46 protein-coding genes and 1 tRNA gene (1 of these 47 only partly in view) are annotated in these 41,296 nt (G+C 67.8%); 15 read left to right on the top strand and 32 right to left on the bottom strand.

What is annotated here, in order from left to right; genetic code table 11:
* Window positions 1-474: 474 nt before the first annotated feature.
* From E3T28_RS03670 to dnaK, 5 genes are read right to left on the bottom strand one after another with little or no spacing between them, the layout of a single operon-like run.
* Window positions 475-1,611: a class I SAM-dependent methyltransferase gene (locus tag E3T28_RS03670; protein WP_134428039.1), complete on the bottom strand. Its 1,137-nt coding sequence runs from the start codon at window positions 1,609-1,611 to the stop codon at window positions 475-477.
* A gap of 26 nt (window positions 1,612-1,637) precedes the next feature.
* Window positions 1,638-2,072, bottom strand: a complete 435-nt coding sequence (locus E3T28_RS03665) for a heat shock protein transcriptional repressor HspR (protein WP_134428037.1) — start codon at window positions 2,070-2,072, stop codon at window positions 1,638-1,640.
* A gap of 2 nt (window positions 2,073-2,074) precedes the next feature.
* A complete protein-coding gene (locus tag E3T28_RS03660; protein ID WP_134428035.1) occupies window positions 2,075-3,082 on the bottom strand; it encodes a DnaJ C-terminal domain-containing protein in 1,008 nt (335 codons plus the stop codon).
* Window positions 3,075-3,689 (bottom strand): nucleotide exchange factor GrpE, encoded by a 615-nt coding sequence (locus E3T28_RS03655; protein ID WP_134428033.1) that lies wholly within the window; start codon window positions 3,687-3,689, stop codon window positions 3,075-3,077. Before E3T28_RS03655 ends, E3T28_RS03660 begins: the two co-directional genes overlap by 8 nt.
* Window positions 3,689-5,557, bottom strand: a complete 1,869-nt coding sequence (gene dnaK / locus E3T28_RS03650; protein WP_134428031.1) for a molecular chaperone DnaK — start codon at window positions 5,555-5,557, stop codon at window positions 3,689-3,691. The genes E3T28_RS03655 and dnaK overlap by 1 nt, the downstream gene beginning before the upstream one ends.
* Before the next feature lie 186 nt (window positions 5,558-5,743).
* Here dnaK and E3T28_RS03645 point away from each other — a divergent pair, with 186 nt between their 5' ends.
* On the top strand, window positions 5,744-7,072 hold the full coding sequence (locus E3T28_RS03645; protein ID WP_134428029.1) for an MFS transporter: 1,329 nt from the start codon (window positions 5,744-5,746) through the stop codon (window positions 7,070-7,072).
* Here E3T28_RS03645 and E3T28_RS03640 read toward each other — a convergent pair.
* Both E3T28_RS03640 and dcd read right to left on the bottom strand, forming a co-directional pair.
* Window positions 7,069-7,590 (bottom strand): hypothetical protein, encoded by a 522-nt coding sequence (locus tag E3T28_RS03640; protein ID WP_134428027.1) that lies wholly within the window; start codon window positions 7,588-7,590, stop codon window positions 7,069-7,071. The two genes, E3T28_RS03645 and E3T28_RS03640, sit on opposite strands and share 4 nt — an antisense overlap.
* Window positions 7,591-7,808: 218 nt before the next feature.
* Window positions 7,809-8,405, bottom strand: coding sequence for a dCTP deaminase (gene dcd, locus E3T28_RS03635; RefSeq protein ID WP_134428025.1), 597 nt, complete (start codon window positions 8,403-8,405; stop codon window positions 7,809-7,811).
* A 70-nt stretch (window positions 8,406-8,475) separates the two neighbouring features.
* Here dcd and E3T28_RS03630 point away from each other — a divergent pair.
* Both E3T28_RS03630 and E3T28_RS03625 read left to right on the top strand, forming a co-directional pair.
* Window positions 8,476-8,546 (top strand) — tRNA-Gly (locus tag E3T28_RS03630).
* A gap of 61 nt (window positions 8,547-8,607) precedes the next feature.
* Window positions 8,608-9,372, top strand: coding sequence for a hypothetical protein (locus E3T28_RS03625; protein WP_134428023.1), 765 nt, complete (start codon window positions 8,608-8,610; stop codon window positions 9,370-9,372).
* Here the strand turns inward: E3T28_RS03625 and E3T28_RS03620 are convergent.
* The gene (locus E3T28_RS03620) at window positions 9,369-10,316 is read right to left on the bottom strand and encodes a LysR family transcriptional regulator (RefSeq protein WP_241979143.1); all 948 of its coding nucleotides are present in this window, start codon (window positions 10,314-10,316) and stop codon (window positions 9,369-9,371) included. The genes E3T28_RS03625 and E3T28_RS03620 overlap by 4 nt on opposite strands.
* Window positions 10,317-10,434: 118 nt before the next feature.
* Between E3T28_RS03620 and alsS the strand changes: the two genes are divergently transcribed.
* The 3 genes from alsS to E3T28_RS03605 are packed head-to-tail and all read left to right on the top strand — an operon-like array spanning window position 10,435 to window position 13,279.
* Window positions 10,435-12,177, top strand: coding sequence for an acetolactate synthase AlsS (gene alsS / locus E3T28_RS03615; protein WP_134428021.1), 1,743 nt, complete (start codon window positions 10,435-10,437; stop codon window positions 12,175-12,177).
* Window positions 12,174-12,905, top strand: a complete 732-nt coding sequence (gene budA, locus E3T28_RS03610) for an acetolactate decarboxylase (protein ID WP_134428019.1) — start codon at window positions 12,174-12,176, stop codon at window positions 12,903-12,905. Before alsS ends, budA begins: the two co-directional genes overlap by 4 nt.
* Window positions 12,906-12,925: 20 nt before the next feature.
* A complete protein-coding gene (locus tag E3T28_RS03605; protein WP_134428017.1) occupies window positions 12,926-13,279 on the top strand; it encodes a zinc ribbon domain-containing protein YjdM in 354 nt (117 codons plus the stop codon).
* Here E3T28_RS03605 and E3T28_RS03600 read toward each other — a convergent pair.
* The gene (locus E3T28_RS03600; RefSeq protein ID WP_134428015.1) at window positions 13,276-13,818 is read right to left on the bottom strand and encodes a hypothetical protein; all 543 of its coding nucleotides are present in this window, start codon (window positions 13,816-13,818) and stop codon (window positions 13,276-13,278) included. The two genes, E3T28_RS03605 and E3T28_RS03600, sit on opposite strands and share 4 nt — an antisense overlap.
* A 108-nt stretch (window positions 13,819-13,926) precedes the next feature.
* Here E3T28_RS03600 and E3T28_RS03595 point away from each other — a divergent pair, with 108 nt between their 5' ends.
* The 5 genes from E3T28_RS03595 (at window position 13,927) to E3T28_RS03575 (ending at window position 17,095) form a co-directional block, all read left to right on the top strand.
* Window positions 13,927-14,169: an acyl carrier protein gene (locus E3T28_RS03595; RefSeq protein ID WP_134428013.1), complete on the top strand. Its 243-nt coding sequence runs from the start codon at window positions 13,927-13,929 to the stop codon at window positions 14,167-14,169.
* 104 nt (window positions 14,170-14,273) lie between these two features.
* Window positions 14,274-15,212 carry a sigma-70 family RNA polymerase sigma factor gene (locus tag E3T28_RS03590; RefSeq protein ID WP_134428011.1) on the top strand — a complete coding sequence of 313 codons (939 nt, stop codon included), beginning with the start codon at window positions 14,274-14,276 and terminating at the stop codon, window positions 15,210-15,212.
* Window positions 15,213-15,280: 68 nt separating this feature from the next.
* A complete protein-coding gene (locus E3T28_RS03585) occupies window positions 15,281-16,174 on the top strand; it encodes a D-hexose-6-phosphate mutarotase (RefSeq protein ID WP_134428009.1) in 894 nt (297 codons plus the stop codon).
* 113 nt (window positions 16,175-16,287) lie between these two features.
* Window positions 16,288-16,752 carry an Asp23/Gls24 family envelope stress response protein gene (locus E3T28_RS03580; protein WP_241979142.1) on the top strand — a complete coding sequence of 155 codons (465 nt, stop codon included), beginning with the start codon at window positions 16,288-16,290 and terminating at the stop codon, window positions 16,750-16,752.
* A 76-nt stretch (window positions 16,753-16,828) separates the two neighbouring features.
* Window positions 16,829-17,095 carry a GlsB/YeaQ/YmgE family stress response membrane protein gene (locus E3T28_RS03575; RefSeq protein ID WP_134428007.1) on the top strand — a complete coding sequence of 89 codons (267 nt, stop codon included), beginning with the start codon at window positions 16,829-16,831 and terminating at the stop codon, window positions 17,093-17,095.
* A gap of 173 nt (window positions 17,096-17,268) precedes the next feature.
* Here the strand turns inward: E3T28_RS03575 and E3T28_RS03570 are convergent, their stop codons facing one another.
* The 3 genes from E3T28_RS03570 to E3T28_RS03560 form a co-directional block, all read right to left on the bottom strand.
* Window positions 17,269-17,790, bottom strand: coding sequence for a DinB family protein (locus tag E3T28_RS03570; protein WP_134428005.1), 522 nt, complete (start codon window positions 17,788-17,790; stop codon window positions 17,269-17,271).
* A 9-nt stretch (window positions 17,791-17,799) separates the two neighbouring features.
* Window positions 17,800-19,068 (bottom strand): serine hydrolase domain-containing protein, encoded by a 1,269-nt coding sequence (locus E3T28_RS03565; RefSeq protein ID WP_166786912.1) that lies wholly within the window; start codon window positions 19,066-19,068, stop codon window positions 17,800-17,802.
* 405 nt (window positions 19,069-19,473) lie between these two features.
* Window positions 19,474-20,820 carry an ATP-dependent DNA helicase gene (locus E3T28_RS03560; RefSeq protein ID WP_420898255.1) on the bottom strand — a complete coding sequence of 449 codons (1,347 nt, stop codon included), beginning with the start codon at window positions 20,818-20,820 and terminating at the stop codon, window positions 19,474-19,476.
* A gap of 78 nt (window positions 20,821-20,898) precedes the next feature.
* On the opposite strand from E3T28_RS03560, the gene E3T28_RS03555 reads away from it, so the two are divergent.
* Window positions 20,899-21,945 (top strand): hypothetical protein, encoded by a 1,047-nt coding sequence (locus E3T28_RS03555; protein WP_134428001.1) that lies wholly within the window; start codon window positions 20,899-20,901, stop codon window positions 21,943-21,945.
* An 8-nt stretch (window positions 21,946-21,953) separates the two neighbouring features.
* On the opposite strand, the gene E3T28_RS03550 is transcribed toward E3T28_RS03555, so the two are convergent.
* The 15 genes from E3T28_RS03550 to E3T28_RS03480 form a co-directional block, all read right to left on the bottom strand.
* Window positions 21,954-23,960 carry a bifunctional copper resistance protein CopD/cytochrome c oxidase assembly protein gene (locus E3T28_RS03550; RefSeq protein ID WP_174776786.1) on the bottom strand — a complete coding sequence of 669 codons (2,007 nt, stop codon included), beginning with the start codon at window positions 23,958-23,960 and terminating at the stop codon, window positions 21,954-21,956.
* 117 nt (window positions 23,961-24,077) lie between these two features.
* The gene (locus E3T28_RS03545; protein WP_104099750.1) at window positions 24,078-24,365 is read right to left on the bottom strand and encodes an HU family DNA-binding protein; all 288 of its coding nucleotides are present in this window, start codon (window positions 24,363-24,365) and stop codon (window positions 24,078-24,080) included.
* 275 nt (window positions 24,366-24,640) lie between these two features.
* Window positions 24,641-24,946, bottom strand: a complete 306-nt coding sequence (gene rpsN / locus E3T28_RS03540) for a 30S ribosomal protein S14 (RefSeq protein WP_134364793.1) — start codon at window positions 24,944-24,946, stop codon at window positions 24,641-24,643.
* Window positions 24,947-24,948: 2 nt separating this feature from the next.
* Window positions 24,949-25,116, bottom strand: a complete 168-nt coding sequence (rpmG, locus tag E3T28_RS03535; protein WP_104099752.1) for a 50S ribosomal protein L33 — start codon at window positions 25,114-25,116, stop codon at window positions 24,949-24,951.
* Window positions 25,116-25,352 (bottom strand): 50S ribosomal protein L28, encoded by a 237-nt coding sequence (gene rpmB, locus E3T28_RS03530; RefSeq protein WP_104099753.1) that lies wholly within the window; start codon window positions 25,350-25,352, stop codon window positions 25,116-25,118. The genes rpmG and rpmB overlap by 1 nt, the downstream gene beginning before the upstream one ends.
* Before the next feature lie 164 nt (window positions 25,353-25,516).
* Window positions 25,517-25,912: a Fur family transcriptional regulator gene (locus E3T28_RS03525; protein ID WP_134427999.1), complete on the bottom strand. Its 396-nt coding sequence runs from the start codon at window positions 25,910-25,912 to the stop codon at window positions 25,517-25,519.
* Window positions 25,909-26,715, bottom strand: coding sequence for a metal ABC transporter permease (locus E3T28_RS03520; RefSeq protein WP_134428055.1), 807 nt, complete (start codon window positions 26,713-26,715; stop codon window positions 25,909-25,911). The genes E3T28_RS03525 and E3T28_RS03520 overlap by 4 nt, the downstream gene beginning before the upstream one ends.
* The gene (locus E3T28_RS03515) at window positions 26,715-27,674 is read right to left on the bottom strand and encodes a metal ABC transporter permease (RefSeq protein ID WP_134427997.1); all 960 of its coding nucleotides are present in this window, start codon (window positions 27,672-27,674) and stop codon (window positions 26,715-26,717) included. The genes E3T28_RS03520 and E3T28_RS03515 overlap by 1 nt, the downstream gene beginning before the upstream one ends.
* A 1-nt stretch (window position 27,675) precedes the next feature.
* Entirely contained in the window at window positions 27,676-28,467 is a 792-nt protein-coding gene (locus E3T28_RS03510) for a metal ABC transporter ATP-binding protein (RefSeq protein ID WP_134427995.1), read from the bottom strand.
* 7 nt (window positions 28,468-28,474) lie between these two features.
* On the bottom strand, window positions 28,475-29,509 hold the full coding sequence (locus tag E3T28_RS03505) for a metal ABC transporter substrate-binding protein (protein WP_198417143.1): 1,035 nt from the start codon (window positions 29,507-29,509) through the stop codon (window positions 28,475-28,477).
* 137 nt (window positions 29,510-29,646) lie between these two features.
* Complete coding sequence (locus tag E3T28_RS03500) at window positions 29,647-30,405, bottom strand: VIT1/CCC1 transporter family protein (RefSeq protein WP_134427993.1); 759 nt, start codon at window positions 30,403-30,405, stop codon at window positions 29,647-29,649.
* Window positions 30,406-30,509: 104 nt separating this feature from the next.
* A complete protein-coding gene (locus tag E3T28_RS03495; RefSeq protein WP_134427991.1) occupies window positions 30,510-31,895 on the bottom strand; it encodes a dihydrolipoamide acetyltransferase family protein in 1,386 nt (461 codons plus the stop codon).
* Between the two features lie 132 nt (window positions 31,896-32,027).
* The gene (locus tag E3T28_RS03490) at window positions 32,028-32,987 is read right to left on the bottom strand and encodes an alpha-ketoacid dehydrogenase subunit beta (protein WP_134428051.1); all 960 of its coding nucleotides are present in this window, start codon (window positions 32,985-32,987) and stop codon (window positions 32,028-32,030) included.
* A gap of 119 nt (window positions 32,988-33,106) precedes the next feature.
* Window positions 33,107-34,234, bottom strand: a complete 1,128-nt coding sequence (locus tag E3T28_RS03485) for a thiamine pyrophosphate-dependent dehydrogenase E1 component subunit alpha (RefSeq protein WP_241979141.1) — start codon at window positions 34,232-34,234, stop codon at window positions 33,107-33,109.
* Window positions 34,235-34,238: 4 nt separating this feature from the next.
* Window positions 34,239-35,342 (bottom strand): histidinol-phosphate transaminase, encoded by a 1,104-nt coding sequence (locus E3T28_RS03480; protein ID WP_134427989.1) that lies wholly within the window; start codon window positions 35,340-35,342, stop codon window positions 34,239-34,241.
* Window positions 35,343-35,441: 99 nt separating this feature from the next.
* On the opposite strand from E3T28_RS03480, the gene E3T28_RS03475 reads away from it, so the two are divergent.
* Window positions 35,442-35,834, top strand: coding sequence for a phage holin family protein (locus E3T28_RS03475; RefSeq protein WP_134427987.1), 393 nt, complete (start codon window positions 35,442-35,444; stop codon window positions 35,832-35,834).
* 28 nt (window positions 35,835-35,862) lie between these two features.
* Here E3T28_RS03475 and E3T28_RS03470 read toward each other — a convergent pair whose 3' ends face one another.
* Both E3T28_RS03470 and E3T28_RS03465 read right to left on the bottom strand, forming a co-directional pair.
* Window positions 35,863-37,365, bottom strand: a complete 1,503-nt coding sequence (locus E3T28_RS03470) for an alpha/beta hydrolase family protein (protein ID WP_134427985.1) — start codon at window positions 37,363-37,365, stop codon at window positions 35,863-35,865.
* A complete protein-coding gene (locus E3T28_RS03465; protein WP_134427983.1) occupies window positions 37,362-37,715 on the bottom strand; it encodes a hypothetical protein in 354 nt (117 codons plus the stop codon). Before E3T28_RS03465 ends, E3T28_RS03470 begins: the two co-directional genes overlap by 4 nt.
* A 141-nt stretch (window positions 37,716-37,856) precedes the next feature.
* Between E3T28_RS03465 and E3T28_RS03460 the strand changes: the two genes are divergently transcribed.
* Together E3T28_RS03460 and purB are read left to right on the top strand one after the other, a co-directional pair.
* Window positions 37,857-38,384: a low molecular weight protein-tyrosine-phosphatase gene (locus E3T28_RS03460; RefSeq protein ID WP_134427981.1), complete on the top strand. Its 528-nt coding sequence runs from the start codon at window positions 37,857-37,859 to the stop codon at window positions 38,382-38,384.
* The gene (gene purB / locus E3T28_RS03455; protein WP_134427979.1) at window positions 38,381-39,763 is read left to right on the top strand and encodes an adenylosuccinate lyase; all 1,383 of its coding nucleotides are present in this window, start codon (window positions 38,381-38,383) and stop codon (window positions 39,761-39,763) included. The genes E3T28_RS03460 and purB overlap by 4 nt, the downstream gene beginning before the upstream one ends.
* 22 nt (window positions 39,764-39,785) lie before the next feature.
* Here the strand turns inward: purB and E3T28_RS03450 are convergent, their stop codons facing one another.
* The 3 genes from E3T28_RS03450 to E3T28_RS03440 form a co-directional block, all read right to left on the bottom strand.
* Window positions 39,786-40,040 carry a hypothetical protein gene (locus E3T28_RS03450; protein ID WP_134427977.1) on the bottom strand — a complete coding sequence of 85 codons (255 nt, stop codon included), beginning with the start codon at window positions 40,038-40,040 and terminating at the stop codon, window positions 39,786-39,788.
* A complete protein-coding gene (locus tag E3T28_RS03445) occupies window positions 40,037-40,636 on the bottom strand; it encodes an HdeD family acid-resistance protein (RefSeq protein WP_134427976.1) in 600 nt (199 codons plus the stop codon). The genes E3T28_RS03450 and E3T28_RS03445 overlap by 4 nt, the downstream gene beginning before the upstream one ends.
* An 89-nt stretch (window positions 40,637-40,725) precedes the next feature.
* Window positions 40,726-41,296, bottom strand: the final stretch of a protein-coding gene (locus tag E3T28_RS03440; protein WP_134427974.1) for a Dyp-type peroxidase. The gene runs 692 nt beyond the window's last position; only the last 571 of its 1,263 coding nucleotides appear in the window; its start codon lies off the right edge, out of view — the gene reads right to left on this strand; its stop codon occupies window positions 40,726-40,728.

Here is a 41,296-nt window from a genome sequence, read left to right as displayed (position 1 = left end):
CCCTACGGCCGAGGTTTTTGGCATTTGACATTGTGCACGCTGTTGAGTTCTCAAGGATCGGACGCACTCGACTTCAGGCCCAAATTAGGCTGTCGCTTCGAGGCAACTTATATAACTTAGCTGCCCGGCCAATTCCTGTCAAGTCGAGGTGAGCAGCACATTTCGAGTACGCCGAAGCACATTCAAAGGAATCCACACACTCAACCGGAGGACCAGTCGGAGAGAGTTACCATCTTGGCTTCTCTTCAAATGCTCCCTCAGCGGGTAGACATAAGAACAGAAACTAAAACCTTCGTCCCACTTGAGGCCGGTAAGCTCTGCGGCTTTCCGAACCTGTGGGGTGACTTAGATGACATTACGGTGAATGCTGAGGGCGCGCAACTCCCCTCAGCATCCCGGGCGTGTCGGCTGCGCGCCCCCATGGAGAGCCGCCGCACGACGACGATCGGCAGCCATGACGGTAGCCATCACGCCTTAGCGGCCGGTCGACACCGTGACGGTGAACTTGGCATTCCGCCCTACCTGGTGAGTGGGCCCAACCAGTCGGGTCAATGCCGGCCTATACCCGAGGTGGGTGTTCCACACCGTCCAGAGCTCACCGCTGGGCTGCAACACCCGCCCGGCATCCTCGAAGAGCTTCAGCGCGATGCCGGCATGCACCGAGGAGCCGATGTGAAAGGGCGGGTTCAGCACAATCAGATCCGCCGATGCAGCCGCCTGACTCTGGAGCGCGTCATCCCGGACAACCGTGACCCGGTCCGCGATCGCATTGGCCACCATGGTGCCCTGCGCGGAGGCGACGGCCGCAGCCGATTGGTCCGTGGCGATCACCCGCAGGGCGGGACGCCTCCGGGCGAGGGCGGCGGCGAGCACCCCGGTACCGCAGCCGAGGTCGATGGCGCTCCGGGCATCCGTCGTCATACGATCGACGAACTCGAGCAGGTAGCGCGTCCCGATATCGATGGTCGCGCCGGCAAACGCGGCCCCGTGAGCGCAGACGGTCAGCCCGAGATCGGCGTACGTCACCGAAATTGGCCAGGTGGATACCGCAGCCTGCGTCTCGGTGGAGATCGGCGCCTGGGCCCTGAGAATCCGCGACTTCTGCCGGGCCGGTGAGACCCGAAGCTCACCGAAATGCCGGCGCAGCACCTCGTTCATGGCCGGCGTCATGTGCTTGATCCGCCCACCGGCGATCACGAGTACATCCGGTGCCGCGAAACGACGGATGGCGTCCGCGTACTCATCGAGTGCCGCCAGGCTGCGCGGCAGTTGCATCAGTACCACCCGCGCGTTCGCCAGCAGCTCTTCGCCCAGGTCAAGGGAGCGGTAGGTTTCGGCAAGTCCGGCGTCAGCCGCGTTGAGCGAGAGCGCCATCTCCCCGGAGAGCGCATCCTGGTGCACCCGGATGCCTCGCGCGCCGGCCAGCGCGGCCGCGCCCAGGGTGAGTGCTCCATACCGGTCCTCGATCACCACGACCTCGCCGGCCCCGGCCCCGGCCAGCACACCTGCCGCCTCGTCGAGGATCAGCCGGTCGCTCGCATCCACGGCGAAGAGGTTGTCCGCTTCCACATCGGGAAAACGCCTCAGGCGGTCAAAGGAAAAATCAGACATTCCCTCAGGCTAGCCCGCGAGTGCGGCTACTTGTCTTCATTGGTCGAGCGGGAACCCAGGGGGCGCCAGATCACGATCTGGTTGGACCGGCGCGTGCGCGTTCCGGCCCGCATCGAGATGACCTCACCGGCCGAGCCGGCGGCGAAGACGCGCCGACCCGGACGGTTGAGCAGTTCATCGGCCAGCGCAGACTCCAATTCGCGCAGTCGCGATTCGAGCGTGCGCACGTGGTCCTCGAGCTCGATGATGCGACGGATGCCCTCCAGGCTCACGCCCGCAGCACCGAGTTCCGCAATCTCGCGAAGCTTAGCCACATCCCGCATCGAGTATCGGCGAGACCGACCGGGGGTGCGGTCGGGACTCACCAGCCCCAGGCGATCGTATTGGCGCAGTGTTTGCGGGTGCATGCCCGCAAGCTCGGCGGCCATCGAGATCACGAAAACCCGGGTGTTCTCATCCACTGTCAGTCTCTCGCCTTCGCAAGGAGCTCGTCGCGCGGATTCTCCTTCGGCAGCGCTTCCGCGAAGGCCGCGAGTTTCTCCTCGGCGTCCTTCGACAGATGTGACGGAACGGCAACCTGCACCTCCGCCAGCAGATCGCCGGTGCCCTTGGGTGTCACGACGCCCCGCCCCTTGACGCGCAGCACGCGTCCGCTCGGAGTGCCCGGGGCGATGCGCAGTTTGACCGGAGCTTCACCCAGCGTCGGCACTTCGATGGTGGCGCCGAGCGCGGCCTCGACGAACGTGACCGGCACGGAGACCCGCAGGTTCAGGCCGTCACGTTCGAAGACCGGATGCTTGCGTACGTTCACCGTGAGCACGATGTCGCCAGACTCGCCGCCGTCGGGGCTGTGCTGCCCCTGGCCGCGCAGTTTGATCTTCTGCCCGTCAGCCACCCCGGCCGGGATCTTGACTTTGATGGCACGGCCGTCTTGCGTCTGCAGGGTGATCTGGTCACCGTGTGTGGCCGTGATGAAGTCGACCGTGGTGGACGCGATCACGTCGCGGCCGCGGGTCGGTCCGCCGTAGCCGCGGAATCCGCCGCTCGACGTGCCGAAGCCGCCGCCACCCTGACCGCGACCGAACATGCCGCCGAGAAGGTCGTCGAAACCGCCCTGCTCGTAGGAGTAGCCGGGCTGTTGCTGCCGCGCTCCCCCACCGAACATGCCGCCGAAGACATCGTCGAAGCCTCCGGCCTGGCCGCCACCGGGGCGCGGGGCGGTGAAGCGGGCTCCGCCGCCCATCGCGCGCACGGCGTCGTATTCCTTACGTTGAACCGGGTCGCCGATCACCGAGTGTGCCTCGCTGATTTCCTTGAACTTCGCCTCGGCCGCAGGGTTGCCCGGGTTGGAGTCCGGGTGGAATTTGCGGGCGAGTTTGCGATAGGCCTTCTTCAACTCGGCCGGGGTGACGTCCTTCGACACACCCAGGACCTTGTAGAAGTCCTTATCGAACCAGTCCTGGCTAGCCATCGCTCGGTACCTGCACGACGACCTTGGCCACGCGCAGGAGCGATGAGCCGAGGAAGTAGCCGGTCTCGATCACGTCACCGACGGTCTCCGATTCGATGCCGGCGGTGGGCAGCTGGAAGATCGCCTCGTGGACGGTCGGATCGAACGGCTCGCCGACCGTGCCGAAGGACCTCACGCCCAGGCGCTCGACGCTCGCCCGCAGCTTCGCGGCGATCGTGCTGAACGCCGAGTCATCCACCAGGTCGCCGTGCTTCTCGGCGCGGTCGAGGTCATCGAGCACGGGGATCAGGCCCTTGACGACATCCACCGTGACGCGCTCGCGCTCGACCTCGCGGTTCGCTTCGGTGCGCCGACGGTAGTTGGCGTACTCCGCGGTGACCCGCTTGAGGTCGGCGAGGTGCTCGCTCGTGGGCTCGTCGACTTCGCGCGCGGCGGCGTCCAGAATGTCCTGGACCGTCAGCTCGTCTTCTTCGATCCCCTCGGCGGAGGCCTCCTCGGTGTCCTCACCGCTGACGGCTTCTGCGTCCGCGGCGGCCCCGGGGGCACCCTCAGCGGATGCCCCCTCTTCAAACGGCTCGTCCTCAGGACGCTTGGTGTCGTCTGCCATTACTTCTTGGCCTCGTCTTCGTCGTCGACGACCTCGGCGTCAACCACGTCTTCGTCGGAGCCGGCTGCGTCGGCGGCGGGCTCGGAGTCGGACGGGGCGCCGGCCGCGGCATCCGCCTGGCTGGTCTTGTAGATGGCCTCGCCGAGCTTGCCCTGGCTCTCGTTGAGCTTGTCGAAGGCCGTCTTCACGGCTGCGTCGTCGTCGCCGACGAGAGCCGCCTTGAGGGCGTCGACGTCGGCCTGAACCTCGGACTTGACGTCCTCGGGCAGCTTCTCGTCGTTCTCCTTGATCAGCTTCTCGATCGAGTATGCGAGCTGTTCGGCCGTGTTGCGGGTCTCGGCGGCCTCGCGGCGACGCTTGTCCTCGGCGGCGTGCTCTTCACCTTCGCGCACCATGCGCTCGATGTCTTCCTTCGCGAGCGAGGATCCGCCCGTGATGGTCATCGACTGCTCCTTGCCGGTGCCCTTGTCCTTGGCGGACACGTGCACGATGCCATTGGCGTCGAGGTCGAAGGTGACCTCGACCTGCGGGATGCCGCGCGGGGCCGGCGCGATGCCGGTCAGCTCGAACGTGCCGAGGTTCTTGTTGTCGCGGGTGAACTCGCGCTCGCCCTGGAAGACCTGGATCGCGACGGACGGCTGGTTGTCGTCGGCCGTGGTGAAGGTCTCGCTGCGCTTGGTCGGGATGGCCGTGTTGCGCTCGATGAGGCGGGTCATGATGCCGCCCTTGGTCTCAATGCCGAGGCTCAGCGGGGTGACGTCGATGAGCAAAACGTCCTTGCGCTCGCCCTTCAGCACGCCGGCCTGCAGTGCGGCGCCGACGGCGACGACCTCGTCCGGGTTGACGCCCTTGTTCGGGTCCTTGCCACCGGTCTCAGCCTTGACGAGTTCGTACACGGCGGGCATGCGGGTGGAACCACCGACGAGAACGACGTGGGCGATGTCTTCGACCTTGACTCCGGCTTCACGGATGACGTCCTGGAACGGCTTCTTCGTGCGGTCGAGCAGGTCTTCGGTCATCTTCTCGAACTGGGCGCGCGTGAGCGTCTCGTCGAGGTTGGCCGGGCCGTTCTCGGTCAGGGAGAGGTACGGCAGCTGGATGCTCGTCGACATGCTGCTCGAGAGTTCCTTCTTGGCCTGCTCGGCGGCTTCCTTGAGGCGCTGCTTGGCGATCTTGTCCTTGGAGACGTCGACGCCGGTGGTTTCCTTGAACTTCTTGATCAAGTGATCGACGATGCGCTGGTCCCAGTCGTCGCCGCCGAGGCGGTTGTCACCGGCGGTCGACCGCACCTGGATGGTGGAGAAGTCGTCGTCCTTGCCTACCTCGAGGAGGGAGACGTCGAAAGTTCCGCCGCCGAGGTCGAAGACCAGGATGAGCTCGTCTTCCTTGCCGCGGTCGAGGCCGTAGGCCAGGGCGGCCGCGGTGGGCTCGTTGATGATGCGCAGCACGTTGAGTCCGGAGATCTCGCCGGCCTCCTTGGTGGCCTGGCGCTCGGCGTCGTTGAAGTACGCGGGAACGGTGATGACGGCATCCGTCACCTTGTCGCCCAGGTACGCCTCGGCGTCGCGCTTGAGCTTGGCCAGAATGCGGGCCGAGACTTCCTGCGGCGTGAACTTCTTGTCGTCGATGGCGACGTTCCAGTCAGTGCCCATGTGGCGCTTGACCGACGCGATGGTGCGGTCGACGTTGGTGACGGCCTGGCGCTTGGCGGTCTCGCCGACCAGCACCTCGCCGTCCTTGGTGAAAGCGACGACGGACGGTGTGGTCCGGAAGCCTTCGGCGTTTGCGATGACGGTGGGTTCTCCACCTTCGAGGACGGCCACCACAGAGTTGGTGGTTCCGAGGTCGATGCCTACTGCACGGGCCATGTGTGCGTTCTCCTTCAAAGTATGTTCTCAACTCGATTTCTCAGAGTTGAGTGTTGCTGGCTCAAGTGTGCCAGTGTCTCAAATTGGAGTCAAGCCACGCACCTGAGAGTTGAGCGTGAACGACTCAACTTTGAGATTTCGCGGGATCGATGGTTTTCGGCTACCCCCATCCACTAGCCTCAGCGCATGACCGGGATCGCGGAGCAGGGCAGCACGGATGCCCAGGTGCAGCCAGACAAGTCGAGCAGACGCCGCGTAGTGGCCTGGAGCTTCTGGGACTGGGGCTCCGCCGCGTTCAATGCGGTGGTCACCACCTTCGTCTTCACCGTTTACATCACGGGCAGCTCCTTCGGCGACGAAGACGTCATTTCCGCCCAGCTCGGCTGGGCTCTCGCCATCGCCGGCTTGTTGGTGGCCGTGCTGGCGCCGATCACCGGGCAGCGCTCGGACACCTCCGGGCGGCGCAAGCTGTGGCTGGGGGTCAACACGTTCATCGTGGTGGGTCTCACCGCGGCGATGTTCTTCGTCGAGGCGTCGCCTGGCTTCTTGCTGCTCGGCCTTGTTCTGGTGGCCGCCGGAAACGTCTTCTTCGAGTTCGCCAGCGTCAACTACAACGCGATGCTGTCGCAGGTCTCGACCGCGCGCACCATCGGCAAGGTCAGCGGTTTCGGCTGGGGTATGGGCTATATCGGCGGCATCGTGCTGCTGCTCATCGTGTACTTCGGCTTCATCAGCCCCGACGTGGGCCTGTTCGGGGTGACCGGCGAGAACGGACTCGCGGTGCGGGTCACGATGCTGATCGCGGCTGCCTGGTTCGGACTGTTCGCCTTGCCGGTGCTGTTCTCGGTTCCCGAATACCGTTCCCCCGCCGCGGCGCGCCGGCCCCGGGTGAGCTTTCTCCGCTCCTACATCGTGCTCGGGCAGGACATTGCCCGGCTCTGGAAGACCAGCCGCCAGACGGTGTACTTCCTGATCGCGAGCGCGATCTTCCGTGACGGCCTGGCCGGGGTGTTCACCTTCGGCGGTGTGCTCGCGGCATCCGTCTTCGGATTCTCGCCCGGCGAGGTGATCATCTTCGCGATCGCCGCGAACGTCGTCGCGGGCGTGGCCACCATCATTTCCGGCGCGCTCGACGACCGGCTCGGCGCGAAGCCGATCATCGTGACCGCCCTGATCGGCCTGATCGTGTTCGGCAGCGTCGTGTTCCTGCTGCACGACGGCGGCCCGATCGTGTTCTGGACCGCCGGCCTCGCCCTGACGCTGTTCGTCGGGCCAGCCCAGTCGGCCAGCCGCACCTTCCTGGCACGCCTGATCCCGGCCGGCCGGGAGGGCGAGGTCTTCGGCCTCTACGCCACGACGGGACGCGCGGTGAGCTTCCTGGCGCCGACCATGTTCGCCCTGATGGTGACGATCTTCGGCGAAACCTACTGGGGAATCCTCGGGCTCATGCTGGTTCTGCTCGTGGGACTGCTCCTGCTGCTGCCGGTGAAGGCGCATCAGGACCAGATCGGCTAACGGATGCGGGTGGCCTCGTTGTGCTCCACCAGCACCCAGGTGGAACCCTCGTCATTGGAGACCCAGCCCTCCCAGGCGTAGGCGTCGGGCGTGATCGACGCGAAGTTCCAGCGGATCGGACGCCCGTCGGTGCCCGTGCCGTCCTGGCGCATCGCGTTGCGGTGCGGGGTCGCGACGAGGTGGCAGTATTCGCCGGATGCGGGGGCGAAGTAGCTGACCCGCCACACGCCGGCGTAGGGGTCGTAGACCCGCAGGGCCGTGGCGACGGTCTCGAATCCTGACGGGTGCGACTCGCTCGGGATGACCTCGACGTCTTGCACCGCGCGCCCGTCGAGTACGAAGTCGACGATCCAGGTGAATTCACGCCCGGTCCATTCGCCGGACGCCTCGTCGAGGCGGGACCCCGTGGCCGCCCAGGCGCCGACCAGCTGGCCGAACCGGCGCATCCGTCCCGGGTACTCGGGCGTCGGTCCCGGCGCGACGAGCGCCTCGGCAAGGCTGGGCACGGATGTGGTCATGGCCCGATTTTACCGGGCGCGTGTTGCATCCGTGTGAACCGGGTTACTCGGGCCCGGTGGTCGCGCCCGTGGAGACCGCCCGCCCGCGGTAGTCAAGCCCGTCGTCGAACCAATTCGACGGAGATTCTCGCCTGGAAGCGCTCTCTTCGGGGTTTTAGGACCGTTTTGCGTAAAATGTCCGTCGTATTCGTTCAACGCTCACGGCGGGGCGCACTCGACTAGGAGACCTCAGGCGCTCCCCGCACATCCGTGCAGTGGAAGTTCTGGAACGACCTCGACGCGGTCGGCCCGCGCTGGCCCTGGTAGCGGGAGCTGTATTCGCTCGAGCCGTAGGGGCGCTCGGCCGGCGAGCTCAACCGGAAGAAGCAAAGCTGCCCGATCTTCATGCCGGGCCACAGCTTGATCGGCAGGGTGGCGACGTTGCTCAGCTCGAGCGTCACGTGGCCGGTGAAGCCGGGGTCGATGAACCCGGCGGTCGAGTGCGTGAGCAGGCCGAGCCGGCCGAGCGAGCTCTTGCCCTCCAGGCGCGCGGCGACGTCGTCGGGCAGGGTGACCTTTTCATAGGTGGACCCGAGCACAAACTCGCCGGGGTGCAGGATGAACGGTTCGCCCGCGGCGGTCTCGATCAACCGGGTGAGATCGGGCTGGTCTTCAGCCGGATCAATATAGGGGTACTTGTGGTTGTCGAAAAGGCGGAAGAAGCCGTCGAGTCGCACGTCAATGCTGGACGGCTGGATCATGTCGGCCTGGTACGGCTCCAGACGAATTCGTTCCGCGTTGATTTCAGCCTTGATATCGCGATCCGAGAGCAGCACGGGTCCAGCCTAACGGCGCGGACTTGATATGCTGGCACTTCCGGTGCGGGCTTGCCCGCTCGACGGACATGCGGATGTAGTTCAATGGTAGAACTTCAGCTTCCCAAGCTGATAGCGCGGGTTCGATTCCCGTCATCCGCTCTCCCTTACCTCCCTGGCCGAATGATGTGCCGCGTCGGCGGCCTCCGGTATCGTCGGAACCATGACCGACCCGACACTGCGTATGCCCAACTCCGTGCTGCGGGTTGTTCTCGACCTCGGCGTGTTGCCCCTGGACATCCCCCCGCTGCCGCCACGCTTCCGGCACCCGGAGTTCGACGCCGATTGGGATGACGAGGAGCAGGTCGCCGGCATATTCCTCGGCTTCGACGACGGAGAGTTCCACCTGGATATCCTGGAAGAGGGCGTCGAGTACCACTTCCACCACGCCGACGGCTCCTCGAGCGACGACAGCCCGTGGCCGGCCGCCGACACCCAGGCCCTCGTCGACTGGGCGACCGGCTTCGTGTTGCACGTCGCCCCGCGCCTCCCGGATCTGCTGGAAGACGCGGACGAGGCCGCCGAATGGCATCATGTGGGGCTGCCGGTGTACTCCCGCGACTACGGGCCGGTCCCGCTCGAAATCCTCGACGTGGAGCTGGAAGGCGAGCAGCTGATGCTCCCTTGGCTCGGCTCCGGCCACATCGCCGACGAGCATCTCGACGGGCCCGATCACCCGATCGCGCTCCTGTGGAACCCCGAACACGAGGATCCGGACATCCCGATCGCCCGGGTGTGGCTGCACCCGAAGACCGGGGAGCCGAAAGCGCGCGCGGAGGCGGGCGTGGACTGGGCTGCCGTCGGGCTCACCAAAGCAGAGGTCCTGTCGTGGGCGGAGAGCCTCTACCTGAACAATCACGTGATCGGCGACCCGGCCCAGATGATCATGCGGGCCGCACTGGAACGCATGGCGGGGCTCGATCGCTAGTAGCGTGAGCCCGGGCGTTCCCGAGGTCGGAGTGAACTTGGGTGCGCGGCAGGACTGCCCTGCGCCTCATCGGCGGCGAGCGCGAGCTCGACGAACGCGCGCACCGCGGCCGACGCACGCCGCTTGCGCGATGCCGCCAGGTAAACGGTGAAGTTGGGCAGGTTCGCCACGGGCAGCCGGTGCACGCCCAGAGCATCCTGGGCCGTGAATTCGGGCAGCAGGGCCACGCCGAGTCCATTGGACACGTATTCGGCGGCCGTTCCGATGTCGGAGACCTCGATCATGACCCGCCGCTCGAGGCCCGCGGCGGTGAAGGCATCGTCCACGATCCGGCGGCTGGCGTAGCCGGGCGGCAGATCGATGAACTCCTCCGGCACCAGGTCTCCTAGTTCCACGGCCTGCGCCTGGGCGAGGCGGTGACCCTTCGGCACCACCAGCACCATCGGCGACGAAGCGATCGGCACGGCTAGGAGCGCGGTCGGCGCCGGCCCGCTGAGCGCGAGGAAGGCCAGGTCGAGTTCGCCCGAGACCAGCTCGTCCACCAGCCCGGCCGACCCCCGCCGGGCCGCGCGCAGCCGCACGCCGACGCCCGGGTGGCCGGCGCGGAAGAGACCGAGCAGCCGGGGCACATTGACGAGCGTGACCGAGGTCATCAGCCCGATCACGATGGACCCGGTGATGGCGCGGGTGGTCTCCTGGGCGGCATCGCGCACCTCGTTCACGGCGTCGAGGGCGTCGCGCACCCTCGGCAGCAGCACTTCGCCAGTCGTAGTGAGCCTGATCTGGCGGCGGCTGCGATCGAACAGTTCGACACCCAGTTCGCTTTCGAGCGAGCGGATACCGGCCGAGACGGCGGATTGGGCGATGGTGAGCCGGTCCGCGGCGCGGGTAAAGCTCAGCTCGCCGGCGACGGCACTGAAGAATTCGAGATGTCTCAGGTCCATGGGCCTAAGCATCTCATTGGCAGATCGTTTGCATCGCCACTCGGCGTTGTTTCTTATTGAACGAGCAACGAGGATTGAGGGGAGGCCGATTCAGCACGGCGAGCCGGGAGGCATCCGAATGACCACCACTTCATCTGTTCAGAGCGACGACAACACGTCCGAGGTCACGCTTGCACGCCAGGACGCCGGCACCCCCGTGTCATCCACCCGCTCCGCCCAACGCGTGGTCGAGTGCCTGAAGGCCTACGGCGTGCAGTGGGTCTTCGGCGTTCCCGGCGCCAAGATCGACCCCGTCTACGACGCTCTCGTCGACGACGGGCCCGAGGTGATCGTGGTGCGCCACGAACAGAATGCGGCGTTCATGGCCGCAGCCGTCGGGCGACTGAGCGGCGAGCCCGGCGTCGTCCTGGTGACGAGCGGTCCGGGCACCTCCAACCTCGCGACGGGCCTCCTGACGGCGACGACCGAGGGTGACCCGGTGGTCGCCCTGTGCGGCGCGGTCCCGCGTGCAGACCGATTGAAGCGCACGCACCAGACCATGGATGCCGTGGGCATGCTGTCCGCCGTGACCAAGTCCGCCGGAGAGGTCAGTGTCGCCGACAACGTGCCGGAGGCCATCGCGAATGCGTTCCGCGAGGCAACCCAGGAGCCCAAGGGCGCCGCCGCTGTCGTGCTCCCCTACGACGTGCTCACCGACTCGACGACCGTGTCGATGAAACATCCGCACTGGGTGCCGCAGCTCGGCGCCGCACCCACCGAGAGCGTGCAGCGCGCTGCCACCCTGTTGAAGGATGCGAAGTTCCCGGTCATCCTCGCCGGTGCCCGTTCCGGTTCGGACCGGGCCGTCGAGGCGCTGCACCGCCTGCTGGGCGTGGCCGGGCTGCCCGTCGTCGAGACGTTCCAGGCCGCGGGAGTCATCTCGCACGAGCTCGAAGAGCACTACCTCGGACGCGTGGGCCTGTTCCGCAACCAGCCCGGGGACATCCTTCTGCACAAGGCCGACGTGATCCTGACCGTCGGCTACGACTTCGTCGAGTACGAGCCGTCGAAATGGAACAAGGATCACCTGCGTGTGATCATCCACCTCGACGAGCTCTCCGCCGACCTCGACGACTACTACCGCCCCACCATCGAACTGCGCGGCGACGTCGCCGAGACCCTCGACGCCCTCGCCCGCCAGATCGAAGGTCTGACCATGCCGGCCGCCGCCGCGACCGAGGTCGCCGAGCAGCGCGCCCGCCTCGCGCACGCCGACCAGCCCACCGGTCGCCGGGACGAGTCCGAGGGCGTGCACCCGGCCGACCTCACCCTGATGATGCGCGAGCTGCTCCCGGATGACACGACGGTGCTCTGCGACGTCGGCTCCCACTACATCTACATGGCCCGGCACTTCCGCACCTACCACCCGCGCACCCTGCTGTTCTCGAACGGTCAGCAGACACTGGGCGTGGCGCTGCCCTGGGCGATCGCCGCGACGCTGGTGCGTCCGGGCACCCCGGTCGTGTCCGTGTCGGGCGACGGCGGTTTCCTCTACTCCGCAATGGAGCTGGAGACGGCCGTGCGGCTCGGCTCCACGTTCACGCACATCATCTTCAACGACGGCACCTACGACATGGTGGCCTTCCAGCAGATGGGCAAGTACGGGCGCACCTCCGGCGTTCAGCTGGGCGACTACGACGCCGTCGCCTACGCCGAATCATTCGGCGCCCACGGCCACCGGGTCACGCACCTCGACGACTTCGCGGGCATCCTTGCGCAAGCCCTGGCCGAGCCGGGCCCAAGCATCATCGACGTGCACGTCGACTACCGCAACAATAGAGATGACCTGATGGCCGATCTGGAAAGCGATGTATTGCAATGAGCAAATCCACTGTCACCCGACACGAAATCTTCCAGACGAGCCTGATGAGCGCGCTGCTCGACGGCGTCTATGAAGACGAGATGACCGTAGCCGACCTGCTCAGCCGCGGCAGCTTCGGCATCGGTACGTTCAACGGACTCGACGGCGAAATGCTGATCATCGACGGCACCTGCTATCAGCTGCGGGCCGACGGCGGAGTATCGAAGGCCGACCTGGGCGCGTACACGCCTTACGCCGTCGTCACGAACTTCGTCCCTCACATCGAGAGCACGCTGCCGCAAAACATCGTGCGCACCGAGGCGTCGACGTTCATCGACAAGATGACTGCATCGCAGAACTACATGTACGCCCTGCGCATCGACGGCGACTTCGAGTGGATCAAGATGCGCACGGTCGTCAAGCAGGAGAAGCCCTACCGCCCCATGGTGGAGGCCACCGACGAGGACGCGATCATCGAACTGCATAACGTCTCCGGCGTCGTGGCCGGCTTCCGCACCCCGCTCTACGAGCAGGGCATCGGCGTTCCCGGCTGTCACACTCACTTCGTCACCGACGACCGCACGGCCGGCGGCCACGTGCTCGACTTCAAGCTGCGTTCCGGCACCGCAGCCCTGTGCCTCGGCACCGACCTGCGCCTTCAGCTGCCGCTGACGGATGCCTTCAAGAACGCCAACCTGGCCCCGGACGACCTCGAGTGGCAGATTCAGAAGACCGAGATGCACGCCTGAGGCGGACGTACGATAGGGAAATGACCGACGCCCTGCCGCTGTGCCCCGAATGCTCCAGCGAATACGCCTACGAGATGGGTTCGCTCCTGGTCTGCCCGATCTGCGCGCACGAGTGGAGCAACGAACCGGCCGACGAGGCCCCGGCGGCCGAGAACAGCACCATCACGGATGCCTTCGGCACCGTGCTCGCCGACGGTGACACCGTGACCATCATCAAGGATCTCAAGGTCAAGGGCAGCGCCACGGCCATCAAGGTGGGCACGAAGGTACGCAACATCCGCCTGGTGGATGGTGTGGGCGACCACGACATCGACTGCAAGGTCGACGGGTTCGGCTCCATGCAGCTCAAGTCCAGCGTGGTGAAGAAGGCCTAGCCCCTCGACCTGGACCGACGGCTCTCCAGTAGCGCCGCCAGATCGGTGCTCACCAGGGCCCGCATCCGTTCCGCCCGTCGCTGGGCGTAATCGGGCTCCCGGCTGTCGACGACCTGTTCGACCAGCCTGTTGGCGAGCGCGGCGCCGATCTCCTCACTGGCATCCGTGCGGGCCCGCTCGAGCAGGTCGGCGACCTGCTCGTCGTCCCGGGCCACGGCCCGCAGTGCACCGGCGAGCTTCAGGTGCACCCGGCGTCGCAGAGCCAATTGGCGCACCTCCAGCCGGTCATCGTCGGTGATGTCGAACGCGCTCCGCTGCCGGCCCACGGCTTTTCGCTGCCGGCCGACACGTTCGGCGTCTTCCTCGTTGTGCGTCGCCTGCCGGGTCAGCTCGGAGCGGGTGGCCGCGGTGTAATCGGCCCCAGCGAAATCGCGGTGCTCGCGCAGCGCACCCACGATGATGTGGTTCTTCACGGCCATGCGCACCGCGGAGAGCGCGATGAGCAGGCCCTCGTCGACAATCCGCTCAAAGGAGGCCATGGCGATACCCTATGCCCCACGCGCCCGCGGGGGTTTCATGGGCTGCATGACGGCAGGAACCGAGGCCTCGACACGCTGGCCCACCATCCCCACGACGATTCGCGACCGATGACCGAACTGGAGGCGCGGGCAGCTGTGTACGCGGCGATCCATCTGGTGGCGCCGGATGTCGACACCGACGATCTCGACGAGGGCGCGCGACTGCGCCAGGATCTGGAACTCGACTCGTTGGGCTTCCTGCGGCTGATCCAGACGATCCACAAGGCGACGGGCGTCGACACCTCAAAGCACGATTACACGGTTGTCACGACGGTGAACGACCTGATCAGCTACGTCGCCGCACACGGCTGATTCATTCCCGAGCATTATTCGGTTTCTGCAGGCCCGAGTCAAGGCCCTCGACGCGGTCTCCCCCTGGCTGTGTACTAATGTTCCAGCCCGAACTGGAGGAACCCATGACCATTACCGCACATGCATCATCCGTTGCCACCTATAACCGCGCAGCGACGGATGCGTTCGGCGACTACCTGAGAAAGATCGGAGCCGTCTCCCTCCTCACCGCCGAGGACGAGGTCGACCTGGCCAGACGCATCGAAGTCGGCCTGTTCGCCGAGCAGCGCAGCGAGCAGGGCGAGATTGACCCCTCGCTTCTCCGCGAGCTGGCCTGGCTGGCCCACGACGGCCGCCGGGCGAAGAACCACTTCATCGAAGCGAATCTGCGCCTGGTGGTCAGCATCGCCAAGCACTACTCCGGCCGAGGCATGCCCATCATGGACCTCGTCCAAGACGGCAACATCGGCCTCGTCCGCGCCGTCGAGAAATACGACTTCATGACCGGCTACAAATTCTCCACCTACGCCACCTGGTGGATCCGCCAAGCCATCCACCGCGGCATGGCCGACAAATCCCGCATGATCCGCATCCCCGTACACACCGCGGAGAAACTCAACAAGATCAAGCGCATCCGCCGCGACCTCACCAGCACCCTCGACCGCGAACCCACGATCGCGGAACTGTCGGAGGCCTCGCAGATCCTGCCGATCGACATCATGCGGCTGCTGCGCTACGACAACGAGCCGATGTCCCTGCAGTCCCCGGTCGGCGATGGTCTCGGCGACATCTCCGAGCTGATCATCGACGACGACCTGCCCCAGCCCGAGGAGCACGCCGTGTTGACCATGAGGGCTTCGGACATCACCTTCTATATGAGCGCCCTGCCCCCGCGCGAACGGTCCATCCTGATGTCCCGCTTCGGTCTCGACGGGGGGGCGCCCCAGACCCTGGACCAGATCGCGGTCGTGCAGGGCGTGACCCGGGAACGGGTGCGCCAGATCGAGAAGCGCGCACTCGCCCTGCTGAAGGTGCCGTGCCTGGAGCAGTACCTGCGGGACTGACCGGTTCACGAGGCGGCTGACACGGCTCCAGGAGTCACGTCAGCCGCCGGAAGCGCGAAAATGGATTCATGTCTTCCGTCAGCGCTGCACCCACGTCACTGCCCGCATCCGTTCGAATCGGAGAGGGGGCAGGCGGCCTCGCCGTGGTGCGGGTGGCCGGCCGCGCCGGCTCCGCCGAGATCTACCTGCACGGCGCCCAGGTCACCGACTTCATCCCCGCGGGCGGGCGGCCCGTGCTCTTCCTGAGCAAGGCGAGCAGGTTCGAGACCGCCACCGCGATCCGCGGCGGCGTGCCGATCTGCTTCCCCTGGTTCGGCGCGAACACGGTCGACCCGGCCGCGTCGGCGCACGGTTTCGCCCGCCTGAGCGAGTGGGGACTCGTGGACGCCCACGAAGTCGACGACGACGTCGTGCTGACCTTCCTCCTCACCGACACTCCCGCCACGCGCGCGTCGGCCTGGCCGCACCACTTCGAAGCCCGCTACACGGTCACGGTGGGTGCCCGTCTGTCCCTCGCCCTGCAGGTGACCAACCGGGAGGCGGATGCGATCGAGTACGAAGAGGCACTACACACCTATCTGCGGGTGAGCGATGTGCGCGGCACGACGGTTTCCGGGCTGCAGGGCACCGCGTTCCTGGACCAGCTGACCGGCCTCACCGAGCCCGCGGAGAACAGCCCCGTCGGCTTCGCCACCGAGACGGACCGACTGTATCTGGGCAGCCGAGGCAGCGCCACCGTGGCCGACCCGGACGGCCGCACCGTCACGATCGAATCCGACGAATCGGACAGCACCGTGGTGTGGAACCCCTGGATCGGCAAGGCCGCCAGGATGAGCGACTTCGGCGACGACGAGTGGACCGGAATGGTCTGCGTGGAAACCGCCAACGTCCGCCGGGATCAGGTGCGCCTGGAACCCGGCCAGAGCCACACGACAACCGTCGTGTTCGAGGTTTCGGCGTGAGCTTCGATCCGTGGGACTGCCGCGTAGAATTTTTATTATGCAATCGCGTGACGAAATCGTGTCGGCCCACGTCCTACTAGTGTCGGCTGGCTCGTATCGCGCGCCACGACGGATTGGAGCACGCCATCGCTAACCAAAGCACCCCCACTCTTGAGTCCGAACCTCTGTCCGGACCAGGAAAGACCGTCATTGCCGATGGCGTCGTCGCGAAGGTCGCCGGTATCGCGGCACGCGAGGTTCCGGGCGTCTACGCACTCGGTGGCAGCGCAGCGCGGGCACTCGGAGCAATCCGGGAAGCCCTCAGCGGTGCCGACCTCTCCCCCGGGGTGAGCGTCACGACCGAAGGCGACACAGCATCCGTGACCATTTCCATCGTCGTCGAGTACCCGCACGAACTGCAGAAGGTCGCGGGCGAGGTGCGCAACGCGGTCGAGACGGGGATCGAGACGATCGTCGGCATGCAGGTCACAGCGGTGGACGTGATCGTCAAGGATGTGCACCAGTCGACGAATGACGCCGATGCAGACGCAGACGCAGACGCAGACGCAGGCTCAGGCTCAGGCTCACAGCCGGACTAGTTCGGCACTTCACCTCCCCTCACCAACACTTACACCCCCCAGCACACAACCAAACAGAAAGACGCAAGGACAAATTATGGGCTTCATCGGATTCCTCATTCTCGGACTCATCGCCGGCGCAATCGCAAAGGCCATCCTGCCGGGCAGCCAGGGCGGCGGCTGGGTCATCACCCTGATCCTTGGCGTTCTCGGCGCGTTCCTCGGTGGTTTCCTCGGCTCGGTCATCTTCGGCACCGGACTCGAGAACTTCTTCGACATCTCGACTTGGCTTCTCGCCATCGCTGGTTCCGTCATCGTTCTCGTGATCTACGGCGCTCTCACGGGACGTCGCAGCCGCGCCTAAGTCACGGCAGCACGACAAGCACGACAGGCACGAACGAACGGGCGCACTATTGGGGGGTGCGCCCGTTCGTTCGTGCTTTTTTGTTTCTGCTGGGGCGTGAGGCCTCCCCGAGCCTGAGCCTTTGTGCCTGCGTCCTTGCGCCTCAGCGCCGGGGGCGTCAGTCGCCGGGGGTGTCAGTCGCCGGCGACGTCGTGCAGATGATGCACCGGGTCGTGCACGAAGTACTGCCCCATCGTGGTGACGGTGAAGCGGGCACCGTCACTGCGGCGGCCGGTTCGCCTCTGCTCAGCGGGCTGCACGGCGGCGAAGGCGTCGGCGACGGATGCCGCGGCCTCGGCGAGTTCGCGGGCCACGACCGCCGGCTCCTGCTCGTTGTACCGCTCGCTGACTGCTGTGGCGTCCTGGTCCCAGTTCGGGAAAGCCGGGTCATCCTCGACGAGCATGAGGGCCAGGCGCTTGTCGAAGTTGCGGAACACGTCGCGAACATGGGCGGCATACTCCAAGGCCGACCAGGTCTGGTCGTCTGGGCGCGTCGCGACATCCGTTCGCTGCAGCACCGGCTGCCAGCGGTCCGCGTTCTCGCGAACCAGACGCGGGATGAGCGCGAAATCCACGTCGGCGGCGGCGAAACCGCACTCCGGGCAGGGGCGCGCCAGCACCCAGGTCCAGTCTTTGGTGTCTGCGCTGATTCCCATTGGGCGATCCTATCCGGCGGTCGCCGGCTGCTCCAGCCGCGTCGACTCGCAGACGGCGGCAGCCCGCATCTCCGCCGCAACCTGCGCCTCGGTCCAGGGCAGATCCGGCCGGGGTGCCGGCACAGCCCCTGCCGTGGGCGCGGCGCCGGCGACGGCGGCAAGCCGGCGGGCGACAACCTCGGCGAATCCGCGGCCGGCGGTCGAGTTGTTGAAGGCGACCACCACCGTGAGCCCGCTGACCGGGTCGGCCATCGCCGCCGAGATGAACCCGGGGATCTCCCCGGACTGACCGCGCAGCGGGCCGAATTGTTCGACCCCGAGGCCGTGCTGCTGCCACGACGGCGCTCCGGCGCCAGGCAGGACCGGGGCCCACTGCGCATCCGTCGACTCCTCCGACAGCAGCGTCCCCGAGGCCAGCGCCTGCACCCAGATTTTCACGTCCTCGAGGTTCGAGACGGCGCCCGCGGCCACCCCGCCCACCGACGGTGACAGCTCGGTCACGTCGATCACGCTGCCACAGCGGGCGGCACCGGCCGGATCGAGCGACGTGGCATAGCCGCGGGGACTCGGCCCCGGGACCGCCAGCTCGCCCGGTGACGGCAGGCCGGTGTTCGTCATGCCCAGCGGTTCGAACACGTAGTGCCGGTACAGCCACGGCCAGTCGCGTCCGGTTGCCTGCTGCAGGGCGAGGCCGAGCAGCACGACCCCGGTGTCCGACGGGGACCAGGTTCCGCCGGGCAGCGCCACCCGCGGAGCCCCCGTGCCGCTCGCGATGATCTCGCGCGCCGACCACCGGCGGGTGGGGTTCGCCACGATCCGCGGAGCCAGCAGAGCGGTGTGATCGGCCAGGCCGGACGTGTTGCGGCAGAGCTGCGCGAGGGTGATCCCGTCCAACCCCACTACCCGGGGTAGGTAGTCGGACACCGGATCGTCGAGGCGCACCCGCTCTTCATCGACGAGTCGGAGCAGCACAGTACAGGTCAGCGCCGTGGTGTTGGTGCCGATCCGGAATGGCATCTCCGGGGTGAGCGCGCCGGGCGACGTCGTGGAAACGTTGCCGGGCGACACGACCCAGGTGCCGGCCCAGGGAGCCCAGACCCCGGCAATGGCGCCGGTGGAACCGGACAGGGTCGTCGCCTCCGCCAGCACGGCCTCCAGCCGGGCCGCGACCGCGGCCGAGAACGGGGCCGCCGCCTGCCCGCGAGCGTGCGGGGAGGCATCCGTCGCCGCCGTGCACGCCGTCAGCACCAGGGTGGCACCCAGAACGAGCGCGGGCACGCGGTGGTGGCGCGGGCGCGCGTGAAGAGGCGGCGGGCTGGTTGGTGCGGGGTCGGTTGGTGCCTGGTTTCCCTGGCTTCCCTGGCTGACCTTCATCGCCTGACCCCCGTCGCGTCGCGGTCCGCGCAGGGCGCCCCTGCACGAGGGAGTGTACCCACGCCTCCGCCCGCCCGCACCGCGTTGCTGCCGGCTGTCGCCCGGCTCCCGCCCGGCTCCCGCCCTTACGAATTCGACGGAGATTTTGGGCTACAGACACGATTCAGACCGGTTTTGCACCGTTTCCGGCAAAATCTCCGTCGAATTCGTTCGGGTTGTCGGCGGGAGAGGCGGCGGGCGGGGCAGCGGGGCAGCGGGGCAGCGCCGCGCATGCGGGGCAGCGCGGAGGTCGCGGCGAGCGCGGGCTAGTCAGTCCGCGGGCGTGACCGGGCGGAGGGTCCCGGTCGGCCGCGGACCGCGCATGAAGCGTTGCACGTTCTCGTCCACGATCATGTCGCTCGGGCGCAGGGGGCGGGTCAGATAGAGGCCGTCCAGGCTGGTCAGCCGGCTGAGGGCCACGTAGGTCTGGCCAGGGCTGAACACGCGCGCGCCGAGGTCGACGACCGCCCGCTCATAGGTGGCCCCCTGCGACTTGTGGATGGTGACCGCCCACGCGAGCCGCAGCGGGAATTGGGTGAACTCGGCCACAACGTCTTTGCGCAGCTTCTTGGTGGTCGGGTTGTAGGTGTACTTGAACTTCTCCCACACGGCCGGTTCGACCTCGTGCGTTTCGCCGTCGATGTCGACGTACACCGTCGAGTCGACCCGGGTGACGGTGCCGATGCTGCCATTCACCCAGCGCGGGCCGCCATCCTGGTTGGAATCGTTGCGCAGGAACATGACCTGCGCCCCGACCTTCAACTCGAGCACCTCATCGGCCGGGAACGTGCGCCCGCCGAAGTCGCCCGTGACGTCGGCCTTGGCCGTGCGCGCCTTGCCGGCGAGCCGTTTGAGAGCGGATGCATTGATGCGGTTCACGGAATCGTTGCGGGTGGCCAGCGTGATCACGCCTTCGCTCGGCGGGGTTCGGGCGCCCGCGGCGTTGAGAGCACCGCCGATCTCGGCCGTGACCTGCCCGTGCCGCACCGCGTTGAGCATGTGCTTGAAGTCCGCGTCGCGCTGGCGGTGCACCTCGGTGAGCTCGAAAATGCGCAGGTCCGCGCCCTGCCACACCTTCGCGTCGAAGAACCACATCGACCGGTAGGTGTCCGCGAAGTAAGCGCGCTCGTCAGAATCCCCGGGCACCGGGGCCAGCTGGTAGGGGTCGCCGAAGAGCACGATCTGCGCGCCGCCGAACGTGTCGTGCGGTCGCTGCCGCGCCTGGCGCAGGCTGCGGTCGATCGCATCCATCAGGTCGGCGTTGACCATCGACACCTCGTCGATGACGACCGTGTCGATCGTGTTGAGCAGTTTGCGCACCTGATCCGACTGGTCGATCGCGTTGTCGGCGATCACGCCGATCGGCAGGCGGAACAGGGAGTGGATGGTCTGGCCGCCCACGTTGAGTGCCGCCACACCGGTGGGAGCGGCGATCACGATCTGCTTGCTCGTGTTCCAAGAGAGGTGATTGAGCAGCGTTGACTTGCCGGTGCCGGCGCGCCCGGTGACGAACACGTTCTGCCGGGTTCCCTCAATCGCCTGGAACACTTCGGCCTGCTCGCGAGACAGCGGAATCTCAGACACGGGGGCGCTTTCGACGAGGTACGGACGGGACATACCACTGTATCCGCCCCGGCTGCACGAGTCGTCCGCGGTCTGCGGGTCGGTGGAGAACCGGCCCCGTAGGATGTGGGGGTGAGCAACCAGGACGGCAGGCGCCGGCGTAACCAGCGGCGCGCCATCGCGGCCGTGGTCGTCATCGCCGCCCTTCTCGGCGCCGGTCTGGTCGCGACCATCGGGTCGCTCAACCGTGACCTCTACAGCGCCGGCAGCTTCGTGGGGCAGTATCTCGGCGCCCTGGCTCGCCAGGACACCGCCAGTGCGCTGCTGCTCCCGGGGGTCAGGCCTACGGCTGCCGAGCTCGAGGCGGCCGCGCTTCCGAAGGACCTGCCGGACACCCTGCTGCGGAACTCCGTGCTGGGGGAGCTCACCGACATCCGTCTGACCGGTGACGACGAGTCGGCCGACGGGCGGCACACGATCGAATACGGGTTCCGCCTCAACGGCACACCCGCGACGATGACCTTCCAGGTGGAGAGTGCCGGCTCGTTCTTCGGCGTTTTCGACAGCTGGCGCTTCACGACCAGTCCCCTGGCCGTGCTGCGCGTGAACGTGCTGCACCAGTCCACGTTCTCGGTGAACAAACTGACCCTCGACACACGTGCGCACGCCGCCGACGACGACGCACCGGCAGCGTTCTCGAACCAGGCGGCCTACCTGGCCTTCGCACCCGCCCAGTACACGTTCGAGCACACCTCCACCCTGCTCGACGCGGCCCCGCAGACGGTGCCGGTCGTCGTGTCCGGGGTGACGGATGTCACGGTCGACGCCCAGCCCAACGCCCAATTCATCGGCCAGGTCCAGGCCGAGCTGGACCGTTTCCTCGACGATTGCACCACGCAACAGGTGTTGCAGCCCTCGAACTGCCCGTTCGGCATCGAGATCAACGACCGGGTGCGGGACGACCCGATCTGGTCGATCGCCGAGTATCCCCCGGTCACCCTCGCGGCCGGCGACACCACGTTCGAGATGCCCGACACCGAGGGTCAGGCGCACATCGTGGTTGAGGTGCAGTCACTCTTCGACGGCGAGATCGAGGTGCGGGACGAGGACGTCTCCTTCGCGGTCGCGATCAGCGTGACCGTGAACCCGGACGGATCGCTCGCCCTCCAGCTGCGCTGACCCTCGGGTTATTCGACGCGGTCGTGCTCGGCTAGGCGGGCCAGCCCGGCGTTGTACTGGTTCAGTTCGGCATCGCCTGTGCGTGCCGCGTTGCGGTCCTTGCGGCGGGTCTCCTTCTCGTCGCTGCGGCTCCACTGAATGGCCACGGCGATGGCCAGGGCGATGGTCGGGATCTCGCCGACGCTCCAGGCGATGCCGCCGCCCATCTGCTGGTCCTCGATGCCGCTGAGCCCCCAGTCGCGGCCCATGGCCCCGTACCAGTCGGCGAGGAGCAGCCCGGTCCCCGTCATCATGGTCACGCCGAAGAAGGCGTGGAACGCCATCGTGCCGAGCAGCAGCAGTAGGCGGCCGGCGTAGGGCAGGCGGTAGGGCACCGGGTCGATTCCGATCAGTGACTGCACGAACAGGTAGCCGGTGATCAGGAAGTGCACAATCATCCACTCGTGGCCGATGTGGTCGGTCGTTGCCCAGCTGAACAGCGACGAGTAGTAGAACACCCAGAGCGAGCCGGCGAAAAGCCCGGCCGCGACCAGCGGATTCGACAAGACACCCGCGTACTTCGAATGCACAGCCAGCAGAATCCACTCGCGCGGGCCCCGGCTGTCGTCCTGCCGCTTGGTGATGGCGCGCGCCGCGAGGGTGATCGGCGCCCCGGGCACCAGGAACACAGGGACCAGCATGGTCAGGGCCATGTGCATGAGCATGTGGGAGGAGAAGAGGTACTTCGCGTAGAGGTTGGCGCCACCGTTGGTGATGTAGAACAGGATCAGCATGCCGGTCACCCAGAGCACCGTGCGGAAGACGGGCCACGTGTCGCCGCGGCGGGCCAGGCGGCGCACACCGGCCAGGTAGAAAAAGATGCCGAACGCGCAGAACAGCACCCAGGCCAGGTCGAAGTCCCACTCGGTGAAGTAGCGGCTGAAGGTGAGCGGCGGCGGCAGAAGTTCACCGGTCAGGATCTGCGCGGGCGTCGAGGTGGGGATCTCCGTCGCCGTGATCTGCTCCACCGGCGTCGCGGTCTTGGCTAGGGCGGCTGCGGCGCCGGAGGCGAGCCCCATGAAGGCCAGTTCCGTCACGACGAGCCACCAGAACCAGACTCCCCGGCGGGGTGCGGGGGCCCGGGCGTCTGCGGGGGTGCTCCGCAGCATCCGCCCGATCAGGAACCGGCGCTGCAGCACGCCGAAAGCGCCGAGCGCAGTGAGGGCGAAGACTTTGACCAGAACGAGGATGCCGTAGGGCGAGAGTAACTCGTCCCAGGCGCCCAACCGCAGTTCGGCGCCGACGTACCCGGACGCCGCGACGACGATGAAGGAGACCAGTGCGAGCGAGGAGTAGCGCGCGATGACCGGGTCGATCCGACCGCCGGCCAGCTGCTGGCGCAGCACGATGACCGTGAGCAGCCCACCCAGCCAGACCGCGGCGAAGACCAGGTGCAGACCCAGGGCGGTGATGGCCACGTCGTGCCCCTCGGCGCCGGCCGCGTGCCCCTGCAGCGCCATGGGCACCAGGGCGCCCACGGCCAGGAGCGTGACGAAAAAGAGCCCGGTCAGGGAACGCACCGCGAAGCACAGCACGGTGACGAAGGCAGCGATCAGGGTGGTGATCAGCCAGGCCTGGCCGATCTCGATCTCGCTGAAGAACTGACCGGCGGTGGCGCTGAACCTGTCATCGAAGCTGAGCGGGATGGTCGTCACCTGCAGGAACGTGAAGAAGCCGGTGAGGGCGGATGCCACGGTGAAGACGGCGGCGGACCCGGCGGCGAAATCGAGGGCCGCGTTGTACTCGGGCTCCCGGGGGCTCAGGGCGAAGAGGGTGAGCACGAGGGCCCCGATGGTGCCCGCAGCGCTGAGGTTGACGAGCAGCTTGGCCAGCGGGAGGCCCCACCGCACGATCGGTCCCGGATCAGCCAGCAGCTGCGCCGCCGCGCCGCCGCCGTAGGCCAGCGCGATGAGCGTCGCCAACGTTGCGACCAGCAGGAGCGCTGCCGGACCGGAGATACGCACGAGACGAGGCACTGACTCAGCCTAACCGTGCCTGATGGACGCACGCTGCACGAGGGGCTCGGCACGACGCCCACACACGAAAGCAGGGCGCCGACGGAAGTCGACGCCCTGCCCTTCTTGGTGCGAGACCTACTTGGCGGCAGCCTTGAGCTTGCTACCAGCGGTCAGCTTGACGCGGTGGCCCGCGGCGATGGCGATCTCTTCGCCGGTCTGCGGGTTGCGGCCCGTGCGCGCTGCGGTAGCGGTGCGCTCGACTCCGAGCCAGCCCGGGATCGTGACCTTGCCGTCGTTCGCGACGGTGTCGGCGAGAGTTGCAAAGAAAGCGTTCAGAACGCTGTCGACTGCAGCCTGGCTCTGGCCAGAGTCTGCGGCAACCTTGGCAACGAGCTCGGTCTTGTTCAGCGACTTGTCAGCCATTGAGTGTCCTCCTCGGACCTTTGTCTGTAAAAACAGGTGTTCACGTATTGCGGGCGACGCTCCGGGAGCGACTCCGTTTGGCCGGTTGGACCGCGTTGAATCTAGCAGACAACCGCGGAATTACGCGGATTTGCGGCGTTTTCAGCCCGTTTGGCTCCCGGATCGGCTTCATTTCCGCTGTCCGCGAAAAAAGAGAGAGGATGCCGACCGAAATCGACATCCTCTCGTTTCAGAACCGAAGTTCCGAATGACCGGCTAGGTGGCCTGGTGCGGTGTTACCAGCTGGACTTGGTGATACCGGGCAGTTCGCCGCGGTGAGCCATGTCGCGGAAACGAACGCGCGAGATGCCGAACTTGCTGAGGTGTCCACGGGGACGGCCGTCAACCGCGTCGCGGTTGCGCAGGCGAACCGGCGACGCGTTGCGGGGAAGCTTCTGCAGGCCGAGGCGAGCAGCTTCACGCGACTCGTCGGTGCCGGCCGGGTCAACGAGGGCCTTCTTGAGCTCAAGGCGCTTCGCGGCGTAGCGCTCGACGATAACCTTGCGCTGGTTGTTCTTGGCAATCATGCTCTTCTTCGCCATTTTTAGCGCTCCTCACGGAAGTCAACGTGCTTGCGCACTACGGGGTCGTACTTCTTGAGCACGAGACGGTCGGGGTCGTTGCGACGGTTCTTCTTGGTCACGTAGGTGTAACCGGTGCCGGCCGTCGAACGGAGCTTGATGATCGGGCGGACGTCATGCTGCTTGGCCATTAGATTTTCTCCCCACGGGCGAGAAGGTCCTTGACGACCGATTCAATGCCACGTGCGTCGATGACCTTGATGCCCTTGACGGACAGGGTCAGCGTGACGTTGCGGCGAAGTGACGGTACGTAGTACTTCTTGGTCTGAACGTTCGGGTCGAAGCGACGCTTGGTGCGTCGGTGCGAGTGCGAAATGTTGTGTCCGAAGCCGGGAACGGCTCCGGTCACCTGGCAAGTAGCTGCCATGGTTCTCCTCCAATACCGAAGGGCGAATGCCCTTCCCAAGATCTCTTGTCGGCTGGCACGACAACACTCCCGCACAGGCGAAAGCGCAGCGAACCAGCAGTGCACGCACAGATATGCGCAGCAGCGTTCAACACTACGCGGTGCTCTCCCCCGGCGCAAACTCGCTAGTCAACGGATGCGGCGGAGCAGGCCGCGCAGAGACCGAACACGTCGACCACGTGGGCAGCCTGGGTGAATCCGTGCTCGCCGGCCACGTTCTTTGCCCAGGTTTCCACGGCATCCGCTTCGATCTCGACGGTGAGGCCACAGTTGCGGCAGATTAGGTGGTGGTGGTGGTCGGTCGTGCTGCAGGCGCGGTAGAGCGCCTCACCGTCGGGCGACTGCAGCGAGTCGGCCTCGTTCTCGCCGGCCAGGTCGGCCAAGGCCCGGTAGACCGTGGCCAGGCCGATGGGCGAACCCGTGGCGTGCAGGCTGGCGTGAAGTCCCTGGGCGCTGACGAATCCCTCCGCCTCGCTGAGCGCGGTGCGCACGGCCTCGCGCTGCCAGGTGTTTCGCTTCATGCTGTCAACCGTAACCGCGCAAGGGACAGTCGGCGACCGCCGAGGGCCAGCAGGAAGAGGGCGGCCGCGGTGAGGGCGATCGCCGGTCCGGCGGCCACGTCGATCGCCCGGGACAGGAGCACGCCGACCAGGCCGGCGGCCGCACCCAGCACCGGTGCGAGCACCAGGATCTGAGTGGCGGTGCGCGTGACCAGGCGCGCGGCGGCGGCCGGGGCCGCGATCAGCGCGATCGCGAGGATGGCGCCGACGGCGGGCATGGCGGTGACCACGGTGGCGGTGATCAGGGTGAGGGTGAGCAGCTCGATCGGCCATTCCCGGAATCCGGCGGCGCGGAATCCGCTCGGGTCGAAAGTGGAGAACAGGATCTCCTTGCCCAGCAGCACGATCACGGCCACAGCCACCCCGAGCACGCCGACGGCCAGCGCGAGGTCGCCGGTCGTCACGGTGAGGATCGACCCGACCAGGTAGGAATCGACCTGCACCGGCAGCGACGGGTTGAGGGCCTGCAGCAGCACCCCGAGAGCGAAGCCCGCGGTGAGCAGGATGCCCGACGCCACCTGCGTGCCCTGCCGCTTCACCCGGCCGATCAGGGTCATGATGCCGACGATCAGGATGCTCGCCAGGGCCGCCCCGAGCGGAATGCTGACACCCACGATCGTTGCGGCCACGGCTCCCGGGAAGGTGGCGTGGGTGAGGGCCTGGGCGAAGAAGGTGCGGCGGCGCAGCACGACGAGGGATCCGACCAGCCCGCTGAGGGCGCCGATGACGGCGGCCGCGAGGAGTGCCTTCTCGAAGTAGCCCATCACTTCCCCAGCCTTTCCCGCTGCTGGACGGAGCGACGCGGTTTCGAGAAAGTCGGTGGGGAGTGGGGCGGCGGAGTGTGCGGCGGCCGCGCGTGAGACGAACGCAGCCGACGCATCCCGTCGATGGAGAGGCGCGCCACCAGCACCACGGCATAGCCGGCGACCAGGACCAGCACCACGGTGGCACCGCTGGGCAGGTCGAGGCCGGCCTGCACGGATGCCTGGAAGCCGAGCACGAGTCCGAGCCAGGCGCCGAGGGCCGCGAAACCAGCCGCGAGCGGGAACAGCAGCCACAGCCGGTCGGTGATGAGCCGGGCCACGGCGCCGGGCACGATCAGCACGGCCAGGACGAGCAGGTTGCCGACCGCGCTGGATGCAGCGACGACCACGAGGGCGATCGCCACGTTGAGCACCAGGTCGAGCACGAGCGTGCGGTAGCCGGCCGCGGCGAAACCGACCCGGTCGAAGGCGCGGAACACCTCCTCCTTGAGCGTGAGGCCGATCAGCCCGAGAGCCACGATGCAGATCACGACGGTTTGCACGACCTCGGTCGGGCTGACCGTGAGGAGACGGCCGAAGAGAAGTTGCTCCAGCTGGCCGACGTAGTTCGTCTCGCGGGAAACCAGGATTATGCCCACGCTGAACATGGCGGTGAAGACGATGGCGATCGCGGCATCCGAGGACACCGACTGGCGCACGATCAGGGTGAGGATGACGGCCGCGAACAGTGCGGCACCCATCGCGCCGACGAACAGCCCCTCGCGGCCGCCCCAGACGAAGCCGATCGCGATGCCGGGAAACACCGAGTGGGTGAGGCCGTCGCTGATGAATTCGAGGCCCCGCAGGTTGACCAGCACCCCGACAACGCCGGCCACCAGGCTGAGCGCGCCCAGCACGATCAGGGCCCGGGTCATGAACGGCAGGGCGAAGGCGTCGACCAGCGGGGTGAGGAAGTCCATTTCAGTGACCGGTGTGCCCGGGCACGACCACGGTGTGCTCGTCGATTTCTACGCCGACCTCTCGGAACGTGCGTTGCACGTTTTCCAGGATCAGCACCGATTCGCGCGGCCCGAACGCCACCTGGGTACCGTTGAGCAGCAACACCTGCTCGCAGACCTCGCGGGCGAGCTGGAGGTCGTGGGTGGAGACGACCACCGCCACCCCTTCCTCCTTCAAGCGCTTGACGGTGCCCACGAGCGCGTCGCGGTTCTGCTGGTCGAGGCCGTTGAACGGCTCGTCGAGCAGCAGCAGGCGGGGCCCCGCGGCCACGGCCCGCGCCAGGAGTCCCCGCTGCTGCTGGCCGCCGGAGAGTTCGCCGAAGCGGGTTTTCGCGCGGTGCCCGAGGCCCACCGCATCCAGCGCGTGAGTCACCGCCTGGCGGTCGCGCTTGCCGGGCAGGCGCAGCCAGCCCAGCGACCGGTAGCGCCCCATCATGACGACCTGCTCGAGCGTGACCGGAAACTGCTGGTCGATCTCGTCGGCCTGCGGCACGTAGCCGATCGAGCCGGCCGGGGCCGCGGACGCCCCCAGCACCTCGACGGTGCCGCTCACGCGCTGGATCAGACCGAGGATGCCCTTGAGCAGCGTGGACTTGCCAGACCCATTGGGCCCGATCAGCGCCACTGCCTCGCCGGCGCGCACCTCGAAATCGATGTCGGCCAGGGCCGGGCTCTGGCCGTAGGAGAAGGAGGCGCCCGCCACCCTGAGAGCAACGGGTGCGCTCGGCCGTACTTGAGAAGGGTTCTCGATCACTGACTAACTATCGCAGGTCTGCGGGCACCGCAGTGGGCTCCGCCCCCCAGGATTCGAGGATGAGGCCGACGTTGTGCAGCTGCGAGCCAATATAGCTGGCGCCGTCGCTGCCCGTCGCGCCGAGGGAGTCGCTGTAGAGCGCGTCCTCGCCCGAGTACACGGTGACGCCGGCCTCGCTGGCGATGGTGTCGGCGGCCTTCGGGCTGATCGAGGCCTCGGAGAAGACGGCCTTGACCCCGGTGGCCGTGATGGCTGCGACGAGTTCGTCGATCGCGGCGGCGCTGGGCTCGGCGTTGTCGTCGAAGCTCGGGATGATGGAACCGACGTAGGTGATGCCGTAGGCCTCGGTGAAGTAGCCGAACGCATCGTGGTTGCTCACGAGCAGACGCTGCTCGACCGGAACGGCGTCGATGTTGGTACGGATCCACTCGTCCAGCTCGGCAAGCCGGCCGGTGTACGTGGTCGCATTGGCCTCGAAGTCCCCGGCCAGGTCCGGCTGGGCGCCGCTGAGTCCCGCGGCGATGGTGCCGACCATGGTCTCGGCGTTGGCCACGTCGGTCCAGATGTGCGGGTTGCCGCCCTCGTGGGAGTGCTCGGCGTCATCCGTCGCTCCGCCTTCGTCGGCGTGGGCCTCGTCGTCGGCGGGCTCGGCGCCGGCCGCGATGTCCTGGATCTCGATGCCCTCGTCGGAGTCGATGGTCACGCCGTCGAAACCGCTGGCGTTGATCGCGGCGTCGAGCCACTCTTCGAGGCCGACACCGTTGATCACGAGCACATCGGCCTGGCCGAGGGCCGTCAGGTCGGCCACCGATGGGTCGTAACTGTGCGCGCTCTGGTTCGGCTGGATGAGCTGGGTCACCGACACGCCCGCGGCGTCGCCGACGACGCTGCGGGTGAGGTCCGCCACCTGAGTGGTCGTCGCGACGACCCTGAGGTCGCCGGCGGCGCTTTCTGCGGCGGAACCGCCGGTCGGCGCGCAGCCGACCAGGGTCAGCGCGGCAACGGCGGCGAGGGTCGGGAGGACGAATTGATTCTTGATCACACAGGCGACGCTACGCCTAATGATAATGATTGTCAACACCAATAAGACCGGACAGCGCCGCGTTGGGTTGGGTCAAGTCAGGTCAGGTCAGGTCAGGTCAGGTCAGGTCAGGTCAGGTCAGGTCAGGTCAGGTCAGGTCAGACTACGCCGGACGTGCCGAGCAGGGAACCGATCAGGAAGGTGACGACCAGTGCCGCGGCACCGCCGAGCACGACCCGGATCGTCGCCCGCAGTTTCGGGCTGCCGCCGAGGTGGGCGCCGGTCATGCCGAGCGCCGCGAGGGCGATGAGCACGGCGACGAACGTGATCGGAACGCGAATGCTCGCGGGCAGAAGCAGGATGGCCAGGAACGGAAGCAGCGCGCCGAGGGTGAAGGCCGCGGCCGAGACCCAGGCGGCGTGCCAGGCGCTGACGACGTCGTCTTCGGCGATGTTGTGCTCGGCGAGCAGATGGGCCCGCACCGGATCGATCGCGGTGAATTCCACGGCGACTTGCCGTGCCGTCGCCGGGGCCAGCCCCTGCATTTCGTAGAGTTGCGCGAGCTCCGCGAGTTCGCCCTCGGGGTCGCTGCTGAGCTCGCGCTTCTCCTTCTCGATCAGGGTGCGCTGGCTGTCACTCTGGCTGCTCACCGAGACATACTCGCCGAGGGCCATCGAGATGGCCCCGCCGACGAGGCCGGCAGTGCCGGCCGCTGCGAGGGCCGCGGTCGAGCCCGTCGCGCCGGCCACGCCGACGACGAGGGCCGCGACGGAGACGATGCCGTCGTTGGCGCCGAGCACCCCGGCCCGGAGCCAGTTCAATCGGCCGGCATGGCTCTCGGTGGTCTTCGGATCGGCGACCGCCACAGCGACGGACGGGGTGAGGCCAACGATTGCGGCGGGGGCGAGTGACGTCATCCGTACATCAGAACACAGGCTGATGCCCTGCCGCCAGCGTGGACAGCCTTACCTCACCGAGAAGCAAAAAAGCCGGTGAGGCCAGGCTTCCTATACCGTCGACCCTACTCGAGCAGCAGCGCGGGCTCCTCGATGATGCTCGCGACATCGGCCAGGAAGCGGCTCGCGACATCTCCGTCGACCACCCGGTGGTCGAAGCTTGCGCCGATGGTCGTCACCTGGCGCACCCGCACCTCGCCGTCGACAACCCACGGCTTGGGTTTGATCGTGCCCAGGGCGACGATGCCGGCCTCACCGGAGTTGAGGATGGGCGTGCCGGTGTCCATCCCGAAGACACCGATGTTCGTGATCGTGATCGTGCCATTCGCCATATCCGCCGGTGAGGTTTTGCCGTCCCGCGCGGTGATCGTGAGCTTCTCGAGGGCGCGGGCCAGTTCGAGCAGGCTCATGTCCTGCGCTTCCTTCACATTGGGCACGATGAGCCCGCGCGGGGTGGCCGCCGCGATGCCCAGGTTCACGTAGTGCTTGATCACGACTTCCTCGTCGGTGAACACCGAGTTGACCGTGGGGTTACGCCGCACGGCCCAGATCATGGCCTTGGCCATGATCAGCATGGGCGACACGCGCACGCCGGCGAAGTCGGTGGAGGCCTTGAGCCGTTTGACGAACTCCATTGTGCGGGTGGCGTCCACGTCGACGAAGAGACTCACGTGCGGTGCGCTGAAGGCGCTGGAGACCATGGCCTGGGCGATGGCCTTGCGCACGCCCTTGACCGGGATGCGCTCCTCGCGGTCGCTGGGCCATTCCGGGGTCTGGATGTTACGGAAAACGCTGGCCTGGGTGGCCCCCCGCAGAACGTCCTCGCGGGTGACATCGCCGACCGGACCGGTCGCCTCGACCAGGGACAGGTCCACGCCGAGGTCCTTCGCGAGTTTGCGGATCGGCGGCTTAGCGATGACGGGGCCAGCGGATGCCGCGCGCGGCAACTGCGGGAACGGCTGCGCGGCCGGGCGCTCGTGGCGCACGGGCGGCGGCGCGATCGACTCGTGGGCGACGGGGGTGACCCCGTGGCGCTTGCGCCGGGTGGGCATGGTGGCCGCGGCGCCGCGCCCGACCAGAACTGCGCCCTGCGTCTCGGCCGGCTCGTCCGTGATGGTGGAGCCGGCATCCGCTGCCGCACCGGCCAGCTCACCGGCGCCGCCGGCGCCATTGGCGGGCGCTTCGTTCGACCCGGCCGGGGCGGTGACGGTCTCGGCCACGATCGTGATGATGACCGTTCCGACGTCGACGGTCGTGCCGGGCGTCACCAGGATCTCGCCGACCACGCCGACGTAGGGCGACGGTAACTCGACCAGCGACTTCGCGGTCTCGATCTCGACCAGCACCTGGTTGATCGACACGGTGTCGCCGGGCGCGACCCTCCATTCCACGATTTCGGCCTCGGTGAGACCCTCGCCGACGTCGGGCAGTGTGAATTTCGACACGCTCATCGAGTGCGCTCCTTGCTATTGGTGAGGCGAGAGTGGCCGTTCCGGTCGAAGGTGACCCGCGGAACGGGCACTCTCGACCGGAAAGGTGACTGTCGGGGGAGCTGTGCTGGGATCACGAGGAATCAGTGGGAATCAGTAGGAGAGGGCGCGGTCGACGGCCTCGAGCACGCGGTCCGGGCTGGGCAGGAAGTGCGTTTCGACGGCGGCCGGCGGGAAGGGGGTGTCGAAACCGGAGACGCGAAGCACGGGAGCCTCGAGCAGGTAGAACGCCTTCTCCATGACGGTCGCGGCGATCTCCGATCCGACGCTGACGAAGCCGTGGGCCTCCTGGGCGACGACCAGGTGCCCGGTCTTCTCGACCGAGGTGAGGATGGGGCCGTAGTCGATCGGTGAGATCGAGCGCAGGTCGATGACCTCGATGCTGGTGCCCTCCACGGCCGCGAGATCCGCGGCCTGCAGCAGGACACTGACCATGGCGCCGTGGCCGACGACCGTGGCATCCGTGCCGCTCCGCACGACGCGGCTGGCGTGCAGGGGTATGCCGCTTTCGGCGAGGTTTACCTCGCCCTTGGGCCAGTAGCGGCTCTTGGGCTCGAAGAAGATGACCGGGTCGTCGGAGGCGATGGCCTCCTGCATCATCCAGTAGGCGTCGTGCGGGTTCGACGGACTGATCACGCGCAGACCCGGCGTGTGCGCGAAGTACGTCTCCGGGCTCTCCTGGTGGTGTTCGATCGAGCCGATGTGGCCGCCGTAGGGGATGCGGATCACGACGGGCATGGTGACCTGACCCTCGTGCCGGTTGCGCATCCGTGCCAGCTGGCTGGTGATCTGGTCGAAGCCGGGGAAGACGAAACCGTCGAACTGGATCTCGCAGACCGGCCGGTAGCCGCGCAGAGCCAGGCCGATGGCCGTGCCGATGATGCCCGACTCGGCCAGCGGGGTGTCGAGCACTCGCTTGTCGCCGAATTCGGCGATCAGACCCTCGGTGACGCGGAAGACGCCGCCCAGGGGGCCGATGTCCTCGCCCATCATCAGGACTTTCGGGTTGTCCCGCATGGCCTGGCGCAGGCCCGCGTTGAGGGCCTTCGTCATGGGCAGGCTCGTCTTGCCCGTTCCGGGGAGCGCTCGCTCGCTTGCGGCCGAGGACGCCGGGACCGAGGCCGGGGCGGTCGGGGTCGCGTGGCTGGTGGTGCTCGTCACGATCGTGTCGCTCACGCGTCGCCTCCTTCGAAGGATTCCTCGTAGCGGTCGAGCCAGGCCTTCTGTTCCTGGATCAGCGGGTGGGGTTCGGCGTAGACGTTGTCGAAGATGACGGCCTTCTCCGGGGAGTGGATGTCGAGAGCCCGGCGGCGCACATCCGCGGCGTAGTCGTCCGCCTCCTCATCGACGGCGTCGAGGAACTCCTGCTCGACGCCGAGGCCCTGCAGATAGCTGCGGAAGCGCGCGATCGGGTCGCGGGCCACCCAGTAGGCCAGCTGTTCCGGGTCGCGATACTTGGTGGGGTCGTCGGCCGTGGTGTGGGCGCCGACCCGGTAGGTCAGGGCCTCGATCAGGGCCGGGCCCTTGCCGGCGCGGGCGTCGTCGAGGTGCTTGGCCGTCACCGCGAAGCTGGCGAGCACGTCGTTTCCGTCGATCTGGGTGCCAGGCATACCGAAGCCCGCGGCGCGCAGGTAGAGCGGCGTGCGGGACTGCCGGGTCACCGGCACCGAGATGGCCCAGTGGTTGTTCTGCAGGAAGAAGACCTGCGGGGTCTGGTAGCTGGCGGCGAAGACGAGCGCCTCGTTGGCGTCGCCCTGCGACGAGGCTCCGTCGCCGTAGTACACGATGACGGCCTGGTCGGTCTCGGGGTCGCCGGTCGCGGTGGCGCCGTCGAGCTGCATGCCCATCGCGTAGCCCGTGGCGTGCAGGGTCTGCGAGGCCAGCACCAGCGTGTAGAGGTGGAAGTTGCCGTGGTCCTCGGGGGTCCAGCCGCCGAGGGTGACGCCGCGCAGCATCCGCAGGATGTCGACGGGGTCGAGGCCGCGGATCATGCCGACAACGTGCTCGCGATAGGACGGGAAGACGTGATCCTGCGGCCGGGTCGCGTAGGCGGAGCCGACCTGGGCGGCCTCCTGGCCATGGCTCGGCACCCAGAGGGCCAGCTGGCCCTGCCGCTGCAGGTTGGCGGCCTCGGTGTCGAAGCGGCGAACCACGACCATGTCGCGGTAGAACCGCCGGTAGTCGGCCTCGGTCAACCGATCGAGGTAGGGCAGGAATTCGGCCGCGGACTCGCTCGGGGCGAAGACACCCTCCGGGGACAGTAGTCGCACCGTGGGAGAGGCATTGGGGGTCGCTGACACCGTACTAACCTAGCCTCCGGGCTGGGTGCCCCGTTGGTAGATCGTCGACAATGTCAGCGCAGATAGCAAGGAGCTTGTCCACAGATTCTTCCTCGCCGATCGAGATTCGGATGCCCTCGGGGAACGGGCGCACGATCAGGCCGACGGCCGACAGGACGTCGGCGATGTCGGTGGTGTCGTGGGCGGTGGGCAGCCAGATGAAGTTGCCCTGCGGCGCCGGGATGTTCCAGCCCTGCTCGCCCAGCAGGCGCCAGACCCGGTCGCGCCGCTCGGTCAGGGCGCGCACCCGCCGCAGCAGCTGGTCGGCGGCGTTGAGGGATGCGATCGCGGCCGCGCCGGCCACGCCGGTGACCGAGAGGGGAATGGCGGTGGACCGCGCCGCGTCGAGCACGGCGACGGGACCAAGGGCGTAGCCGACGCGCAGGCCGGCCAACCCGTAGGCCTTGGAGAAGGTGCGCAGCACGACCAGGTTCGGGAACCGGGACAGCAACGGCAGTCCGGTGACCGCCTCCGGGTCGGTGACGAACTCACAATAGGCCTCGTCGAGGATGACGAGGAGGTCCGGCGGCACCACCGCCATGAACGATTCGAACTCGTCGGCCGTGACGACGGTGCCGGTCGGATTGTTCGGGCTGCAGATGATCACGACGCGGGTCTGCGGCGTGATGCGCGTGGCCATCTCGGGCAGGTCGTGACCGTGGTCCGGACGGTTCGGCACCTGCACGCTCGTGGCGCCGGCCACGGTGACCAGGCCGGGGTAGGCCTCGAAGGAGCGCCAGGAGTAGAGCACCTCGTCGCCCGGTCCAGCGGCGGCGAGGATGAGCTGGGCCAGGAGGGCCACGGACCCGGCGCCGATGTGAACCTCGTCGACGCTCCGGCCGAACGTCGTGGCCAGCCGTTCACGCAGGGCCAGGGCCGAGGCATCCGGGTAGCGGTTGTACGCGGTCTCGGCGTTCACGGCGGCGATGACGCCGGGCAGCGGATCGAAGGGGTTCTCGTTGCTCGAGAGTTTGAACGCACTGGCGGCGGCAGCTTGACCCTGCCGATAGGCCGGGAGTGCGACAATCTCGGGGCGCAGGCGTACCGAGGGCGGGTCTGAAGGGCTCACTCGGCGATTCTACGCCGCGGCATATTCACGTGGCCGCATGGCTGCGCGCTGGGCTGGCTCTACCGTGCGGGCGGACACCGCCGATGCCATAGTGGAGGCATGGCCAGATTTCTGATCAAGCTGATCCTCAACTCCTTCGCCCTGTGGCTCACGACCCTGCTCGTCAGCGGTGTGCGCGTGGATCCCTACTCCGAGGGCACGATCCCCACGCTCGTCACCTACCTTCTGGTCGCCCTGGTCTTCGGCTTCGTCAACAGCGTGGTGGGCGGGTTCGTGCGGGTTGTCGCGTTCCCGGTCTACATCCTCACGCTGGGCCTGATCTCCTTGATAGTGAACGGTTTCCTACTGATGATCGTGGCCTGGTTCTCGGGCCTGGTCGGCTTCGGGCTCGTGGTCGACGACTTCTGGTGGGGTGTGCTCGGCGCACTCGTGCTGGGCATCATCAGCTGGATTCTCGGCGTTCTGATCCGACCGGTCAATCCCCGCTCCTAGCGCCGCCCCGACGTTCGGCCGGCCACGGTCAGCCGTCGGCCAGACGGATGCCCCGCCACCTTGAGGACTCACCGGCTTGCGTGCCGAGGATCTCCCCCAGCGTCGCCCGGAACTCCCGCAGCCGCGGCTCCTCGGAGCCGTCCATGAGCAGCCCGGTCTCCCGATAGACCGTGAGGGCGTGGGCCGGCAGTGGCCGGTCCAGCGGCACCTCCACCTCCGCGAACACCTCGCGCCGCACCACCAGACGCTCGTCGTCGCCGGTGACCGTGCCTCCCAGTGCCGGGATCAGGTCGTCGGTGTGCTCGACCGTGACGGCCGGTGCGTCGGCGGGCAGGGTCACCTGGGCGGTGGGGCCACCGAAGGTCGCCACCGCGACGGTGTTGAAGTCCCCGGAGGCCGCCAGCTGCGCCGCGACCAGTCCGCCCTGCGAGTGACCCACCGGCACCACCGGATCGCCCGGCGCCACTCCGGCCTCCCGCATGGCCTGCACAACCGCCCGGTAGGAGCCGGAGCCTTGATCGGCGACGGCGGCGAGGTTGGAGGTGAGGTCCCACGGTTGTTCGCCGGGAACCGGGCTCCATGCCGCGGTGCCGCCGATGTAGACCACCCAGGAGGCGTCATCGGGGCCGCCGTAACGTTCGATGCGCACCTGCGGAGCGCCTTCCGACACGGAGGGGATTCGGGCGGCCAGGTCCCCGAAACCGCTCGGCGGCGCCACGGGCCGGCTCCGGTGGCCGCTGCCGGACGGCGCGGCGCCCGCGTGCGGCGGGCCGAGGGCGCGCGCCGGGCCGTCGAGTCGCTCCACCGACACGGGGGTCTCGCGCAGCAGGCCAAGGGGCCGGGCGAGCCCGACCAGGCCCGCGGTGGTCGTCGTCACCCCGAGCAGGCCGAGGCCCTCGTCGCCGAGGGCCACTGACACCGGGAACGGCACGCCGGCCCGGCCGGCGGCCGCGTCGTCGGCCGACGAGACGATCACCCGCACCAGTGCGACCAAGACCGGGTTGGTCAGGGCCCGCGCATGCGCCCGGAACCAGGCGCCGACCTCGGCAGTCGCGTCGCCCGGGTGCCGACCGGTGACCAGCCCGCGAAGCAGGAGCCCCACCGCCGCGGCCGTGAGGCTGGGCATGGCCGCCAGGGCCAGGAGCGGGGCCAGCAGCCCGAGGGTGGAGCCCAGCCATGCTCCGGACAGGCCCGCTGCCCAGTCCCTGAGCCGCTCGGCCCGGCCGTAGCCCTCCGCCGCCTCGATGAGCGCGTCGGCGAGGGTCTGGCTGCGTTCCGCGACGCCGACCAGGGCGGACCGGGCCGCGAACACGCTGATCCCGGCGCCGGGCCCGCCCGTCACCGGGCCGCCGGAAGGGTGGGAATCCAGTGATTGGATGCGCGCCAGCCGCACCAGCCAGTCCTCGGCGTCGCCCTGGAGCAACCGCAGCCGCGCCGCCTCGGCCAGCAGCGTATCGGTCGCGACGAGCGTGCTCCCACCGCCGGACACGATCAGGGCGTCGCCCGGGCCGCCGGGCGGTTCACCGGTCATCGGGACACCGAGGCCGGAGCATCGCCGGGTGCCAGAGCCGGGACCGGACCCCAGGCATCGGCCTCGGCCAGGGCCGCCCCGACCTGATCGATCGCGGCCACCACCTCGGTGAGGGCGGTGTCGAGGAGGCCGGCGGCCCGTCGCAGCTCGCCGGCCAGGTCGCTGCGTCGGCGGTCGTAGCCCCGTTGGGACTCGGAGCGCCACGAGCCGGTCAGGTCGCCGGCCGAGAGCCCGCCGGCGGCGATGTCGACGTCGTCGCGGAGCCGGCGCAGCAGCATCCGTTGCTGCCGGAGTCCGTCTAGGCGTGCCGACAGCGCGTAGTCGGTCAGAATCGTGCCCGGAATCTCCATGTCTGCCCTCCTGCGCGCCGCCGATTCGCTGCCAGTGAGCGTGCCACCCCCGGCCATACCGGTGGTGCCGAATCCGAGAGTTCACGGAACATGCCGCCCGGCGGCGGCTGTGGAGGAGTCCCGGTGCAACACAATGGGGTCATGGACATTGTGTCGACCACGCCCGATGAGTCCACACCCTTCCGCATCGTGTTCGTCTGCACCGGCAACATCTGCCGCTCGCCGATGGCGGAGGTGACGCTGCGCGACCTGATCACCCGCTCCGGCCTGGGCCGGTTGATCACGACCAGCTCGGCCGGCACCGGGGACTGGCACGTCGGCGAGCAGGCAGACCGGCGCACGATCGCCGCCCTGGCCGCCCGCGGCTACGACGGCCGCCACCACCGGGCCCGCCAGTTCGACCCCGAGTGGTTCGCCGACCTCGACCTGGTTGTGGTGCTCGACCGTGCGCAGGAACGAATTCTGCGCAACTGGGCCACAACCGAGCGAGACCGCAACAAGGTGCGCCTGCTGCTCAGTTTCGATGCGGCCCAGGCGCCCCTGCTCGACGTTCCGGACCCGTACTATTCCGACGATGCTTTTTTCGACACGGTTCTTGGCATGATTGAGAGCGCAAATGAAGCGCTCTTCGCGCAGCTTGCACCCGCAATCCGACAGGGAGTCCGATGAGTCCGTTACCGCCCCAGGTCCTCAGCCCACTCGATGGCCGCTACCGCGCCGCCGTCACCGAATTGGGCGAGTACCTGTCCGAGGCCGGTCTCAACCGGGCCCGCGTGCAGGTCGAGGTGGAGTGGCTGATTACCCTCACCGACCGCAGCCTGTTCGGCTCCGTGCCGCTGAACGCCGAGCAGAAGCTGGCCCTGCGGGCTCTGGTCACCGACTTCGGCCAGGCGGAGATCGACGAGCTGGCCGTATTGGAGGCCACCACCCGGCACGATGTGAAGGCCGTCGAGTACCTCGTTCGCCGCCGTCTCACCACCCTGGGCCTCGACCACATCAGCGAGCTCACCCACTTCGCCGCCACCAGCGAGGACATCAATAACCTGTCCTACGCGCTGACCGTCAGCGACGCCGTGCGCGAGGTCTGGCTGCCCAAGTTCCGTGCCGTCATCGGCGCCCTGCGCCTACGCGCGTTCGAGTACCGCGCCGATTCGATGCTGGCCCGCACGCACGGCCAGCCGGCGACGCCCACCACGGTGGGCAAGGAGCTCGCAGTGTTCGTCTACCGGCTCGAGCGCCTGGCCTCGCAGGTCGAGGGCAGCGAGTACCTGGGCAAGTTCAGCGGCGCCACCGGCACCTTCGCCGCCCACGTCGTGGCCGATCCCGCCGTCGACTGGCCGGCTGTGTCCCGCGGTTTCGTCGAGGGCCTCGGGCTCACCTGGAACCCGCTGACCACGCAGATCGAATCCCACGACTGGCAGGCCGAACTCTACTCGCGGGTCTCCCACGCGAACCGGGTACTGCACAACTTGGCGACGGATGTCTGGACCTACATCTCGCTCGGCTACTTCCGCCAGATCCCGCAGGTCGGGGCCACGGGCTCATCGACCATGCCGCACAAAATCAATCCCATCCGGTTCGAGAACGCGGAGGCCAACCTCGAGCTGTCCAGCGCGATCCTCGACTCGCTCGCGGCGACACTGGTGACGTCGCGGCTGCAACGCGACCTGACCGACTCCACCACGCAGCGCAACATCGGCGTCGGCTTCGGGCACTCCCTGCTCGCCCTCGACAACATCGTGCGGGGCCTCGGCGAGATCGACATCGACCGCGCCATGCTCGCCCGAGACCTCGACGCGAACTGGGAGATCCTCGGCGAGGCGATCCAGACCGTGATCCGCGCCGAGGTGTCGGCGGGGCGCTCCACGATCGAGGACCCCTACGCCCTGCTCAAGGAACTCACCCGCGGCAAGCGCATCAACCGGGACGACCTGGTGGCCTTCGTCACGGGGCTGGAGATCGGCGACGCCGCCAAGGCGCGGCTGCTCGAGCTGACCCCGGGCAGCTACGTCGGCCTCGCGGACCCGCTGCTCGACTACCTGACGTAACGGCTGCGCGGGCCGGTTCCGATCAGAGGCCGCGGTTCTGCTCGTCGAGGTCGGACCGCTCAGCCGGGTTCGGCTTCATGCCGAGCACGAGCATCGCGATCACCACGAGCACGAGAATGAACGTGCCGCCGAAGCCGATCAGCGCCAGCACCACGTCCCGGGTGCTCATCAGAACCGTGAGGCCGAGGAAAACGGCCATCACGGCGGAGAATCCGACCAGCTCGATCGGCTTGAGCTTCTCGGAACGGCTGGGCTTGCGCGGGGTGTTCTGGGTCACAGGGTGTCCGAATCGTTGGGTGAGGCCGTGCGGGTGCGGGCGGCATCCGTGCCGGCCCACTTGAGGGAGAACCCGGCGATGGCCAGGTAGACGCCGAGCAGCACGAGGTAGGCGCCGAACAGGCCGACCGACACCACGGCGTTGGGCGGCAGCAGCAGGAAGATCACGGCCAGCAGGGCGGTGACGGCGCCGACCAGCAACCAGTCACGATCGGCCGGGTCGCGCCGACGCGCACGGATGCCGCTGTACAGCTCGAGGAAACCGGTCACCGCCGCCCAAACGGACACCAGGAAGAGGAAGAACCCGAGCCCGCCCGCGTGGAAGACCAGCGCGAGGAGTCCGGCGGCGACACCCACGGCGCCCTGCACCAGAAAGAGGGACCGCTCCCGCGGGTCGGCGAGCGCACGCCGGCTGAGCAGACCCACGGTGAGGCCGCTGACCAGCGCGAACCCCCCGAACATGAACAGGCCGAACTCCGCGGAATGATCGGCGTTGAACGTGATCGCGGCCGCCGGGATCAGGGCAAGGGCGGCGCGCAGCACCGGCACCAGCCAGTACCGGCCTGTGGTGGACTGTGGAGCCTGGGCGTTCGCCACGCGGCGACCTCTTTCATTGCGGGTTGAGTCGGATCCAGTCTACGCGGGCGGCCCTGGGCCTCCGCCGGGCCCAGGGTCGCGCAGGAAGGTCAGAACAGGGTGTCCCCGATGTAGCCGTTCTTCGTGCATCCCGGCGGAATCGCGAACACCGCGGAACCGATCGGGGTGGTCCACTCGTTGAGCAGGTCGAGGGTGTCGAGGCGCGTCTGGATGGGGACGAACTGTGCGTCGACATCCGCCTGGAAACAGGCGAACAGCAGGCCGGAGTTGGAGACCGCGGCACCGGTGGGTGCGTCGTCGTAGTTGTAGCCGCGGCGATGGATGCGCTGGGCCGTGTTCTCGGAACGGGCGCGGCGCAGGTGGGAGAACTCGGGGATGACCGGGAACCCGAGCGGGGTCGTCGCGGTGAAGTCGGGCACGTCCTGCTCCTGCGTGCCCGTCAACGGCGCCCCATTGGCCAGCGTGCGCCCGATCGCGGACTCGCGGCCCGAGCGGTCGAGCCCGTCCCACTTGTCCAGGTTCATGCTGATCCGGCGCAGGACGAAGCCGGTTCCTCCCACCAGCCAGCCGGGGTTGTCGGCCTGGCTCCAGACCAGGCCATCGAAGTCGGTCGTGCCGACGTCGGGGTTCGCGGTGCCGTCCACCTGGCCGAACAGGTTG

The sequence above is a fragment of the Cryobacterium sinapicolor genome, from assembly GCF_004403465.1.
In the GTDB taxonomy this organism is placed as follows: domain Bacteria; phylum Actinomycetota; class Actinomycetes; order Actinomycetales; family Microbacteriaceae; genus Cryobacterium; species Cryobacterium sinapicolor.
This window is presented reverse-complemented; position numbering and strand designations above follow the sequence as displayed.

Coding starts and splice junctions, on each gene's coding strand:
- E3T28_RS03660 (WP_134428035.1), bottom strand. CDS start 3,082: ATGGCTAGCCAGGACTGGTTCGATAAGGACTTCTACAAGGTCCTGGGT.
- E3T28_RS03520 (WP_134428055.1), bottom strand. CDS start 26,715: ATGGGCTACTTCGAGAAGGCACTCCTCGCGGCCGCCGTCATCGGCGCC.
- rpmG (WP_104099752.1), bottom strand. CDS start 25,116: ATGGCCAAGCAGCATGACGTCCGCCCGATCATCAAGCTCCGTTCGACG.
- E3T28_RS03625 (WP_134428023.1), top strand. CDS start 8,608: ATGACCGACCCGACACTGCGTATGCCCAACTCCGTGCTGCGGGTTGTT.
- E3T28_RS03575 (WP_134428007.1), top strand. CDS start 16,829: ATGGGCTTCATCGGATTCCTCATTCTCGGACTCATCGCCGGCGCAATC.
- E3T28_RS03620 (WP_241979143.1), bottom strand. CDS start 10,316: ATGGACCTGAGACATCTCGAATTCTTCAGTGCCGTCGCCGGCGAGCTG.
- alsS (WP_134428021.1), top strand. CDS start 10,435: ATGACCACCACTTCATCTGTTCAGAGCGACGACAACACGTCCGAGGTC.
- E3T28_RS03465 (WP_134427983.1), bottom strand. CDS start 37,715: ATGGAGATTCCGGGCACGATTCTGACCGACTACGCGCTGTCGGCACGC.
- E3T28_RS03645 (WP_134428029.1), top strand. CDS start 5,744: ATGACCGGGATCGCGGAGCAGGGCAGCACGGATGCCCAGGTGCAGCCA.
- E3T28_RS03545 (WP_104099750.1), bottom strand. CDS start 24,365: ATGGCTGACAAGTCGCTGAACAAGACCGAGCTCGTTGCCAAGGTTGCC.
- E3T28_RS03670 (WP_134428039.1), bottom strand. CDS start 1,611: ATGTCTGATTTTTCCTTTGACCGCCTGAGGCGTTTTCCCGATGTGGAA.
- rpsN (WP_134364793.1), bottom strand. CDS start 24,946: ATGGCGAAGAAGAGCATGATTGCCAAGAACAACCAGCGCAAGGTTATC.
- E3T28_RS03460 (WP_134427981.1), top strand. CDS start 37,857: ATGGACATTGTGTCGACCACGCCCGATGAGTCCACACCCTTCCGCATC.
- dnaK (WP_134428031.1), bottom strand. CDS start 5,557: ATGGCCCGTGCAGTAGGCATCGACCTCGGAACCACCAACTCTGTGGTG.
- E3T28_RS03595 (WP_134428013.1), top strand. CDS start 13,927: ATGACCGAACTGGAGGCGCGGGCAGCTGTGTACGCGGCGATCCATCTG.
- E3T28_RS03590 (WP_134428011.1), top strand. CDS start 14,274: ATGACCATTACCGCACATGCATCATCCGTTGCCACCTATAACCGCGCA.
- E3T28_RS03515 (WP_134427997.1), bottom strand. CDS start 27,674: ATGGACTTCCTCACCCCGCTGGTCGACGCCTTCGCCCTGCCGTTCATG.
- E3T28_RS03495 (WP_134427991.1), bottom strand. CDS start 31,895: ATGAGCGTGTCGAAATTCACACTGCCCGACGTCGGCGAGGGTCTCACC.
- purB (WP_134427979.1), top strand. CDS start 38,381: ATGAGTCCGTTACCGCCCCAGGTCCTCAGCCCACTCGATGGCCGCTAC.
- E3T28_RS03500 (WP_134427993.1), bottom strand. CDS start 30,405: ATGACGTCACTCGCCCCCGCCGCAATCGTTGGCCTCACCCCGTCCGTC.
- E3T28_RS03475 (WP_134427987.1), top strand. CDS start 35,442: ATGGCCAGATTTCTGATCAAGCTGATCCTCAACTCCTTCGCCCTGTGG.
- E3T28_RS03560 (WP_420898255.1), bottom strand. CDS start 20,820: ATGTCCCGTCCGTACCTCGTCGAAAGCGCCCCCGTGTCTGAGATTCCG.
- E3T28_RS03585 (WP_134428009.1), top strand. CDS start 15,281: ATGTCTTCCGTCAGCGCTGCACCCACGTCACTGCCCGCATCCGTTCGA.
- E3T28_RS03570 (WP_134428005.1), bottom strand. CDS start 17,790: ATGGGAATCAGCGCAGACACCAAAGACTGGACCTGGGTGCTGGCGCGC.
- E3T28_RS03640 (WP_134428027.1), bottom strand. CDS start 7,590: ATGACCACATCCGTGCCCAGCCTTGCCGAGGCGCTCGTCGCGCCGGGA.
- E3T28_RS03655 (WP_134428033.1), bottom strand. CDS start 3,689: ATGGCAGACGACACCAAGCGTCCTGAGGACGAGCCGTTTGAAGAGGGG.
- E3T28_RS03605 (WP_134428017.1), top strand. CDS start 12,926: ATGACCGACGCCCTGCCGCTGTGCCCCGAATGCTCCAGCGAATACGCC.
- E3T28_RS03470 (WP_134427985.1), bottom strand. CDS start 37,365: ATGACCGGTGAACCGCCCGGCGGCCCGGGCGACGCCCTGATCGTGTCC.
- E3T28_RS03600 (WP_134428015.1), bottom strand. CDS start 13,818: ATGGCCTCCTTTGAGCGGATTGTCGACGAGGGCCTGCTCATCGCGCTC.
- rpmB (WP_104099753.1), bottom strand. CDS start 25,352: ATGGCAGCTACTTGCCAGGTGACCGGAGCCGTTCCCGGCTTCGGACAC.
- E3T28_RS03490 (WP_134428051.1), bottom strand. CDS start 32,987: ATGACGAAGGCCCTCAACGCGGGCCTGCGCCAGGCCATGCGGGACAAC.
- budA (WP_134428019.1), top strand. CDS start 12,174: ATGAGCAAATCCACTGTCACCCGACACGAAATCTTCCAGACGAGCCTG.
- E3T28_RS03525 (WP_134427999.1), bottom strand. CDS start 25,912: ATGAAGCGAAACACCTGGCAGCGCGAGGCCGTGCGCACCGCGCTCAGC.